Annotated in this window: 47 protein-coding genes and 1 pseudogene (2 of these 48 running past the window's edge); 28 read left to right on the top strand and 20 right to left on the bottom strand. The window is 68.9% G+C overall.

The features are described from left to right. The 17 genes and pseudogenes from FG99_RS12145 to FG99_RS12070 all read left to right on the top strand — a co-directional run. A protein-coding gene (locus tag FG99_RS12145; protein WP_081884611.1) for an ATP-binding protein crosses the window boundary here: on the top strand, window positions 1-1,323 show its 3' portion. 879 nt of this gene lie to the left of the window's left edge; only the last 1,323 of its 2,202 coding nucleotides appear in the window; its start codon lies beyond the left edge, outside the window; its stop codon occupies window positions 1,321-1,323. A 97-nt stretch (window positions 1,324-1,420) separates the two neighbouring features. Further along, the gene (locus FG99_RS12140) at window positions 1,421-2,506 is read left to right on the top strand and encodes an IS110 family RNA-guided transposase (RefSeq protein ID WP_081884568.1); all 1,086 of its coding nucleotides are present in this window, start codon (window positions 1,421-1,423) and stop codon (window positions 2,504-2,506) included. A gap of 1,411 nt (window positions 2,507-3,917) precedes the next feature. Further along, window positions 3,918-5,321, top strand: a complete 1,404-nt coding sequence (locus tag FG99_RS12135; protein ID WP_043269865.1) for an amino acid permease — start codon at window positions 3,918-3,920, stop codon at window positions 5,319-5,321. 366 nt (window positions 5,322-5,687) lie between these two features. Next, a complete protein-coding gene (locus tag FG99_RS12130; protein ID WP_043269863.1) occupies window positions 5,688-6,476 on the top strand; it encodes an enoyl-CoA hydratase/isomerase family protein in 789 nt (262 codons plus the stop codon). Window positions 6,477-6,493: 17 nt separating this feature from the next. Beyond that, window positions 6,494-7,654 (top strand): acyl-CoA dehydrogenase family protein, encoded by a 1,161-nt coding sequence (locus tag FG99_RS12125; protein ID WP_043269862.1) that lies wholly within the window; start codon window positions 6,494-6,496, stop codon window positions 7,652-7,654. Between the two features lie 73 nt (window positions 7,655-7,727). Next, window positions 7,728-9,818, top strand: coding sequence for an acetate--CoA ligase family protein (locus FG99_RS12120; protein ID WP_043269859.1), 2,091 nt, complete (start codon window positions 7,728-7,730; stop codon window positions 9,816-9,818). A gap of 144 nt (window positions 9,819-9,962) precedes the next feature. Next, window positions 9,963-11,625: pseudogene (locus tag FG99_RS12115) on the top strand (5-guanidino-2-oxopentanoate decarboxylase). Between the two features lie 57 nt (window positions 11,626-11,682). After that, complete coding sequence (locus FG99_RS12110) at window positions 11,683-12,873, top strand: pyridoxal phosphate-dependent aminotransferase (protein WP_043269854.1); 1,191 nt, start codon at window positions 11,683-11,685, stop codon at window positions 12,871-12,873. After that, window positions 12,866-13,027 carry a hypothetical protein gene (locus tag FG99_RS32080; protein WP_156060070.1) on the top strand — a complete coding sequence of 54 codons (162 nt, stop codon included), beginning with the start codon at window positions 12,866-12,868 and terminating at the stop codon, window positions 13,025-13,027. Before FG99_RS12110 ends, FG99_RS32080 begins: the two co-directional genes overlap by 8 nt. Window positions 13,028-13,237: 210 nt before the next feature. Continuing rightward, window positions 13,238-13,942: an NAD(P)H-dependent oxidoreductase gene (locus tag FG99_RS12105; RefSeq protein WP_043269852.1), complete on the top strand. Its 705-nt coding sequence runs from the start codon at window positions 13,238-13,240 to the stop codon at window positions 13,940-13,942. Window positions 13,943-14,297: 355 nt separating this feature from the next. Continuing rightward, window positions 14,298-15,233: a LysR family transcriptional regulator gene (locus tag FG99_RS12100; protein ID WP_043269850.1), complete on the top strand. Its 936-nt coding sequence runs from the start codon at window positions 14,298-14,300 to the stop codon at window positions 15,231-15,233. A 121-nt stretch (window positions 15,234-15,354) separates the two neighbouring features. Next, the gene (locus FG99_RS12095; RefSeq protein WP_009614826.1) at window positions 15,355-15,555 is read left to right on the top strand and encodes a hypothetical protein; all 201 of its coding nucleotides are present in this window, start codon (window positions 15,355-15,357) and stop codon (window positions 15,553-15,555) included. Window positions 15,556-16,077: 522 nt separating this feature from the next. After that, window positions 16,078-16,935 (top strand): MurR/RpiR family transcriptional regulator, encoded by an 858-nt coding sequence (locus tag FG99_RS12090; RefSeq protein WP_043269847.1) that lies wholly within the window; start codon window positions 16,078-16,080, stop codon window positions 16,933-16,935. 2 nt (window positions 16,936-16,937) lie between these two features. After that, window positions 16,938-17,579 (top strand): cysteine hydrolase family protein, encoded by a 642-nt coding sequence (locus FG99_RS12085; protein ID WP_043269845.1) that lies wholly within the window; start codon window positions 16,938-16,940, stop codon window positions 17,577-17,579. A 14-nt stretch (window positions 17,580-17,593) separates the two neighbouring features. Then, window positions 17,594-18,925, top strand: coding sequence for a glutamine synthetase family protein (locus FG99_RS12080; protein WP_043269843.1), 1,332 nt, complete (start codon window positions 17,594-17,596; stop codon window positions 18,923-18,925). Between the two features lie 58 nt (window positions 18,926-18,983). Further along, a complete protein-coding gene (locus FG99_RS12075) occupies window positions 18,984-19,652 on the top strand; it encodes an N-formylglutamate amidohydrolase (RefSeq protein WP_141766051.1) in 669 nt (222 codons plus the stop codon). Window positions 19,653-19,729: 77 nt separating this feature from the next. Continuing rightward, window positions 19,730-21,073 (top strand): APC family permease, encoded by a 1,344-nt coding sequence (locus tag FG99_RS12070; RefSeq protein WP_043269839.1) that lies wholly within the window; start codon window positions 19,730-19,732, stop codon window positions 21,071-21,073. Between the two features lie 288 nt (window positions 21,074-21,361). Here FG99_RS12070 and FG99_RS12065 read toward each other — a convergent pair whose 3' ends face one another. Then, window positions 21,362-22,696 carry a sigma-54-dependent transcriptional regulator gene (locus FG99_RS12065; protein WP_043269838.1) on the bottom strand — a complete coding sequence of 445 codons (1,335 nt, stop codon included), beginning with the start codon at window positions 22,694-22,696 and terminating at the stop codon, window positions 21,362-21,364. Beyond that, a complete protein-coding gene (locus tag FG99_RS12060; protein WP_043269836.1) occupies window positions 22,693-24,450 on the bottom strand; it encodes an ATP-binding protein in 1,758 nt (585 codons plus the stop codon). Before FG99_RS12060 ends, FG99_RS12065 begins: the two co-directional genes overlap by 4 nt. 103 nt (window positions 24,451-24,553) lie before the next feature. Between FG99_RS12060 and FG99_RS12055 the strand changes: the two genes are divergently transcribed. Next, entirely contained in the window at window positions 24,554-25,432 is an 879-nt protein-coding gene (locus FG99_RS12055) for an alpha/beta fold hydrolase (protein WP_043269834.1), read from the top strand. On the opposite strand, the gene FG99_RS12050 is transcribed toward FG99_RS12055, so the two are convergent. After that, complete coding sequence (locus tag FG99_RS12050; protein WP_043269833.1) at window positions 25,433-25,894, bottom strand: DUF3301 domain-containing protein; 462 nt, start codon at window positions 25,892-25,894, stop codon at window positions 25,433-25,435. 124 nt (window positions 25,895-26,018) lie between these two features. Between FG99_RS12050 and pdxY the strand changes: the two genes are divergently transcribed. After that, window positions 26,019-26,888 (top strand): pyridoxal kinase PdxY, encoded by an 870-nt coding sequence (gene pdxY / locus FG99_RS12045; protein WP_009614845.1) that lies wholly within the window; start codon window positions 26,019-26,021, stop codon window positions 26,886-26,888. Window positions 26,889-26,934: 46 nt separating this feature from the next. On the opposite strand, the gene FG99_RS12040 is transcribed toward pdxY, so the two are convergent. The 6 genes from FG99_RS12040 to FG99_RS12015 form a co-directional block, all read right to left on the bottom strand. Beyond that, the gene (locus tag FG99_RS12040) at window positions 26,935-27,225 is read right to left on the bottom strand and encodes a nucleotidyltransferase family protein (protein WP_043269831.1); all 291 of its coding nucleotides are present in this window, start codon (window positions 27,223-27,225) and stop codon (window positions 26,935-26,937) included. A gap of 4 nt (window positions 27,226-27,229) precedes the next feature. Beyond that, a complete protein-coding gene (gene ybaL, locus FG99_RS12035; protein ID WP_043269829.1) occupies window positions 27,230-28,924 on the bottom strand; it encodes a YbaL family putative K(+) efflux transporter in 1,695 nt (564 codons plus the stop codon). 182 nt (window positions 28,925-29,106) lie between these two features. After that, on the bottom strand, window positions 29,107-29,610 hold the full coding sequence (locus FG99_RS12030; protein WP_043269827.1) for an acyl-CoA thioesterase: 504 nt from the start codon (window positions 29,608-29,610) through the stop codon (window positions 29,107-29,109). Between the two features lie 142 nt (window positions 29,611-29,752). Continuing rightward, a complete protein-coding gene (locus tag FG99_RS12025; protein ID WP_043269825.1) occupies window positions 29,753-30,511 on the bottom strand; it encodes an SDR family NAD(P)-dependent oxidoreductase in 759 nt (252 codons plus the stop codon). A 194-nt stretch (window positions 30,512-30,705) separates the two neighbouring features. Further along, window positions 30,706-32,088, bottom strand: a complete 1,383-nt coding sequence (locus FG99_RS12020; RefSeq protein ID WP_043269823.1) for a glutamine synthetase family protein — start codon at window positions 32,086-32,088, stop codon at window positions 30,706-30,708. 229 nt (window positions 32,089-32,317) lie between these two features. Beyond that, complete coding sequence (locus FG99_RS12015; protein WP_043270327.1) at window positions 32,318-33,712, bottom strand: aspartate aminotransferase family protein; 1,395 nt, start codon at window positions 33,710-33,712, stop codon at window positions 32,318-32,320. 251 nt (window positions 33,713-33,963) lie between these two features. On the opposite strand from FG99_RS12015, the gene FG99_RS12010 reads away from it, so the two are divergent. Next, on the top strand, window positions 33,964-34,626 hold the full coding sequence (locus tag FG99_RS12010; protein ID WP_043269821.1) for a GntR family transcriptional regulator: 663 nt from the start codon (window positions 33,964-33,966) through the stop codon (window positions 34,624-34,626). A 7-nt stretch (window positions 34,627-34,633) separates the two neighbouring features. On the opposite strand, the gene FG99_RS12005 is transcribed toward FG99_RS12010, so the two are convergent. From FG99_RS12005 to FG99_RS11995, 3 genes are all read right to left on the bottom strand, one after another. Continuing rightward, complete coding sequence (locus FG99_RS12005; protein WP_009614860.1) at window positions 34,634-34,846, bottom strand: YgdI/YgdR family lipoprotein; 213 nt, start codon at window positions 34,844-34,846, stop codon at window positions 34,634-34,636. A gap of 104 nt (window positions 34,847-34,950) precedes the next feature. Further along, on the bottom strand, window positions 34,951-35,352 hold the full coding sequence (locus FG99_RS12000; RefSeq protein ID WP_009614862.1) for an SMI1/KNR4 family protein: 402 nt from the start codon (window positions 35,350-35,352) through the stop codon (window positions 34,951-34,953). 772 nt (window positions 35,353-36,124) lie between these two features. Beyond that, window positions 36,125-36,994 carry a Tim44 domain-containing protein gene (locus FG99_RS11995; RefSeq protein ID WP_043269819.1) on the bottom strand — a complete coding sequence of 290 codons (870 nt, stop codon included), beginning with the start codon at window positions 36,992-36,994 and terminating at the stop codon, window positions 36,125-36,127. A gap of 248 nt (window positions 36,995-37,242) precedes the next feature. On the opposite strand from FG99_RS11995, the gene FG99_RS11990 reads away from it, so the two are divergent. Further along, window positions 37,243-39,000, top strand: a complete 1,758-nt coding sequence (locus tag FG99_RS11990; RefSeq protein ID WP_043269817.1) for a cation:proton antiporter — start codon at window positions 37,243-37,245, stop codon at window positions 38,998-39,000. Window positions 39,001-39,221: 221 nt separating this feature from the next. Here FG99_RS11990 and uvrD read toward each other — a convergent pair whose 3' ends face one another. Further along, the gene (uvrD, locus tag FG99_RS11985) at window positions 39,222-41,402 is read right to left on the bottom strand and encodes a DNA helicase II (protein WP_043269815.1); all 2,181 of its coding nucleotides are present in this window, start codon (window positions 41,400-41,402) and stop codon (window positions 39,222-39,224) included. A gap of 179 nt (window positions 41,403-41,581) precedes the next feature. On the opposite strand from uvrD, the gene FG99_RS11980 reads away from it, so the two are divergent. Then, window positions 41,582-44,434: an EAL domain-containing protein gene (locus FG99_RS11980; protein ID WP_043269812.1), complete on the top strand. Its 2,853-nt coding sequence runs from the start codon at window positions 41,582-41,584 to the stop codon at window positions 44,432-44,434. Between the two features lie 5 nt (window positions 44,435-44,439). Here FG99_RS11980 and FG99_RS11975 read toward each other — a convergent pair whose 3' ends face one another. From FG99_RS11975 to FG99_RS11945, 7 genes are all read right to left on the bottom strand, one after another. Beyond that, entirely contained in the window at window positions 44,440-44,952 is a 513-nt protein-coding gene (locus FG99_RS11975) for a nitrous oxide reductase accessory protein NosL (RefSeq protein WP_043269810.1), read from the bottom strand. A gap of 23 nt (window positions 44,953-44,975) precedes the next feature. After that, on the bottom strand, window positions 44,976-45,800 hold the full coding sequence (locus FG99_RS11970; RefSeq protein WP_009614874.1) for an ABC transporter permease: 825 nt from the start codon (window positions 45,798-45,800) through the stop codon (window positions 44,976-44,978). Then, entirely contained in the window at window positions 45,797-46,711 is a 915-nt protein-coding gene (locus FG99_RS11965; protein ID WP_043269808.1) for an ABC transporter ATP-binding protein, read from the bottom strand. Before FG99_RS11965 ends, FG99_RS11970 begins: the two co-directional genes overlap by 4 nt. After that, the gene (locus FG99_RS11960; RefSeq protein WP_043269806.1) at window positions 46,708-47,979 is read right to left on the bottom strand and encodes a nitrous oxide reductase family maturation protein NosD; all 1,272 of its coding nucleotides are present in this window, start codon (window positions 47,977-47,979) and stop codon (window positions 46,708-46,710) included. Before FG99_RS11960 ends, FG99_RS11965 begins: the two co-directional genes overlap by 4 nt. A gap of 75 nt (window positions 47,980-48,054) precedes the next feature. After that, the gene (gene nosZ, locus FG99_RS11955; protein WP_043269804.1) at window positions 48,055-49,968 is read right to left on the bottom strand and encodes a TAT-dependent nitrous-oxide reductase; all 1,914 of its coding nucleotides are present in this window, start codon (window positions 49,966-49,968) and stop codon (window positions 48,055-48,057) included. A gap of 37 nt (window positions 49,969-50,005) precedes the next feature. Continuing rightward, a complete protein-coding gene (nosR, locus tag FG99_RS11950) occupies window positions 50,006-52,105 on the bottom strand; it encodes a transcriptional regulator NosR (RefSeq protein ID WP_043270325.1) in 2,100 nt (699 codons plus the stop codon). Window positions 52,106-52,222: 117 nt separating this feature from the next. Further along, window positions 52,223-52,534 carry a c-type cytochrome gene (locus FG99_RS11945; RefSeq protein WP_009614885.1) on the bottom strand — a complete coding sequence of 104 codons (312 nt, stop codon included), beginning with the start codon at window positions 52,532-52,534 and terminating at the stop codon, window positions 52,223-52,225. 198 nt (window positions 52,535-52,732) lie between these two features. Between FG99_RS11945 and FG99_RS11940 the strand changes: the two genes are divergently transcribed. From FG99_RS11940 to FG99_RS11915, 6 genes are all read left to right on the top strand, one after another. Beyond that, window positions 52,733-53,527, top strand: coding sequence for a CbbQ/NirQ/NorQ/GpvN family protein (locus FG99_RS11940; protein ID WP_009614887.1), 795 nt, complete (start codon window positions 52,733-52,735; stop codon window positions 53,525-53,527). After that, window positions 53,511-54,104: a cytochrome c oxidase subunit 3 gene (locus FG99_RS11935; protein WP_043269802.1), complete on the top strand. Its 594-nt coding sequence runs from the start codon at window positions 53,511-53,513 to the stop codon at window positions 54,102-54,104. Before FG99_RS11940 ends, FG99_RS11935 begins: the two co-directional genes overlap by 17 nt. Further along, window positions 54,101-54,349 carry a cytochrome C oxidase subunit IV family protein gene (locus FG99_RS11930; protein WP_009614890.1) on the top strand — a complete coding sequence of 83 codons (249 nt, stop codon included), beginning with the start codon at window positions 54,101-54,103 and terminating at the stop codon, window positions 54,347-54,349. Before FG99_RS11935 ends, FG99_RS11930 begins: the two co-directional genes overlap by 4 nt. A gap of 114 nt (window positions 54,350-54,463) precedes the next feature. Then, on the top strand, window positions 54,464-54,904 hold the full coding sequence (locus FG99_RS11925) for a c-type cytochrome (RefSeq protein WP_043270323.1): 441 nt from the start codon (window positions 54,464-54,466) through the stop codon (window positions 54,902-54,904). Between the two features lie 2 nt (window positions 54,905-54,906). Then, on the top strand, window positions 54,907-56,328 hold the full coding sequence (locus FG99_RS11920; RefSeq protein WP_009614895.1) for a cbb3-type cytochrome c oxidase subunit I: 1,422 nt from the start codon (window positions 54,907-54,909) through the stop codon (window positions 56,326-56,328). A 57-nt stretch (window positions 56,329-56,385) separates the two neighbouring features. Next, on the top strand, window positions 56,386-57,671 hold the 5' portion of the coding sequence (locus tag FG99_RS11915) for a nitric oxide reductase activation protein NorD (RefSeq protein ID WP_043269799.1). It continues 562 nt past the right edge of the window; only the first 1,286 of its 1,848 coding nucleotides appear in the window; it begins with the start codon at window positions 56,386-56,388; its stop codon lies off the right edge, out of view.

Here is a 57,671-nt window from a genome sequence, read left to right as displayed (position 1 = left end):
CACGCCCTGCACAAGGCCGGCGAGGGCCTGTTGGCAGTGCTCAACGAAGTGCTGCACTTCGCCAAGCTGGAGGACGGCGCCAGCCTGCCGGAGCCGGTGGACTTCGACCTCGGCGAACTGCTCGACGAAGTGCTGACGCTGCTGGAGCCCCGCGCGGCGGCCAATGCCACGCGCCTGTCGCTGCACCTGGACGACGATGTGCGCCGCCGTTGCCGCGGCGCCGGGCAGTTCCTCCGCCAGGTGCTGAGCAACCTGGTGGCCAACGCGGTGAAGTTCACCGAGGGCGGCGAAGTGCGCGTGGAGGTGGAACTGCTGGCGCAGCAGGGCGAAGGCCAGCGCCTGCGCTTCGCCGTGGTCGACGACGGCATCGGCATTCCCGAGGCGGTGCAGGCGCGCATCTTCGAACGCTTCACCCAGGCCAGCGAGGAAGTCACCCGCCGCTACGGCGGCAGCGGCCTGGGCCTGGCCATCAGCAAGCGCCTGGTGGAAGCCATGGGCGGGCGCATCGGCGTGCGCAGCCGGGAAGGGCAGGGCAGCACCTTCTGGTTCGAGGTCGAGCTGCAAGCCGCGCTGGCTCCCGTGGTGGAACCGCAGGCGGCCCCGCGCAGCGAACGTGCCCTGAGCGTGCTGCTGGTGGAGGACGTGCCGCTCAATCGCGAAGTGGCCCAGGGGCTGCTGGAGCGCGACGGTCACGCCGTGCGCCTGGCCGAGGATGCCGAACCGGCGCTGGTCGCCTGTCGCGAGCAGGCCTTCGACCTGATCCTGCTGGACATGCACCTGCCGGGCCTGGGCGGTATCGAGTTGTGCCGGGCGATCCGTGGCCAGGAGGGCGGGCGCAACCGGGAAACGCCGATCCTCGCCTTCACCGCCAGCGTGCAGCCGGCGCTGGTGCGCACCTACTTCGAAGCCGGCATGCAAGGCGTGCTGGCCAAGCCGTTGCGGGTCGACGACCTGCGCCGTGCGCTGGCCAACCTGCACGCGCCTTTGGCCGGGCGCGAGGTGGATGGGGTGATCGACGAGCAGGTGCTGGCGACCCACCGTGAACTGCTGGGCGAGCACCGGGTGAAGGAACTGCTCGGCGTGCTGCGCGACCTGCTGGCGCAACAGCTGCCGCTGCTGCACGAAGCCATCCGCGCCGGCGACGCCAGCGAGGCCGCCGGGCTGGCCCACCGCCTGGCGGGCAGTTGCCACTCGATGGGCCTGCGCGGGCTCGGCGAATGCCTGCACGGCTTGGAAGAAGCGGCGCTGGCCGGCGAGCCCCTGCAAGCCTGGGCCGAAAGGCTCGACACGCAACTCCACGCCGCCAGGACGCACCTCCTGTAATTGGATGGACTCACCCTCACCGAGGCGTCGAGGCGCCACGATGGCGGTCTAAGAAGCCACCGACAGTGAGGGTGAGTCCATGAAAAAGCATACGACGATGAATAAGCCGGTGTCTGCAACCGATGTATCGGTGTGCACGACAGTCGCCGTGGATCTGGCGAAAAAGGTCTTCCAGGTGGCGGGGGAAGACGCCCAGGGTCAACTGGCATACGAACAGCGAATCAAGTCGCGTGAAGCGTTTCAGGTGTTTCTGCAGAAGCTGCCGGAGGGCGTGACGGTGCTGATGGAAACCGGTCCTGGAGCACAAGCCTGGGCCCGGCTGCTGCAGGCGCAGGGCAACCTGGTGCGTATCCTGCCGGCTCAGCGGGTGGCCGAGCACCGGAGCGGAGCGAAGAATGATCGCAATGATGCCCACGCCATTCTGCGGGCGGGCCGGGATAGCAGTATTGCGTCGGTGCCGGTGAAGAGCGTCGCGGCACTGGCGATGCAGGCCTGGCACCGTGTCCGGCGGGGCTATGTGCGGCGGCGCACCGCCATGGGTAATCAGATCCGCGGGCTGCTGCTGGAGCAGGGTATCGCCCTGGCGCAGGGGGATGTGGGCTTGAAGCAAGGTGTCACCCGGGTGCTGGAAGACGCTAGACAGCCGTTGCCGGCGCTGCTGCGCGAGCTGATCGACGAGATGCTGAACGAATGGAAACGGCTGGGCGAGCGTATCGCCGCGCTGACCGGGCGTCTGGAAGCCTGTGCCGCCGCCGACCCGACAGCCAAACGGCTGATGACGGTACGTGGTATCGGTCCGATCACGGCTACGGCCTTGCTGGCCAAACAGGTCGAGCCGGAACGTTTCGCCAATGCGCGTCAGTTCGCTGCCTACTTCGGCATCGTGCCCGACCAGCACAGCAGCGGGCAGAAGGTGCGGCTGGGCAAGATGACCAAACGTGGCGACGCCTATGTGCGCAGCCTGATGGTCGTAGGCTCGCATGCGGTGTTGAAGCAACTGCGGCCCGATTCCGAACACCCGGATGATCGGCGCCTGCAGCGCTGGCTACAACGTCTGGGGCGCAAGGGCGCGGCAGTGCGACTGGCCAACCGCAACCTGCGTATCGCCTGGGTGCTGCTGTGCAGCGAACAAACCTACCAGCGCAAGCCGAATGCTTGCCGGGAGATGGAAATGAGCCACTGATCAACGAGTTCCCGCCAACGGGGCGCCAAGTCGCTCCAACCCTTGCTGAAGAACATTGACCCCTGGTCAGACCGTCGCGGATCGATGCCTACGCTCCTACCGGCCTTCGAGGCCTCTTTGTAATCGGCATTCCGCGGGCTTACCCAATGTTGGCCAGAAGCCCGACGTGGCTTCCTCGAACAGGCCTAATACATAGATGCAGTCGGGTTTTCATGTTCAAAAGCGGGTTGACGGTGGGGGTGAGTCCATACATAGGAGCGAGCTTGCTCGCGAACGGACTCCGCGGCGGCTGCGGTGCCATGCGGTTCGCGAGCAAGCTCGCTCCTACGAAAGGCATGCATAGCCGCATGGCTTACCGGGAGGCACACGTTCCCCCGCAGGCACGGACAGTCCCCTCTCCCTTCAGGGAGAGGGTTAGGGAGAGGGTTGCGGGCTCCCAGATGAACTCCGTGCGTTCGGCTGACTCCGTCCCCTCTCCCCAGCCCTCGGCTGCGCGCCCCGCCCTGAAGGGCGAGGGGGCCGTTCGGCAGGCTTGGATGTTTCGGAGTTAGCCGGTGCGTCCGGAAAGCCCTCGCTACAAATTCCTTCGCTCGCGAACGGATTTCCCGGCGGCTGCGGTGCCATGCGGTTCGCGAGCAAGCTCGCTCCTACGAAAAGCACAGAATGCGCAGACCCAGCAGGGAGGCACGCGCATACAGCAGGCACGGACGGTCCCCTCTCCCTTCAGGGAGAGGGTTAGGGAGAGGGTTGCGGGCTCCCAGATGAACTCCGTGCGTTCGGCTGACTCCGTCCCCTCTCCCCAGCCCTCGGCTGCGCGCCCCGCCCTGAAGGGCGAGGGGGCCGATCGGCAGGCTTGGATGTTTCGGCGTCAGCCGATGCGTCCGAAAAGCCCCCGCTACAAATTCCTTTGCTCGCGAACGAATCTCCCGGCGGCTGCGGTGCCATGCGGTTCGCGAGCAAGCTCGCTCCTACGAAAAGCACAGAATGCGCAGACCCAGCAGGGAGGCACGCGCATACAGCAGGCACGGACGGTCCCCTCTCCCTTCAGGGAGAGGGTTAGGGAGAGGGTTGCGGGCTCCCAGATGAACTCCGTGCGTTCGGCTGACTCCGTCCCCCTCTCCCCAGCCCTCGGCTGTGCGCCCCGCCCTGAAGGGAGAGGGGGCCGTTCGGCAGGCTTGGATGTTTCGGAGTTAGCCGGACGTTATCCCGAGGGCGTGGGGACTAGCCCGCTACAAATTCCTTACAGCTTTTTACATCTTCGATCCCGCCGTTCAACGCGACCTTACATCCCCTTCGAATAATCCGGCGGTACCCGTGCCCCGAGCCACGGCCTCTGACTGATTGGAGATAACAACAATGATCCAACGTAGAGTTCCGCTTCGCCGCGCCCGCCGTTTGCCGGAGGTGCGCCATGTCTGATTCGAAGATCCAGCTCACCCGCGCGCTCAAGAGCCGCCACATCTTCATGCTGTCCCTCGGCGGGGTGATCGGCACCGGGCTGTTCATGGGCGCCGGCGTCACCATCAACCAGGGCGGCCCGGCCGGCGCCGTGCTGGCCTACCTGGTGGCCGGGCTGCTGATGTACCTGGTGATGGTCTGCCTGGGCGAGCTGTCGGTGCAGATGCCCGTCTCCGGCTCCTTCCAGGCCCACGCCACGCGCTTCATCGGCCCGGCCACCGGGTTCATGATCGGCTGGGTGTACTGGATGAGCTGGGCCTCCACCGTCGGCCTGGAATTCACCGCCGCCGGCATGCTGATGACGCGCTGGTTCCCCGAGGTGCCGATCTGGCTCTGGTCGGGCTTCTTCGTGGTCGTGCTGTTCTCCCTCAACGCCCTGGCCACCCGCGCCTTCGGCGAGGCCGAATACTGGTTCGCCGGGATCAAGGTGGCGGCCATCCTCGCCTTCATCATCGTTGGCGTGCTGGTGATCTTCGGCGGCATCCACCTCAACGACGGCGCGCCCGCCCCCATGCTCAACAACCTGGTCGGCGACCAACTGTTCCCCAACGGCCTGTCGGCGGTGTTCGCGGTGATGATGACGGTGGTCTACGCCTTCCAGGGCTGCGAGATCATGGGCGTGGCCGCCGGCGAGACCGACCAGCCGGAGCAGAGCATCCCCCGCGCCGTGCGCAACGTGGTGTTCCGCGTGCTGATCTTCTACGTGCTGGCGATCGTCGTGCTGGCCGCCATCGTCCCCTGGCAGCAGGCCGGGCTGGTGGAAAGCCCGTTCGTGCAGGTGTTCGACATGGTCGGCATCCCCTACGCGGCGGACCTGATGAACTTCGTCATCCTCACCGCCATCCTCTCGGTGGGCAACTCCGGCCTGTACGCTTCCACCCGCATCCTCTGGGCCATGTCCAAGACCGGCATGGCGCCCAAGGGCCTGTCCAAGCTCAGTTCCCGCGGTGTACCGCTGTACGCGCTGCTGATCAGCCTGGCCTTCGCCCTGCTCTCGTTGCTGACCAGCGTGGTCGCCGCCGACACCCTGTTCATGGTGCTGATGGCGGTGAGCGGGATGTCCGGCACCGTCACCTGGATCGTCATCGCCCTGGCGCAGTACCGCTTCCGCCGCGAACACATGGCCAAGGGCGGCAGCGTGGCCGACCTGAAATACGCCGCGCCGCTGTTCCCGCTGATCCCCCTGGCCTGCATCGCCATCTGTTGCTCGCTGTTCGTGTTCCTGGCCCTGGACCCGACCCAGCGCCCGTCGCTGTACTGGGGCTTCGGCTTCATCGCCGCCTGCTACCTGGCCTACTACGTACTCAAGCGCAAGCGCCCGCAGGGAGTCAGCGAGGCCGTGCCGAGCATCGGCTGAACCCACGAAGCCCCGGCCCGCGGGGCTTTTCGCTTTTCGGCCTTTCGTAGGATGGCGTTGAGCGAAGCGATACCCATCACCGCAACCGCATGGGTTTCGCAAGCTCAACCCATCCTACGAAAAGCCGTGCTTCCTGGAGCCGTAGGAGACTTCGTCCGCGAAGGCCCGCAGGGCCGTTTGTGCGAAGTTGTAACAAGGTCCTGGGGAAAACCCTGGAAGAACCCCACAGCCCCCGCACCACGCGGCCTTCCCGCCGCCCGGCGGGGCGTTACAAGCCCCCCGAACGGGTGCATTGCCGTCTTGTTGAACACTTGTTTAGTATGGTGGACAACACCGCCCTCATGCGACAACAACAACGAGGCCAGCATGACTCACGCATCCCCGCTCAGCCGGGTCCAGGACGGCATCGCCTGGATCACCCTGAACCGCCCCGAACAGCGCAACGCGCTGGACGTTCCCACGCTGAAGAACCTGCACGCGCTGCTCGACGTCTACGCCGTCGATCCGGCCGTGCGCGTCATCGTGCTGACCGGCGAGGGCCGCAGCTTCTGCGCCGGCGCCGACCTCGCCGAATGGGCCGAGGCCGAAGCCCGCGGCGAGCTGGAAACCTACGGCTGGACCGAAACCGCCCACGCCCTGATGACCCGCCTGCACGGCCTGGACAAGCCGACCATTGCCGCGGTCAACGGCACCGCCGTCGGCGCCGGCATGGACCTCACCCTGTGCTGCGACTTCCGCATCGCCGGCGCCTCGGCGCGCTTCAAGGCCGGCTACACCGGCATGGCCTACTGCCCGGATGCCGGCGCCAGCTGGCACCTGCCGCGGCTGATCGGCGCCGAGGCAGCCAAGCGCCTGCTGTTCCTCGACGAGCTGTGGAACGCCGAGCGCGCGCTGAACGCCGGCCTGGTCGGCGAAGTGGTCGCCGATGACCAGTTGCGAGCCCAGGTCGGCGAATTCGCCACGCGCCTGGCCGCCGGCCCGACCTTCGCCTTCGCCCAGACCAAGCGCCTGATCCGCGACGGCGCCAACCGCACGCTGGCCCAGCAACTGGAGGCCGAGCAGGCCGCCGGGCTGCTCTGCGGCCGCAGCGAGGACGCCGCCGAAGCCCTGCGCGCCGTGGCCGAGAAACGCTCCCCCCACTTCCAAGGCCGTTGAGCGGCGAGGTATTCCCCATGGATTTCAAACTGACCCAGGAACAGGAAATGCTCGTCGAGGCGGTCAAGGCTTTCGTCGAGAAAGAGCTGCTGCCCCACGAGGAAGAAGTCGACCGCGCCGACGCGGTGTCGCCGGAACTCGCCGCGCAGATTCGCGGCAAGGCGCTGGCCGCCGGCTTCTACGCCTTCAACATGCCCGAGGAAGTCGGCGGCGGCGGCCTCGACTACCTGTCCCAGGCGCTGGTCGAGCGCGAGCTGTCCAAGGTCTCCTGGGCGCTGCACGTGTTCGTCGCGCGGCCCTCGAAAATCCTCATGGCCTGCAAGGGCCAGCAGGTGCAGGACTACCTGCTGCCCTGCGTGAACGGCGAGAAGATCGACTGCTTCGCCCTCACCGAGCCGGGCGCCGGCTCCGACGCCAACTCGATCAAGACCCGCGCCGTGCGCGATGGCGACGACTTCGTCATCAACGGCGCCAAGCACTTCATCAGCCACGCCGGGCACGCCGACTTCGCCATCGTCTTCGCCGTCACCGACAGCTACGAGCGCAACGGCAAGAAGCGCAACGCCGTGACCGCCTTCCTGGTCGACAAGGGCACCGCCGGCATGACCGTGCGCCGCGGCCCGAAATGCGTCAGCAACAAGGGCTACCACACCTACGAAATCTTCTTCGACGACTGCCGCGTGCCGGCCTCCAAGGTCCTCGGCGAAGTCGACAAGGGCTGGGAAGTGGCCAACGCCTGGCTCACCGCCGGCCGCGTGATGGTCGCCGCCAACTGCGTCGGCCAGGCCCAGCGCGCCATGGACCTGGCCCTGCAATGGTCGGCCGACCGCAAGCAGTTCGGCCAGGCCATCGGCAGCTACCAGGGCATTTCCTTCAAGCTGGCCGACATGGCCACGCAGATCCGCGCCGCCGAGCTGATGACCCTGCACACCGCGTGGAAGATGGACCAGGGCAGCATGACCGACGGCGAGGCCGGCATGGCCAAGCTGTTCGCCAGCGAAGTGCTCGGCAAGGTCGCCGACGAGACCGTGCAGATCTTCGGCGGCATGGGTCTGATGGACGAGGGCCCGGTGGAGCGCATCTGGCGCAACGCGCGCATCGAGCGCATCTGGGAAGGCACCTCGGAAATCCAGCGCCACATCATCTCCCGCGAACTGCTGCGGCCGCTGCTGCGCTGATCCTCGCTCCCCTCTCCCGCTTGCGGGAGAGGGGCTGGGGGAGAGGGCAACGAGCCTTGCACCGAGACCTGATATGAACACAGAGAACCTCAAGCGCCTGCTGGCGCCCCGTCACCTCGCCTTCATCGGCGGCCGCAGCATGGCCCGCGCGCTCAAGCGCTGCGCCGAGGGCGGCTTCGCCGGGCCGCTGTGGCTGGTCAACCCGCAATACGACGAGCTGGAAGGCGTGCCTTGCGTGCGCAGCATCGCCGAGCTGCCCGAAGGCCCGGACGCGGTGTTCGTCGCCACCAACCGCGACCTGACCTTGAACGCGGTCGCCGAGCTGGCCGCCAAGGGCGCCGGCGGCGCCATCTGCTACGCCTCCGGCTTCGCCGAAACCGGCGCCGAAGGCCAGGCCCTGCAACAGCGCCTGCTCGATGTGGCCGGCGACATGGCCCTGCTCGGCCCCAACTGCTACGGCCTGCTCGACTACCTGCACGGCGCCGCGCTGTGGCCGGTGGCCCACGGCGGGCTCATCGTCGAGAAGGGCGTGGCGGTGCTGACGCAGAGCGGCAACTTCGCCTACAACCTGTCGATGAGCGACCGCTCGCTGCCCATCGCCTACATGGCCTCGGTGGGCAACCAGGCGCAACTGGGCATGGCCGAGCTGATGGACGTGCTGCTCGACGAGCCGTGCGTCACCGCCATCGGCCTGCACCTGGAAGGCCTGAAGAACGTCCCCGGCTTCGCCCGCGCCGCCTACAAGGCGCTGCAGAAAGGCATCCCGGTGATCGCGCTGAAGACCGGCGTCTCGCAGATAGGCGCGGAACTGGCGCTCAGCCACACCAGCTCGCTGGCCGGCTCCGACGCGCTGTACGACGCGCTCTTCGACCGCCTCGGGGTGATCCGCGTCAGCGGCCCGGTGAGCTTCATCGAAACCCTCAAGGCCGCCGCCTGCGGCAACCTGCCGGCCGGCCCCAGCCTGGCCGCGCTGGCCTGCTCCGGCGGCGACGCCGGGCTGATCGCCGACTACGCCGAACGCAACGGCCTGCCGCTGCCCAAGCTGGTCGACGCGCAGCGCACCGAGCTGGCCCAGGTGCTGCCGGACTACGCCAACATCGCCAACCCGCTGGACTTCACCACCGCCATCTGGGGCGACGGCCCGGCGCTGGAGCGGATGCTCGACAGCGCCCTGCGCACGCCGGCCGACGCTGCGTTGCTGGTGCTCGACTACCCCGGCGAGGAAACCGGCGAACGCCCGCAGTGCGACCTGTTGCTGGAACTGTATTGCGCAGCGCTGAAGCGCCACGACAAGGTCGGCTTCATCGCCTCGGCGCTGCCCGAACTGCTGCCGGCCCACGCCCGCGAACTGCTGCACGGCCACGGCGTGGCGGCGTTGCAGGGCGTGGAAGACGGCCTGGCCGCCTGGGGCCGCATCGCCCATTACCGCCAGCGCCGCGACACGCTGCTGGCCCGTGGCGAGGCGGCGCTGGTGCCGCTGTGCCCGCAGGCCATCGACGGCCAGGGCCGGCTGCTCGACGAGTGGCAGTCCAAGCAGGCGCTGAAACCCTTCGGCCTGCCGCTGCCGGCCGCGGTGCTCAGCACCCCCGGCCAGGCCCGCGAGGCCGCCGCCGACCTGGGCTACCCGCTGGTGCTCAAGGCAGTCAGCGCCGAGCTGCCGCACAAGACCGAGGCCGGCGGCGTGGCGCTCAACCTGCGCAACGAGGCGGCCCTGGAAGCGGCGCTGTTCGACATGCGCGAGAACCTGGCGAAGCACGCCCCCGGCGTGGCTTTCGACAAGGTGCTGCTGGAACGCATGGCCAGCCCGCCGCTGGCCGAGCTGATCGTCGGCATCAAGCGCGAGGTCGGCTTCGGCCTGGCCCTGGTGCTGGGCGCCGGCGGCATCCTCGTCGAGCTGCTCAAGGACAGCCGCAGCCTGCTGCTGCCGACCACCGACGCGGCCATCCGCGACGCCCTCCTGGGCCTGCGCAGCGCGCCGCTGCTCAGCGGCTTCCGCGGCCGCCCGGCGGTGGACATGGACAAGCTGGTGGACGCCATCCGCGCGGTGGCCGACTACGCCTGCGAGCACGCCGATACGTTGCTGGAACTGGACGTCAACCCGCTGCTGGTGAACGCCGAAGGCGCCGTGGCGGTGGATGCGCTCATACGGCTGGCCGACGCCTGAGGACCTGAAGGGGAACACGAACGCTCCCCTCTCCCTTCAGGGAGAGGGGCTGGGGGAGAGGGTGGCGGGCCGACGCACCGATGCGGCTGGCGAAAAGCCCCTCTCCCCAGCCCTCTCCCGCAAGCGGGAGAGGGGGCAAGAGCGCTGCGGCGCGAACGGCGATCACACGCGTCGCCGGACAGACGAGGATTTGCCCATGCAACAACAGAAGACCCTCACCGGCGGCCAGGCCCTGGTCCGCCTGCTGGCCAACTACGGCGTCGACACCGTGTTCGGCATCCCCGGCGTGCACACCCTGGAGCTGTACCGCGGCCTGCCCGGCAGCGGCATCCGCCATGTGCTCACCCGCCACGAGCAGGGCGCCGGCTTCATGGCCGACGGCTACGCCCGCGTCAGCGGCAAGCCCGGCGTGGCCTTCATCATCACCGGCCCGGGCGTCACCAACGCCGCCACTGCCATCGGCCAGGCCTACGCCGACTCGGTGCCGCTGCTGGTGATCTCCAGCGTCAACCACACCGCCAGCCTCGGCAAGGGCTGGGGCTGCCTGCACGAGACCCAGGACCAGCGCGCCATGACCGCGCCGATCACCGCCTTCTCGGCGGTCGCCTTGACCCCGGAAGACCTGCCCGAGTTGATCGCCCGCGCCTACGCTGTGTTCGACAGCGAGCGCCCGCGCCCGGTGCACATCTCGGTGCCGCTGGACGTGCTCGCCGCGCCCATCGCCCGCGACTGGACGAATGAAGTGGTGCGCCGCGCCGGCCGTGGCCAGCCCGCCGCCGACGCGCTGCGCCAGGCTGTGGATAAACTCGCCGCGGCCAAGCGCCCGATGATCATCGCCGGAGGCGGCGCGCTGCACGCCGTCGACGCCCTGGCCGCGCTCAGCGAGCGTCTGGCCGCGCCGCTGTTCACCAGCGTCGCCGGCAAGGGCCTGCTGGCCCCGGAAGCGCCGCTGTCCGCCGGCGCCACCCTGTGCACCCAGGCCGGCTGGGACATGATCGCCGAGGCCGACGTGGTGCTGGCCATCGGCACCGAGATGGCCGACACCGACTACTGGCGCGAGCGCCTGCCGCTGGGCGGCGAGCTGATCCGCGTCGACGTCGATTCACGCAAGTTCAACGACTTCTACCCCAGCGCCGTGGCCCTGCTGGGCGATTCGAAAGCCACCGCCGAAGCGCTGCTCGCCGCGCTGCCGGCCGCCAAGCGTGACGCCGGCAGCGCCAGCGACCGCGTCGCCCAGCTGCGTCAGCAACTGGATGCCAGCCACGCGCCGCTGCAGCTTATCCACAAGGCGATCCTCGAACGCATCGCCAAGGCGCTGCCGGCCAACGCCTTCATCGCCAGCGACATGACCCAACTGGCCTACACCGCCAACTACCTGTACCCGAGCAAGGCGCCGCGCGGCTGGCTGCACCCCACCGGCTACGGCACCCTCGGCTACGGCGTGCCGGCCGGCATCGGCGCCAAGTTCGGCGCGCCGGAGCGCCCCGGCCTGGTGCTGGTGGGTGACGGCGGCTTCCTCTACACCGCCCAGGAACTGGCCACCGCCACCGAGGAGCTGGACAGCCCGCTGGTGGTGCTGCTGTGGAACAACGACGCGCTCGGGCAGATCCGCGACGACATGCTCGGCCTGGATATCGAGCCGGTCGGCGTGCTGCCGCGCAACCCGGACTTCGCCCTGCTCGGCCGCGCCTACGGCTGCGAGATGCGCCAGCCGCAGAGCCTGGACGAGCTGGAGCGCGACCTGCGCGAAGGCTTCGCCCACCCCGGCGTGACCCTGATCGAGCTGAAACACGCCTGCGCGAAGTAGGCCCCGTTGCACCCGCCGGGGCCGATGCGGCCCCGGCGCATTGAAGGACTCCCCGTCATGCGCTTCTCGAACCTCACCCAACGCATCGCCGGCGACGGCGCCGCCGCCTGGGACATCCACTACCGCGCCCTGGCGCGCCTGGAGCAGGGCGACGACATCCTGCTGCTGTCGGTGGGCGACCCCGACTTCGACACCCCGTCGCCCATCGTGCAGTCGGCCATCGACAGCCTGCTGGCCGGCAACACCCACTACTCCGACGTGCGCGGCAAGCGCAACCTGCGCGAAGCCATCGCCCGCCGCCACGCGCAACGCAGCGGCCAGGCGGTGGATGCGAACAATGTCGTGGTGCTGGCCGGCGCGCAGTGCGCGCTCTACGCCGTGGCGCAGTGCGTGCTCAACCCGGGCGACGAGGTGATAGTCGCCGAGCCGATGTATGTCACCTACGAGGCGGTGTTCGGCGCCTGCGGGGCCAAGGTGGTGCCGGTCTCGGTGCGTTCCGAGCACGGCTTCCGCGTGCAGGCCGAGGACGTGGCCAGGCTGGTCACCCCGCGCACCCGCGCCATCGCCATCAACAGCCCGCACAACCCCTCCGGCGCCAGCCTGCCGCGGGCCACCTGGGAAGCCCTGTCGCGGCTGTGCATCGCACACGACCTGTGGATGATTTCCGACGAGGTCTACAGCGAGCTGATCTTCGACGGCGAGCACGTCAGCCCGGCCAGCCTGCCAGGCATGGCCGAGCGCACCGCGACCCTCAACAGCCTGTCCAAGTCTCACGCCATGACCGGCTGGCGGGTGGGCTGGGTGGTCGGCCCGCAGGACCTCTGCGGCCACCTGGAAAACCTCGCCCTGTGCATGCTCTACGGCTCGCCGGACTTCATCCAGGACGCCGCCTGCACCGCGCTGGAAGCCCAGCTGCCGGAACTGGAAGCCATGCGCGAGGCCTACCGCCAGCGCCGCGACCTGGTCCTCGACTGCCTGGCCGATTGCGTCGGCCTGCGCGCGCTGCGCCCGGACGGCGGCATGTTCGTGATGGTCGACATCCGCCCCACCGGCCTCTCCGCCCAGGACTTCGCCGACCTGCTGCTGGAGCGCCACGGCGTCTCGGTGCTGGCCGGCGAAGCCTTCGGCCCCAGCGCCGCCGGGCACATCCGCCTGGGCCTGGTGCTCGGCGCCGAGCCGCTGCGCGAGGCCTGCCGGCGCATCGCCCTGTGCGCCGCCGAACTGCTCAAGGAGAAACGCTATGCATGACCGCCTGCGGCTGTACATCGACGGCGCCTGGGTGGCGCCGCAAGGGCAGGGCCTGGCCGAGGTGCAGAACCCGGCCACCGAGCAGACCATCGGCCGCGAGTGGGGCGAGGAAGGTTTGGCGGAGTTCGTCGAACACAAGGCCATTCAACTCTGAACGCCTGAAGAGCACCCTCTCCCCAGCCCTCTCCCGCAAGCGGGAGAGGGGGCAAAAGCGCTTCGGTGCTACCGGCGGGAGAGGGCGCTGCAGGATGAACACGAACGCCCCCTCTCCCTTCAGGGCGGGGCGCGCAGCCGAGGGCTGGGGAGAGGGTGCTGAGCCAGTACGCCAATCCGCCAAGTAGCGCTTTTCTAGCCAGGAATCCACATGAACGTACTGATCATCCACGCCCACAACGAACCCCAGTCCTTCAGCACCGCGCTGTACAAGCTGGCCGAAGAAACCCTCAAGGGCCAGGGCCACGAAGTACAGGTCTCCGACCTCTACGCGATGAACTGGAACCCGGTAGCCAGCGCCGCCGACTTCGGCGCGCGCGCCAACCCGGACTACCTGGTCTACGCCCTGGAGCAGCGCGAAGGCGCCAAGCACCAGACCATCGCCGCCGACATCCAGGCCGAGCTGGACAAGCTGCTCTGGGCGGACCTGGTGATCTTCAACTTCCCGATCTACTGGTTCTCCGCCCCGGCCATCCTCAAGGGCTGGTTCGACCGCGTGCTGGTCTCGGGCATCTGCTACGGCGGCAAGCGCTTCTACGACCAGGGCGGCCTGGCCGGCAAGAAGGCGCTGGTCACCGTCACCCTCGGCGGGCGCGAGCACATGTTCGGCGAAGGCGCCATCCACGGCCCGCTGGAAGACATGCTGCGGCCGATCCTGCGCGGCACCCTGGCCTACACCGGCATGACGGTGCTGCCGCCCTTCGTCGCCTGGCACGTGCCCTACATCGGCAACGACGCGCGCCAGGACTTCCTGCGCCAGTACCAGGACCGCCTGCAGCACCTGGAGGGCGACCAACCGCTGGAATTCCCGCGCCTGGCGCAGTTCGACGAACGCCTCTACCCGCTGCCGCGCTGACTGGCACGCCTCGATGCCGTGGCGCACCGTCGTAGGATGGTGTTGAGCGAAGCGATACCCATCATCGCGACCGCATGGGTTTCGCAAGCTCAACCCATCCTACGAAAGCACCTCGGCGCCGCCTGCAAACGAAAAAAGGCGCACATCAATCAAGACATGCGCCTTTGGAGGAAAAGGGCAGCCGCTGCAGCGGGGTATGCGCGGGGGAGTGTTGGCAAGCGGCTGGTGTGCCGGGTGCCAGACGATGGGCCTGATGGACCCATCGCTGCTGCAGCGACCTGGTTGCCACTATACCCGGCAACTGTCGCGGGAAAATGACCCTATACTGCGATTCAGTTTTGCAGACGGGGCAACAGTGGACACTTTACATGCGATGCGGGTCTTCGCCCGCGTGGTCGATGCCGGCAGCTTCACCGCCGCCGCCAATGCCCTGGGCCTGTCGACCGCCCAGGTCTCCCGCGTGGTCTCGGACCTGGAGGCCTACCTGCAGGCGCGCCTGCTGCACCGCACCACGCGGCGCCTGGCCCTGACCGAGACCGGCGAGCGCTACCTGCAGCGCTGCCGGGAAATCCTCCTCGACGTCGAGGAAGCCGAGGCCGAGGCCAACGGCGCGCACCTGCGCCCGCGCGGCCGGCTGCGCGTGCACTCGTTGACCGGGCTCGGCCAGCAGCATCTCATCCCGCTGATCTCGCGCTACTGCCAGCAGCACCCGGAGGTCTACATCGAGCTGACCCTGGCCCAGCGCCAGCCGGACATCCTCGAAGAAGGCCAGGACGTGGTCATCACCCGCGACCGCGAACTGCCCGACTCCGAATACGTCGCCCAGACCCTCGGCAGCATCTACAGCGTGCTCTGCGCCAGCCCCGGCTACCTGGCCGAGCGCGGCACCCCGCGCGCCATCGAGGACCTGCGCGAGCACCGCTGCCTGCGCCTGCAGGACCCGACCTTCCCGGAAGGCTGGGCCTTCGAGGAAGACAACGAGGCGAGCGTGATCCGCCCGCGCGACACCTTCATGGTCAACGTCGCCGAGGCCCTGGCCGGGGCCGCCCGCGCCGGCATGGGCATCTGCCTGCTGCCCAGCTACGTGGCCGCGCCGGCGCTGCGCCAGGGCGAGCTGGTGCGCGTGTTGCCCGAGCGCAGCCTGCACGTGCGGCAGATCTTCGCGCTCTACCCGTCGCGGCGCTTCCTCGACGCGAAGATCCGCACCTGGGTGGAGTTCCTCAAGGAAGAACTGCCCAAGGCCTTCGACGCCGACGAGCAGGTGATGAACGACCCCGCGCACTGGGCCTGAAAACGGATTGTTGCTTTTCAGGCAATGGTCTGTTGGTGAGCCAGCTATTTTTCCGCCTGTCGCCGAGTCGTAACCTTTGCATCGCCCCCACTGAGCGGGGCCAATCAAAGGTTCGAAAATCATGTCCCGTAAACTTGTTGTTGCTGCCCTGCTGTCCGTTTGCTCGCTGTCCTTCGTGCAACTGAGCTTCGCCGAAGAGTCCCGACTGATGACCGACAAGATGGTGAAAGCCAACGAGGCCGCCATCGCCGCTGCCCAGCAGGCCTCCGACGCCGAGCGTACCGCCGGCAAGGCCGCTGCCCAGTCCAACGCCGATTCCTGATCGGCGTTACTTTCCCCCGGGAAGCCCGGAGCGTGAGCCGGTATTCCCAATGCCTTGCGCCGCATACGAAGTGCGGCGTTTTTTTATCCCGGCGGGGGCGGTGATCTTTTCATTTCATGAAAAAGTCTTTCGCCATCTCCGCGCTTTATCGAAACTAGATAGGTCAATAGACTTGTCTTTATCTGCCGGGCTCTCCCGGCAGGCCCGACACGATCAGCCTGATGTGTCACCGAGGGGCGGTGACTGCGAACTTCCGCCCCTCACGCCAGCCGGTTCCTCCAACGCCGACTGGCCTTGCTTCCCGACGCCGATATCCGATTGCTCCAATCGACGTCTTCTTTCCGGCCGCTGCACTCAGCGGCCGTTTTTTTGCCCGGAAAAAACCTTCCTGCCCAACGGCCCGCCCTAGAGCGGCCGGGTTGCCGGCGCGGCGGAAATGTAGTGAATCGAACATAAACAAAGTATTTGCAATACTTTGAAATATTCACTACAAGACCAGGCACAACCTCCAAGGGAGCTGCCATGTCCAGCCTCAAAGACCGCCTTGCCGCGCCGGACGTCGCCCTGACGCCGGCCGAGCGCAAGGTGCTGCGTGCCTTGCTCGACGACTACCCGCGCCTGGGCCTGGGCCCCATGGCGCGCCTGGCGAGGCAGGCGGGGGTCAGCGACCCGACCATCCTGCGCCTGGTGAAGAAGCTCGGCTTCGCCGGCTACGGCGAGTTCCAGGACGCCCTGCTGATCGAGGTGGACGACCGCCTGCGCTCGCCGCGCACCCTGCTCGCCGAACGCCGCGAGCGCATGGAGCACGACGACCCCTGGTCGAGCTACCTGGCCGACGCCTCGGACAAGCTGCAGCACACCCTGAACCTGACCCGCGCCGACGACATCCGCCTGCTCGGCGACTGGCTGCTCGACCCGCGCCTGCGCCTGTTCTGCCACGGCGGGCGCTTCAGCCGCTTCCTCGCCGGCTACCTGGTCACCCACCTGCGCCTGCTGCGCGGCGGCTGCCTGTGGCTGGACGACGGCATGGCGCTGCCCGACCTGCTGCACGACATGGACCGCCAGTCGCTGCTGGTGCTGTTCGACTACCGCCGCTACCAGGCCCAGGCCCAGCTCGTCGCGCAGACCGCCAAGGCCCGCGGCGCGCGGGTGGTGCTGTTCACCGACATCTACGCCTCGCCGCTGCGCGAGCTGGCCGACCTGATCGTCAGCGCGCCGGTGGAATCTCCCTCGCCGTTCGACTCGTTGGTGCCGGCCATGGCCCAGGTCGAGGCGCTCATCGCCAGCCTGGTAGCGCGCAGCGACAGCCAACTCGACGAACGCCTGGACGGCATCGACCAACTGCGCGCCGCGTTCAACGCCCATCTGCTCGAGGAATGACCATGTTCAGCCTGCCCCACCCGTCGCCCCGCGACCTGCCGTACCGCCGCGGCGAAACCGCCATCCTCTTCGTCGACATGCAGAACGCCTGGGTCATCCCCGGCCGCGACGCCCACATCGACGCGGACAAGGCCCGCTACTTCTATGAGCGCGTGCAGAACCAGGTCATCCCCAACCAGCAGCGCCTGCTGGCGGCCATGCGCGGCGCCGGGCAGAACGTGCTGCACACCATCATCGAAAGCCTCACCGCCGACGGCCGCGACCGCTCCCTGGACCACAAGCTGTCGGACATGCACCTGCCCAAGGGCCACCCCGACGCCCAGGTGATCGATGCGCTGGCGCCGGCCGAGAACGAAGTCGTCCTGCCCAAGACCTCGTCCGGGGTCTTCAACTCCACCGCCATCGACTACGTGCTGCGCAACCTCGACGTGCGCCACCTGATCGTCTGCGGCGTGGTCACCGACCAGTGCGTGGACATGGCCGTGCGCGACGCCGCCGACCGCGGCTACCTGGTGACCCTGGTCGAGGACGCCTGCGCCACCCACAGCGCCGAGCGCCACCAGGCCTGCCTGGAAGCCATCAAGGGCTATTGCTGGATCGCCGACACCGACGCGGTGCTGGCGCGTATCGCCGACCTCGCCTGACCGCGGAGCACGCCATGAGCCAAGCCACCGGGCCGCTGCACCTGAGCAGCTTCGTCACCACCGACCTCGCCGGCATCACCCGCGGCCGCTCGCTGCCGGCCGCCGCGGTCGCCGAGCAACTGGCCAGCGGCTGCGGCTGGGTGCCGGCGAACAGCGCGCTGACGCCGCAGGACATCATCGCCGACGACAACCCCTGGGGCAGCCACGGCGACCTGCGCTTGCTGCCCGACCCCCAGGCGCGCCTGTACCTGGAGCAGGGCCCGGACCCGCTGGCGCCGCCGCTGGACTACTACCACGGCGACCTGGTGGAGACCGACGGCAGGCCCTGGCCGGTGTGCCCGCGCACCCTGCTGCGCGAGGAGATCGCCCGCTACCGCGAGCTGGGCCTGCAGGTCACCGCCGCCTTCGAACACGAATTCACCCTGCTCGGCCTGCCCGAGGGCCCGGGCGGCGCCTTCTCGCTGCAGGCCCAGCGCGCCGCCGGCAACTTCCCCGGCTGGCTGATGGCCGCGCTGGAGCAGGCCGGCGCCGAACCGGAGATGTTCCTGCCCGAATATGGCCGTCGCCAGTACGAGGTGACCTGCCGCCCGACCCAGGGCGTGGCCGCCGCCGACCGCGCGGTGAACGTGCGCGAGCTGACCCGCGAGATCGCCCGGCAGATGGGCCTGGGCACCTGCTTCTCGCCGCTGCGCGCGCCGGGCGAGGTCACCAACGGCGTGCACCTGCACCTGAGCCTGCAGAGCCTCGACGGCGCCCCGCTGTTCTACGATGCCGAGCAGTCGGACAATCTCTCGCAGACCGCGCGCCACTGGGCCGCCGGCGTGCTGCGCCACCTGCCGGCGCTGTGCGCGTTGAGCGCGCCGACGGCGGTTTCCTACCTGCGCCTGAAGCCGCACCACTGGAGCGCCGCCTACGCCTGCCTGGGCCTGCGCAACCGCGAGGCGGCGCTGCGCATCTGCCCGGTGGTGAGCCTCGGCGGCAAGCCGCTGGCGCGCCAGTTCAACCTGGAATTCCGCCCGATGGACGCCACCGCCTCGCCGCACCTGGCCATGGCCGCGGTGCTCATCGCCGGCCGCCTGGGCCTGGAGGAGCGTCTGGCATTGAGCGCGGTCACCGACGTCGACCCGGATTCGCTGAGCGCCGCCGAGCGCGAAGCTCTCGGCATCCAGGCGCTGCCCGGCTCGCTGGAAGAAGCCCTGCAGCTGCTGATGGACGACCACGCGCTCTGCGCCCAGCTGCCGCCGGCGCTGCTGCAGACCTACTTCGCCATGAAGCGCCAGGAGCTGGCGCTGACCCGCGACCTCACCGACGACCAGGTGTGCCAACGCTATGCCAGCCTCTACTGAAAGCGGGCTCTACCGCGAGCCGCCGTTCCGCCTGCTCAACCCCCAAGGGCGCAGCCCGGTGCTGCTGGTCTGCGAGCACGCCAGCCGCTACATCCCGGCGGAACTGGCGCAGCTCGGCCTGGACGACGCCGCGGCGCAGGAGCACATCGCCTGGGACATCGGCGCCCTGGCCCTGGCCGAGGCGCTGGCCGAGCGCCTCGACGCACCGTTGCTGGCGGCCGGCTACTCGCGCCTGCTGATCGACCTGAACCGCCCGCTGGCGGCGCCGGACAGCATCCCCGAGCACAGCGAGGTCTACCCCATCCCCGGCAACCTGGGGCTGGGCGAGGCGAACCGCCGGGAACGCCAGGCGCGCCTGTTCGAACCCTTCCACCGCGCCCTGGCCGAGCTGATCGACCAGCGCCAGGCGGCCGGGCAGCCGACGCGCATCGTCGGCGTGCACAGCTTCACCCCGAGCTACCGCGGCGTGCCGCGGCCGTGGATCGCCGGTGTGCTCTATGGCCGCGCCGAAGGCTACGCACGGCGGATAGTCGACGGCCTGCGCCAGGGCGGCGGCGAGATCGGCGCCAACCAGCCCTACGACATCGACCCGGCCGAGGACATGACCGTGCCGGTGCACGGCGACGAGCGCGGCCTCGACGCCGTGCTCCTGGAAATCCGCAACGACGGGCTGCGCGAAGCCGCCGCCGTCCAGGCCTGGGCCGAGCGCCTGGCGCCCTGGCTGTAAGCCCCGGAACAAGAAACGCCGTCGCGCTCGCGGCGCAGACAACAACGACAAAGCTGCCGAATCGAGAGGACTCCCCCATGGCCATCGAACAGTTTGGCTACCAGCAACAGCTCCGCCGCAGTCTTTCCCTGACCGACCTGGTCGTCTACGGGATGATCTTCATGATCCCCATCGCGCCCTTCGGCGTGTATGGCTGGGTCCACGCCGACTCCCAGGGCATGGTGCCCATGGCCTACCTGGTGGGCATGCTGGCGATGCTCTTCACTGCCCTGAGCTATGGCGCCATGGCCCGCGCCTTCCCCATCGCCGGCTCGGTGTATTCCTACGCCCAGCGCGGCATCCACCCGCACGTCGGCTTCCTCGCCGGCTGGGTGCTGCTGCTGGACTACCTGCTGATCCCGCCGCTGCTCTACGTGTTCAGCGCGCTGGCGCTCAACCACCTGTTCCCGGACGTGCCGAAGCTGGTGTGGATGCTCGCCTTCCTGGTCTCGGCGACCCTGGTGAACCTGCGCGGCATCACCTTCGCCGCGCGCTTCAACCTGCTGTTCCTGATCGCCGAGATGATCGTCCTGGCGATCTTCCTGGTGGTCGGCTACCACGCCCTGGAAGGCGGCATGGGCAGCGGCCGGCTGACCCTGGCGCCGCTCTACCAGCCGGAGCACTTCGACCTCGGCCTGGTGATGAAGGCGGTGTCCATCGCCGTGCTGTCGTTCCTCGGCTTCGACGCCATCTCCACCCTCGCCGAAGAGGTCAAGGGCGACCCGGCCAAGCAGATCGGCCGCGCCTCGCTGATCGCGCTGTTCGTCATGGGCGGCATCTTCGTCCTGCAGACCTGGCTGGCCACCGACCTGGCCGCGGGCATGACCTTCCAGTCGGCCGACACCGCCTTCTACGAGATAGCCGAGGCCGCCGGCGGCAAGTGGCTGTCGACCCTGACCGCGGTGGCCACCGCGCTGGCCTGGGGCGTGACGGTGTCGATCACCTCCCAGGCGGCGGTGTCGCGCCTGCTCTACTCCATGGCCCGCGACGGCAAGCTGCCGCGGGTGCTGGCCAAGGTGCACACGCGCTACCAGACACCCCACGTCAGCCTGTACCTGGTGGCGGTGCTGTCGTTGGGCATCGGCATCGCCTTCCTCGACGCGCCGGACGTGCTCACCTCGCTGGTCAACTTCGGCGCGCTCACCGGCTTCTGCCTGCTGCACCTGGCGGTGATCAATCACTACTTCATCCGCCAGAAGAGCGGCAAGGTGGTGCGCCACCTGCTGTGCCCGCTGGTGGGCCTGGCGATCATCGGCTACGTGCTGGTCAGCATGAGCGCCGACGCCCAGTACCTGGGCCTGGCCTGGATCGCCGTGGGCCTGGTGTACCTGGCGGTGCTGCACAAGCGCGGCAAGGCTGGCGAGCTGGCAACAGGGTTGTGATCGCTGCGAGCATGGCTTCTCGTAGGAGCGAGCTTGCTCGCGAACAAACGCGGTGCCATGCGGTTCGCGAGCAAGCTCGCTCCTACGAAGAGCACCCCGGTGCGGGGCTCTTCGTAGGATGGGTTGAGCCTTGGCGAAACCCATGCGGCCATGGCGATGGGTATCGCTTCGCTCAACCCATCCTACGGTAGCGAATAAGAGCGCCAGGGAGCGTAGGGCGTATAACCGTTCGCGGTTATACGCCGCCTCACCAGGCCGCAACGCCCCTCCGGGCTTGCGCATAGGCGCTCAACCCTCCCCGCGAAACTCCCCCCGGCTCAACCCATGCCGCTGCATCTTCTCGTTGAGGGTGCGCCGCGGCAGGCCGAGCAGTTCCATCACCGCCTTGATGTCGCCCTTGCACTGGCTCAGGGCCTGGCGGATGCATTCGGCCTCGTAGGCTTCCATGCGTTCGAACAGGCCGCTGCCGGCCGGCGCTTCCAGTTGCGCGGCGCGGTCCAGGCCGAGCACGTGGCGCTCGGCGGCGTTGGCCAGTTCGCGCACGTTGCCCGGCCAGTCGTGGGCCAGCAGCCGGGCCAGTTCGGCGGTGGACAGCGGCGGCGCCTCGCGGCCGAGCTTCTCGCTGGCCAACTGGGCGAAGTGTTCGAACAGCAGCGGGATGTCCTCGCGCCTTTCGCGCAGCGGCGGCAGGCGCAGTTCGGCGACGTTCAGGCGGTACACCAGGTCTTCGCGGAAGCGCCCGGCGCGGGCCTCTTCCAGCAGGTCCGGCTTGGTCGCGGCGATCACCCGCAGATCGACGCGGATGCTCTGGTTCGAGCCCAGGCGCTCCAGTTGCTGCTCCTGCAGCACACGCAGCAGCTTGACCTGCTGGGCCAGCGGCATGCTCTCGATCTCGTCGAGGAACAGGCTGCCGCCGTTGGCGTGCTCCAGCTTGCCGATGCGCTTGCCCTGGGCGCCGGTGAAGGCGCCGCTCTCGTGGCCGAACAGCTCGCTTTCGAACAGCTGCTCGGGGATGGCTGCGCAGTTCAGCGCGACGAAGGGCTTGTCCGCGCGCGGGCCGAAGTCGTGCAGGCAGCGGGCGACCAGCTCCTTGCCGGCGCCGGTCTCGCCGCGGATCAGCACGTTCACCGGGGTGCCGGCCAGGGCCAGCACCTGGCGGCGCAGGGCCTCCATCGGCTTCGACACGCCGAGCAGGCGCGACTCCACCTGGTCCTTGAGCGTGGCCTGCTCGCGCAACTGGCGGTTCTCCAGCACCAGGCGGCGCTTTTCCAGGGCGCGGCGCAGGCTGTCCAGCAGGCGCTCGGGGGTGAAGGGCTTCTCGATGAAGTCGTAGGCGCCGTCGCGCATGGCCTGCACCGCCATGGGCACGTCGCCGTGGCCGGTGACCATGATCACCGGCAGGTCGCGGTCCAGCTGCTGCAGGCGTTCGAGCAGGGCCAGGCCGTCCGTGCCGGGCATGCGCACGTCGCTGATCACCACGCCGGCGAAACCGCGCTCCAGGTTCTTCAGGCACTCCTCGGCGCTCTTGCACAGGCGCACCGTGAAGCCGGACAGCTGCAGCCACTGCTGCACGGCTTCGCGGATGGCGGCTTCGTCATCGACGAAAATCACGTGTTCGGTCATGTCTCTTCGCTCGCGGCGGGCAGCACCAGGCGGAACAGCGCGCCGCCTTCGGGACGGTTGGCGGCCTCCAGGCGGCCGCCGAGTTCGTGGACGATGCCGTAGGATACCGCCAGTCCCAGGCCGAGTCCCTCGCCCACCGGCTTGGTGGTGAAGAAGGGGTCGAAGACGTTGCCCAGGTGCTCGGCGGCGATGCCCGCGCCGTTGTCGGCGACTTCCAGAATCCAGTACGGGTCCTCGCGACGCAGCGCCACCCCGATGTGCGGGCGCTCGACGCCTGTCACCGCGTCCAGGGCGTTGCGCAGCAGGTTGACCAGCACCTGCTCCAGGCGGATGGCGTCGCCCAGCACCCAGGCCGGCACGCTGAGCACCTGGCTGACCTCCACCTGCTCGGCGCGGATGCGCGGCGTCAGCAATTGCAGGGCCTGGTCCAGCACGTGGCCCAGTTCGATGCGTTCGCGCAGGCCGCCGGGGGTCTTGCGGGCGAAGGTCTTCAGGTGGCCGGTCAGCGCGGCCATGCGCTCCAGCAACTCGTCCAGGCGCGCCAGGGCGGCGCGGGCCTCGTCGCTGCGCCCGGCGTCCAGCAGCAGGCGCACGCTGGCCAGGTGCATGCGCTGGGCGGTCAGCGGCTGGTTGATCTCGTGGGCCAGGGCCGCCGACATCTGCCCCAGGGCCGCCAGCTTGGCGGCCTGCACCAGGCCGTCCTGGGCGGTTTTCAGGGCGGCGGTGCGCTGTTCCACCAGTTGTTCCAGTTCCTCGCGGCTGCGCTGGCGCAGGCGGGCGATGCGCCAGCGCTGTTGCAGCAGCAGGGCCAGGAACACCAGCGCCAGCCAAGCCCCGGCGGCGGCCAGGCGCGCGGTGGCGACGTCGCTCTGCACGCCGCGGGCGTCGCGCAGCAGGTGCAGGGTCCAGTCGTCGTCGGGCAGGCTCAGGGATTGCCAGAGGTAGTCGGTTTCGTCGTCCTTGGCGCCGACGCGCACCAGGCGGCTGTCCTCGCCCAGCGGCTGCAGGGTGCGGTGCTGTAACGGGCTCAGCGGCTGGCGGTCGTACTGGCGGGTCTGCGCCAGTTCCAGGCGGGCGAAGGTGTCCAGCGGCTGCAATTCGCGGTAGCGCCAGCCGGGGTGGTTGGCGAGGAAGACGATGCCCTTGGTGTCGCTGACCAGCACCAGGTCGGGGGTCTGGCTCCACTGCTGTTCCAGGTCGGGGAATTCCAGCTTGACCACGATGGCGCCGAGGAAGCGCCCGGCCTCGTCGCGCACCGCGTTGGCCAGGAAGTAGCCGGGGATGCCGGTGGTCACGCCCACCGCGTAGAAGCGCCCGGTGCCCTGGGCGATGGTCTGGCGGAAGTAGGGGCGGAAGGCGTAGTTGTGGCCGACGTAGCTGGTGGGCAGGCGCCAGTTGCTGGCAGCCACCGCCAGGCCGTCGCGGTCGAGCAGTTCCAGGGTGGAGGAGCGCGCCGCGGCGTTGATCCGCTCCAGCTTGAGGTTCAGCGCCTGCTGCAGCTCGCCCGTGATCGGGCCGGCCAGGGCCTGACGCAGTTCCGGGTCCAGGGCCAGCACCGCCGGCAGGCTGCGGTAGCGTTCCAGCAGGGTGCGCAGGGAACTGACGTACAGCCCCAACTGCTCGTGGGCCGCCTCGGCCTCGGCGAGCAGCGAGCGGTGCCGCGCCTTCTCCCCGGCCCAGTACACCGACAGCAGCAGGCCGGCCAGCACCAGCAGGCTGGCGAGGATCAGGCGCAGGGGACGGCTCGGGCTCATGGCGCTCGGTGCGGGTGGGCGGAGCGCGACCATAGCACGTCCGGGCACTGGTCCGGCGCGGCCGCGGGTCGCTACACTGCGCGACCCTCGAGGAGAACGTCCGATGCAGCTGATCGCCTGGTCCCATTCCTGTTCCGCCGGCTTCACCCTGCGCGGCTGGCGCAGCGAACCCAGCGGCAAGCCGTTGCTGCACTTCCTGCATGGCAATGGTTTCTGCGGGCGGGCCTACGAGCCGATGCTCAAGCACCTGGCGCGGGACTTCGACCTCTGGCTGTGCGACGTCCAGGGCCACGGCGACAGCGACCACGGCGGGCGCTTCCACGGCTGGAACCGCAACGCCGAGATGGCCGTGGAGGCCTTCGAGGCCGGCCGCGCGGTCTACGGCGAGGTGCCGCGCTACGCCTGCGGGCACAGCTTCGGCGGGGTGCTCAGCAGCCTGATCCTGGCGCGCCATCCGCAGCTGTTCGAACGCGCGGCGCTACTCGACCCGGTGCTGTTCACCCCGGCGATGATCGGCGTGATGGCGCTGTCCGAGGTGCTCGGCCTGCACGAGCGCCGGGCCATGGTGCAGAAGGCCAGGGCGCGGCGCAGCCAGTGGCCGGACCGCGCCGCCGCCTACGCCGGCCTGCACGGCCGCGGCATCTTCAAGGGCTGGACCGACGAGGCGCTATGGGCCTACGTGGAGAACGCCATCAAGGCGGTGGACGACGGCGTCGAGCTGAAATGCCGGCCGAGCCGCGAGGCGGAAATCTTCAGCTCCTTCCCCAAGCGCCTGTGGCCGTCGCTGGCGAAAGTGAGCACGCCGACCCTGGTGCTGTTCGGCGAGCGGACCTACCCCTTCGTGCCCAGGTCGGTGGCCCGCTGGTGCGCGCAGAACACCCACGTCGGCGGGCAGAACGTCGCCGGCGGGCATTGCTTCATGCAGGAATACCCCCAGGACAGCGCCGAGCGGGTGGCGCGCTTCCTGCTCGGGCACGAGTAGCTAGTCGCCGACCTTCTTGTCGGCGTGGTTGCGCCGCCACTCGTCCAGCCGCACCACCTCGGCCTTGTGCCGTGGCGCCTGTGGCTCGGCCGTGGGCGCTGGCAGGGCCTGGGCGATTTCCACCACCGCGTGCACTTCGTGGGGCTCGGGGTGGAAGCGGAAGGGCTCCAGCTCGATCGGGCCGGGGCGCTGGCCGAGCATGGTGATGCTGCCGTTGTAGCGGTCCTGGCCGCTGGCGGTGAACTCGAAGCCGTATTCCCGGGCCAGGCAGAGCATGCCGTTGGCGCCGCGGCGCAGGCGCAGGCGGCGCAGGGCGACGTTCTCGTCGAGCAGCTCCACCCCCTGCCGCGCGCAGTGCTGGCGCGCCAGCTGCAGGGCGCGCTCGCGGATGCCGTGGGCGCGCCACCACCAGGCGGCGGCCGTGGCCAGCAGGAGGAATACGAAAAGGTTGCCCAAGGTCACTTCAAGGCTCCGCTCGGGAAGAGGCGCTCCAGCTTACCGAGTCTGTAGGAACGCGGCGAGAGCCGCCGGTTCCCAGGTGGTGATTTGCGCCCCATACTGACACATCCAGTTGCAGGAATTCGTCATGTCGTCGCGCACTCCCCACGTCCTCGCCATCCAGTCCCACGTCGTCTTCGGCCATGCCGGCAACAGCGCCGCCGTGTTCCCGATGCGCCGCGTCGGGGTGAACGTCTGGCCGCTGAACACCGTGCAGTTCTCCAACCATACCCAGTATGGACACTGGACCGGCCAGGTGCTGCCGCCGGAGCAGATTCCGGCGCTGGTGGAGGGCATCGCCGCCATCGGCGAACTGGGCAACTGCGACGCCGTGCTCTCCGGCTACCTGGGCAGCGCCGCCCAGGGCCGCGCGATCCTCGAGGCGCTGGCGCGCATCCGCGAGGCCAACCCGCGGGCGATCTACCTGTGCGACCCGGTGATGGGCCACCCGGACAAGGGCTGCATCGTGGCCCCGGAAGTCGGCGAGTTCCTGCTCCAGGAAGCCGCCGCGGTGGCCGACTACCTGTGCCCCAACCAGCTGGAGCTGGACAGCTTCTGCCAGCGCAGCCCGCAGTCCCTGGAGGATTGCGTGGAGATGGCGCGCAGCCTGCTGGCGCGCGGCCCGAAGGCGGTGCTGGTGAAGCACCTGAACTACCCGGGTAAGCCGTCGGATGCCTTCGAGATGCTGCTGGTCAGCGCCGAGGGCAGCTGGCACCTGCGCCGCCCGCTGCTGGCCTTCCCGCGCCAGCCGGTGGGCGTCGGCGACCTGACCTCGGGCCTGTTCCTGGCCCGCCTGCTGCTGGGCGAGGCGCCCTGCACGGCCTTCGAATTCACCGCCGCGGCGGTGCACGAAGTGCTGCTGGAGACTCAGCACTGCGGCAGCTACGAACTGGAACTGGTGCGCGCCCAGGACCGCATCGCGCACCCGCGGGTGCGTTTCGAGGCGAAAGCGATCTGAGTTGAATGCAGGTTGCCTGGCGTGTTGTCCGTCAGGCGCCTGCCGGTCATATCGGCCTGGCTTCGCTCAGTAACCGGGCGCGGAATTTCGCTGGGATGTCGCCGGGCGTCAGCAAATCTACCTTCATGCCCAGTAGTTCCTGCAATTCGTCCTGCAGGCCGCCGAGATCGAACAGGTGGGTACCGGGTACCACGTCCACCAGCAGGTCGAGGTCGCTGCCATCCTGGTCGGTGCCATACAGGACCGAACCGAATATGCGTGGATTGAGCGCGCCGTAACGTAGCGCGAGGTCGCGCACGACCTCGCGATTCCGCTCCAGAGCGACCGAGGGCCTCATGGCCTCAAGCCGACTGCGGCAACCCATCCGGCTGCGGCGCCGGGGTGCCGTGCTGCTCGACGCGCTGGTACATGCCCTGGGCGATCTCGCGTTCGCCCATGATCACCAGGCTGGCGCCGTTCTGTTCCAGGTATTCCACCTCGGCGTCGAAGTGCGCGCGGGCGATGATGTCCAGCTCGGGGTTGGCCGCGCGGGCGCGGCTGGCGATCTGCCCGGCCTCGAAGCCGTTGGGGATGGCGATCAGCAGCCAGCGCGCGGTGGTGATGTTGGCCAGGGCCAGCACTTCCGGGTTGGCGGCGTTGCCGACCACTACGCTCAGGCCGCGCTCGCGCAGTTCGGCGGCCTTCTCGCGCTTGTCCTCGATCACCACCAGCGGCGTACCGTCCTTCTGCAGGCGCGCGCTGACCAGTTCGCCGACGCGGCCGTGGCCGATGAGGATGGCGTGCTCGTGCTCGCGCACCGGCGGCGGCAGGTCCTCGTCCTGCGCCTGGGCCTCGCTGGGCTGGGCGCTTTCCTTGCGCGCCTGCAGGCGCTCGATGGCGATGAACAGCAGCGGGTTGACCAGGATCGACAGGATGGCGCCGGCCAGCACCAGGTCGCGGCCCTGCTCGGGCAGCAGTTCGAGGGTCACGCCCAGGCCGACCAGGATGAAGGAGAACTCGCCGATCTGCGCCAGGCTGGCGGCGATGGTCAGCGCGGTGCTGTTGGGGTGGCCGAACAGGCGCACGATGACGTAGGCGGCCACCGATTTGCCGAAGACGATGACCAGGAAGGTGGCCAGCACCGGCAGCGGCTCCTGGATCAGGATCGCCGGGTTGAACAGCATGCCCACCGAGACGAAGAACAGCACGGCGAAGGCGTCGCGCAGGGGCAGCGAGTTTTCCGCCGCCTCGTGGCTGAGCTCGGATTCGTTGAGGATCATCCCGGCGAAGAAGGCGCCGAGGGCGAAGGACACGCCGAACACCACCGCCGAGCCGGTGGCGATGCCCAGGGCGATGGCCAGCACGGCGAGGGTGAACAGCTCGCGCGAACCGGTCGCCGCGACCTTCTCCAGGGCCCAGGGCACCACGCGGCGGCCGCCGAGGATCATCACCGCGACGAAGGCCACCACCTTGCCCAGGGTCAGCAGGATCGGCAGCAGGATGCCGCCGCTGGCGCCGTCCTCGGCCTTGCCGCCAAGCGTGCCGGCCAGCGCAGGCAGCAGCACCAGGGTGAGGACCATGGCCAGGTCTTCGACGATCAGCCAGCCGATGGCGATGCGCCCGCGCTTGGTGTCGATCAGCTGGCGTTGCTCCAGGGCGCGCAGCAGCACCACGGTGCTGGCCACCGACAGCGCCAGGCCGAACACCAGGCCGCCGCCCAGCGGCCAGCCCATCATCCAGGCCAGGCCCATGCCGAGCAGGGTGGCCACGCCGATCTGCACCACCGCGCCGGGGATGGCGATGGCCTTCACCGAGAGCAGGTCTTTCAACGAGAAGTGCAGGCCGACGCCGAACATCAGCAGGATCACCCCCAGTTCGGCGATTTCCGTCGACAGCGCCTGGTCGGCGACGTAGCCGGGGGTGAAGGGCCCGGCCAGCACGCCGGCCAGCAGGTAGCCGACCAGCGGCGAGATGCGCAGGCGGTTGGCCAGGGCACCGAGGATGAAGGCCAGCACGAAGCCGACGGCGAGGGTGGTCAGTAGCGGTGTGTGGTGCATGGTCTGGGCTCCGGGCACGCAGGGAACTGCCGCCCCGGGAGGGCGGTGGTTCGAAGGTGGATCACGGGGGCAAACCCGCGGATTGGGCAAGTCTAGGCGCTGGCGAGGCTTTCGGCCTTGCCGACGCTCAAGGTTAACTTGTTGACGCGCCGGACTTTTTCAGCGGCACTTGAGAAATCTTGTCAAGAAATGTCGGCATCCTTGTCCCATTCTTCACGAATTGCCTGGTAACGCTGCTCAAGTTCCTGGCGCAGCTGGCGGCGCTGCTGGGCCTGGGCGAAGCGCCGGCGCTCCTCCCGGGTGACCGGCTGCAGCGGCGGCACGGCAGTGGGTTTGCGCGCGTCGTCCAGCGCCACCATGGTGAAGAAGCAGCTGTTGGTGTGGCGCACGGATTTCTCGCGGATGTTCTCGGTGACCACCTTCACGCCGATCTCCATGGAGGTGCGGCCGGTGTAGTTGACCGAGGCGAGGAAGGTCACCAGTTCGCCGACATGGATCGGCTCGCGGAAGATCACCTGGTCGACCGAGAGGGTCACCACGTAGTGGCCGGCATAGCGGCTGGCGCAGGCGTAGGCGACCTCGTCGAGGTACTTGAGCAGGGTGCCGCCGTGGACGTTGCCGGAGAAGTTGGCCATGTCCGGGGTCATCAGGACGGTCATGCTGAGTTGGTGGTTGCCGGGTTCCATATCGCTCTCGCAAGGCGGGTGGGGGATGCCAAGACTGGACGCACTGCGCCCAGCCCCGCGACACACTCTTTTCTATACCCCCCATTGGCCCCGGGGAACAGGGGCGCGCGCCAATCGCCGGGCGATTGGCGCGCGGCGCGGCTCAGCGGCCGGCGGAGAGGCCGAAGTCGATGGCCAGGTCGGCGCCGGTGATGGCTTCGGATTGCGGGCCGCAGAGGTACCAGACCAGGTCGGCGACCTCTTCCGGGCGGATGAAGCGCGCTTCCTTGCCCTGTGGATAATCCCGCAGCAGGCCGAGCTTGTAGGCGGCGGGGTTGCCCTGGCCGTAGCGCTCGGCCTGGTAGTCGAGCATGGGCGTGGCGATGTCGGCCGGGGAGATGGCGTTGACGCGCACGCCGTCCGCGGCCAGTTCCAGGGCCAGGGTGCGGGTGAGCATGGTCAGCGCCGCCTTGCTCGCGCAGTAGGCCGCCGAGCCGCGGTAGGCCTGGCGCCCGGAGTCGCTGGAGATGTTCACGATGCAGCCGCGGTTGTCCTTGAGGTAGGGCGTGGCGGCCTGGCACATGTAGAACGCGGCCTTGAGGTTGACCCCCAGGACCAGGTCGAAGTCGTCCTCGTTGAAGTTCTCCACCGGGCCCTCGCGCCAGACCCCGGCGGCGTTGACCAGCGCGTCCAGGCGGCCGGTGCGGGCGAGGATGTCCGCCACCAGGCTCTGGCAGTTGTCCGCCCGGCGCAGGTCGGCCACGGCGCTGGCGTCCAGCGGCACCTGGGCGTTGAGCGCGTGCAGCCCGCTCTTGTCGACGTCGGTGGCGGCGATGCGCCAGTGACTCTGGGCGAAGCGCTTGGCGATGGCCTTGCCGAGGCCGCCGGCGGCCCCGGTGATCAGAACAACGGGTGTGCTCATTGACTGAGTGATCTCCCTGCCTGATAGGGAAACGGCGCGCCGTCAGGCAGTGGCGGCACGCCGCAAGGAAGAGGGCCGCACGGGCGGCCCTCTGTCTCTACTGACCAAGAAAAGACCAGAATCTTCGCTTTGCCAGGGTAATTTTTTCGTAAATCCCGCTGGAGCTTTCGTAGGCGACTGATGGTCGCGCTGGCTCAGGCGTGGTGCAGGTACCAGCGCCAGTCCTGCTCGCCGACTTCGCCCATGAACTGGCGGTACTCCTCCCACTTGATGGCCAGGAACACCTTGAGGAACTCCTCGCCCAGCGCCTCGCGGGCCCAGCTGGAGGCCTCCAGGGCGCGCAGCGCGGTGAGCCAGTCGGTGGGCAGGAACTCGCGGGCCTGCTCGTAGCCGTTGCCCTCGATGGCCGCGCCGGGGTCGAGCTGTTCGCGGATGCCCTTGTGGATGCCGGCGAGAATCGCCGCGGCGGCCAGGTAGGGGTTGGCGTCGGCGCCGCAGATGCGGTGCTCGATGTGCCGGCTCTTGGCCGGGCCGCCCGGCACGCGGAAGGACACGGTGCGGTTGTTTACTCCCCAGCTCTTGGCCAGCGGCGCGTAGCTGTTGGCCTGGAAGCGGCGGAAGGAGTTGGCGTTGGGGCAGAAGATGGCCAGGGAGTCGAGCAGCGTGGCCATCATGCCGCCGATGGAGTGCCGCAGCAGCGGCGTGCCTTGCGGGCCTTCAAGGTCGGAAAGCTCGCTGGCGTAGAGATTGTTGCCCTGTTCGTCGGCCAGGCTGACGTGCAGGTGCATGCCGCTGCCGGCACGATCGCCGAACGGCTTGGCCATGAAGCAGGCCTGCAGCCCGTGCTTGTTGGCCACGCCCTTGACCAGGCGCTTGTAGCGCACACCTTCGTCGATGGCCTGGAGCACGTCGAAGCGGTGCTCCAGGGTCAGTTCCAGCTGGCCGGGGGCGTATTCGGAGATGGCCGTGCGCACCGGCAGGCCCTGGGCCTCGCAGGCGGCGTAGAGGTCGTCGAGGAAGGGCTGCATCTGTTCCAGCTCGTAAACGCCATAGACCTGCGGCGCCTGCGGGCGCACGCCGTTCATCTGCAGCGCCGGCTGCGGGCGGCCCTGGGCGTCGCGCTGCTTGTCCAGCAGGTAGAACTCCAGTTCCACCGCCATCACCGGGTGCAGGCCCTCGGCCTTGAGCCGCTCGACCACGCGCACCAGGGCCTGGCGCGGGTCGGCCGGGGTGGCCGGCAGGCCCTGGGTCGGGTGCATGCTGACCTGCAGCTGGCCGGTGGGCGAGCTGCGCCAGGGCTGCAGGGTCAGGCTGCCGGGCAGCGGGTAGGTCCAGCAGTCGGCGTCGGCCACTTCCCAGACCAGCCCGGTGCCTTCGACGTCCTCGCCCTGCACGGTGAGCGCGAGGATCGAGCTGGGCAGCGGCCGGCCGTTGTCGTAGATGGCTAGCAGCTCGTCGCGGTGCAGCAGCTTGCCGCGCGGGATGCCGTTGGCGTCGATGATGAACAGCTCGATGCTGCGCACCTCGGGGTGCGCGGCGAGGAAGGCTTCGGCTTCCTTTCGATCGGCGAATTGCATGGTGGTCCTCGGTTGGCGCGGCGGCCGGATGTTCGCTTTGTAGGAGCAACTGTCTTGTAGGCTGCACCGTAGGATGGGTATCGCTTCGCTCAACCCATCCTACGACGGCGCTGCTCCTGTTCCTTGTAGGAGCGGATTCATCCGCGATCCGCCGGCAGGCGGTGGAAGGCATCGCGGACGGAGTCCGCTCCTGCGACGGTGTTTCGAGCGGGCCCAGGGACGCGTTGCATCAAGCCTCGCGCGCGCCAGGAATCGCCAGCAGCTCGCTGATGCCCGCGTCGAGGGTGTCGATCAGGCGGTCGACGTCGGCTTCGCTGGTGTCCGGGCAGCACAGGGTCATGTTGTGGAACGGCGTGATCAGGATGCCGCGGTTGATCAGGTACAGGTGCAGGGCCATCTGCAGTTCGTCGTGGAAGGCCGCTTCGGCCTCGGCGCCGGTGCGCGGCGAGACCGGGCAGAACTGGAACTCGCTGCGCGCGCCCAGCTCGGTCACCGACCACTTCAGGCCGTGCTTGGCGATCAGCCGGCGGAAGCCGTCGGCCAGGCGCCTGGCCAGCGGCAGCATGTGGTCGTAGGCGGCCTGGGTCATCACCTGTTCCAGGTTGGCGCGCATGCAGTGCATGGCCAGGGCGTTGGCCGAGAGGGTGGTGCCCATGCCGCTGTGGCCGTGGCCATGGCTGTCTTCCTGGGCCTTCTGCCGCGAGGCGAGCATCTTCTCGGCCATGTCCGCGCTGCAGCCGAAGATGCCGCAGGGCACGCCGCCGGCGATCGGCTTGCCGACCACGAAGAAGTCCGGGTCGAGGTTCCACAGTTTCGTGCAGCCGCCGATGCCGGTGGAGATGGTGTGGGTTTCGTCGATGATCAGCAGCGCGCCGTACTTGCGCGTCAGCTCGCGGCACTTCTGCAGGAAGCCCGGGTCGGGCAGGACCATGCCGATGTTGGTCATCGCCGGCTCGCACAGCAGGGCGCAGACGTCGCCCCTGGCCAGCGCGGCTTCCAGCGCTTCGACGTCGTTGAAGGGGATGGAGCGGCTGTACTGGGTCAGGTCGTAGGCCTGGCCGACCAGGCCGGAGCGCGGCACGGTCTCGCCGTCGCGGTAGCGCACCATGACGTCGTCGACGGTGCCGTGGTAGCAGCCGTCGAACACCAGCAGGGTGTTGCGCCCGGTGATGGCGCGGGCCCAGCGCAGCACGTAGCGGTTGGAGTCGGTGGCGGTGGCGGTGACCTGCCAGAACGGCAGGCCGAAGCGCGCGGCCAGCAGTTCGCCGCAGACCACGGCGTCTTCGCCCGGGAGCATGGTGGTCAGGCCGTTGTTGGCCTGTTCGGCGATGGCCTTGGCCACCGGATCTGGCGAGTGGCCGAACATGGTGCCGGTGTCGCCCAGGCAGAAGTCGACGTACTCGTGGCCGTCCACGTCGTAGAAGCGGGCGCCCTTGGCGCGCTCGACGAACAGTGGGCAGGGGGTGGCCCAGTCGGCCATCCAGTGCATGGGCACGCCGGCGTACAGCGAGTTGCGCGCGCGCTCGGCCAGGGCCACGGATTTCGGGTTCTGCTCCAGGAAGCGTTGGCGTTCGCGGGCAGTGAATACGTCCACGGCCTGTTGGGCGATTCCGCTGGCGGTCATCTTGCACACCTCGTTCGTTTTTTCGCACATCTTCCATTTGTGATCACAAAAAAGTCAATACATGCTGCGGGACGCCTGTTAATCTTTCTTCTCAACAGAATTTGTGATCACAAAACAGAATGGCTCATGGGAGCGCACTGGCAAGGCCAGTTGGCGCGCCTGATCGGAACAAGGGAAAAAGAAGATGACGCACAATTGCAGCCTGACCTTCGCCCAACTGCCGGCGCCGCCGGCCCGCGCGGAGTGACGCCATGGCCGAGAACCTCCAGCAGCAGCTGTACCAGAACCTGCGCCAGGCCCTGCTCAGCGGGCGCTTCCAGCCCGGCGAGCGGTTGAAGATTCGCGATCTGGCCGACGAATGGGGCACCAGCCCGATGCCGGTGCGCGCCGCGCTGCAACGGTTGGTCGCCGAGGGCGCCCTGGAGGGCGAGCCGCAGCGCTCGCTGCGGGTGCCGCTGATGACCCGCGAGCGCTTCCTGCAGATCCTGCAGATTCGCCAGTCACTGGAGGGGCTTGCGGTGGAGGATGGGGTGCCGCGCCTGCAAGGGGCGGACATCGAGGTCCTGCAGGCCTGTACCGAAGCCATGGAGGAGGCCGTGCGGCGGCGCGACGTGCAGGCCTACCTGGAGCACAACAGCCGCTTCCACCTGACGCTCTACCGCGCCTGCGGCAACCCTACGCTATTGCGCATGATCGAGGCGCTGTGGCTGCAGGTCGGGCCCTTTTTCAACCGGCTGTTCACCGGCGCCGACCTGTCGCTGCGCCTGAACGACTTCCACGGCCAGGCCCTGGACGCGATCCGGCGGGGCGATGCCCGCGGCGCGCGGGCGGCCATCGAGCAGGACCTGGGCTACTTCGGCCAATACCTGCTGAATCTGCTGGCGCTGGAGTCGGGGGCGAGCGTGACGCGCTGAGGGCGCGTCACTCGGTCTTGATGTAGCGGACGTTTTCCTTGCGGATGAGGATCGTCTGCCCGTCGAGCTGCTCGAACTCGTAGTAGTCGTGGTACTTGTCGAAATCGGCATGGTCCTTTACCAGGACCTCGCTGCCGTCGTTCAGCATCACCACGGCCTTGTCGGCACAGCCGGCCAGGCCGAACAGCAGCGCGCTGAGGAGTAGGAATTTCAGCTTCATAGAGTCTCCAAGGGACATCGTGGACCGGCCTTGGCAGAAGGTTTGGGTACACGCTCGGTAGCCACTGTGACAACCGCTCCGCTTGGAAATTCAGTGCTCCGGGCTCAGGTGTCCAACCATACGTCGCGTGCCCAGGTCCACACCGAGTCCCAGGTTTCCTCGGTCAGTTCGCCGTCCGCCCAGAGCACCACCTCGCCGTCCTGGGCCACCGCATAGTAGTCGTCGCCATCGGCGCAGAGCGGTATCAGCTCGCGCGGCAGGCCCATCGCCCAGGCCACCGCGGCCACCTCCGGCAGGTAGGTATGGGAGTGCGGATCGGTCACCGTGACCGGCTCCAGGCGGCCGTAGACCACGTCGCTGACCTTCAGGAGGAACTCGCGGAATTCCGACGGAAGGCCGATCAGCAGCTCTTCCTCGATCTCCACCAGCAGTTCCTCGTCCGGCAGCTCCAGGGGGACAGGGACGGGCTCGTTGAGTTCACGCAATTGGTCGATGACGTCTTCCACGGCAGGGGCCTCTCGATTGACTGGGGCGCTTTATACAGTAGTAGCCGGGCCTGGGCGCAAGTTCACGTTGGGGGTGTTTGGCGGACGAGTGGAAGGGATTGGGGTGGGGGCTGTCCTGAGCGGGGTGTCGATCAGGCGCCATTGGGGTGGTTCCGGGCTACCCTCGCGAATTCCCCGCCACGGAGGCCCGGACCAGGTGTCTCCCGTCGAGGGTACGTCCCTGCAGTCCATCGGGGCTCTCGCGACATTCATGTCGCATGACCTCCTGAGTGCGGAGGTTTCTCTGGAAGTCCGAATCGCGGACAGAGTCCGCTCCTACGGTTCCAGGAAGCGCGGGCGTAGGAGCAACCGTCTTGCGCCGGGGCGCTTTTCGTAGGATGGGTTGAGCTTGCGAAACCCATGCGGTTGCGCTGATGGGTATCGCTTCGCTCAACACCATCCTACGGGTCTCGTGTTTGCCGGAGGGGGTAGCGGACCTTGTCCGCGATGGCCGGAACCTCCGGCGCGATTCGCGGATGAGATCCTACGCTGCCCACCCGCGCCATTCCCCTGTAGGAGCGCGCCCTGCGCGCGAAATCGCGGGCAGGGCCCGCTTACAGGTTGCCGGGAGGCACGGTATTCCTCCCGCCGTAGGAGCGGACTCTGTCCGCGATTGGACTCACCGGCCACGCCGGACGCCCCGGTGGCACTCCCGGATACGAAAACGCCGTTTCCCGGAGAAGGGAAACGGCGTTCTGTCTTGCTCAAGCGAACAGCCCTACGGCAGAGGCCATCAGCCGTTCTGGCGGATGCCTGCCAGCAGCCAGGGCTGGTCCTGGCCCTGGGCGCGTTCCATGCGCCAGCTTTCGCTGAAGGTTTCGCCCTGGTCGAAGCGCGAGGTCTTGGAGAGGCCGCTGAAGGTCAGGGTGGCGATGGTCTTGTCGGCCTGGTCGTCGACGCCTTCCAGTTGCACCTGCAGGTTGTCGATGTAGGTGGACTGGTAGCCGTCGCCCAGTTCGGCGCGTTCCTGCTTCAGCCACTGCAGCATCTGCGGGGTGACGAACTCGGCGATCTTGTCCATCTCGTTGGCGTCCCAGTGCTGTTGCAGGGACAGGAAGTGCTCGCGGGCGGCGCCGACGAAGCGCTGCTCGTCGAACCAGCTCGGCGCGTTGATCGCCGGGGCGGCCGCGGCCGGACGGGCGCTGGCGCCGAACGGCGACGGCTGGGCGGCCGGCATCTCGCGCTGTTGCGGCGCATGGCCGGCCATCGCCGGCTGGCCCTGGGCCTGCTGGCGGCGACGCGAGGCGATGAAGCGGAAGGCGATGAAGGCGATCAGGGCGATGATCAGGATGTCGAGGAACTGCATGCCCTGGAAGCCGTCGCCCATGAACATGGAGGCCAGCAGGCCGCCGGCGGCGATGCCGGCCAGCGGACCCAGCCAGCGGGATGCACCGCCGGCCGCGGCGGCGCCTGCGGCCGCACCGGCTGCGGGCGCGGCGGCGTTGGGGGTGTTCGGGGCGGTGTTCGGTTGCACCTGGCGGGTCTGGTGGCTCGGCGCCGAGCCCATGCTCTTGCCGCCGCCGAAACGTTTGGCGGCATTGACGTCGAGGCTGAGCGTCACGGCGACACAGAAGGCCATGGCAAGGCTGAGAAAGCGCTTCATCGGGGTGATTCTCTTGGTTGGAATACGACGCGCGTCATGTTGCCGAGCCCGGCCGCCAGGGACCAGCCGGATTTTGTTTCCGGCTATTGCCCCTGCGACATCCGGGCGCAGCGGGCAGCCCCGGCGCGAACGTCTGTTACCGGGTTTTTCAGCGGCCTCGAAGACGCTGGCCGTTTGATAGGCTGGCGCCCTAGCGGGGCCGCTGGCCGCGCGATCCCCCACTGCCACATCGCGCGAGGACCGCCGCCATGCACGCTATCGACTTCATCCAGGACCTGGCGGTGATCATGCTGATCGCCGGTTTCGTCACCATCCTCTGCCACCGCTTCAAGCAGCCGGTGGTGCTCGGCTACATCATCGCCGGGGTGATCATCGGCCCGCACACGCCGCCCTTCGCCCTGGTCCACGACGAGCAGACCATCAAGACCCTCGCCGAGCTGGGGGTGATCTTCCTGATGTTCTGCCTGGGCTTGGAGTTTTCCCTGCGCAAGCTGTTCCAGGTCGGCGCCACGGCTTTCCTCGCGGCTTTCCTGGAGATCACCCTGATGATCTGGGCCGGCTTCGAGATCGGCCGGCTGTTCGACTGGAACACCATGGACTCGCTGTTCCTCGGCGCCATCCTGGCGATGTCCTCGACCACCATCATCATCAAGGTGCTGGGCGACCTGAAGCTGAAGAACGAGCGCTTCGCCCAGCTGATCTTCGGCGTGCTGATCATCGAGGACATCCTCGGCATCGGCATCATCGCGCTGTTCTCGGGCATCGCCGTGAGCGGTGCGGTGGAGGCCGACCAGGTGGTCTCCACGGTGGGCAAGCTGAGCCTGTTCATGGTCGTCGCGCTGGTCGTCGGCATCCTGCTGGTGCCGCGCCTGCTGGCCTACGTGGCGAAGTTCGAGAGCAACGAGATGCTGCTGGTGACGGTGCTCGGCCTGTGCTTCGGCTTCTGCCTGCTGGTGATCAAGCTGGAATACAGCGTGGTGCTGGGCGCCTTCCTGATCGGCGCGATCATGGCCGAGTCGCGCCAGCTGGTGCAGATCGAACGGCTGATGGAGCCGGTGCGCGACATGTTCAGCGCCATCTTCTTCGTCGCCATCGGCCTGACCATCGACCCGCGGGTGCTGGTGGACTACGCCGCGCCGATCCTGGTCATCACCCTGGTGGTGGTGCTCGGCAAGCTGGTGTCCTGCGGCACCGGCGCCTTCATCGCCGGCAACGACGGGCGCACCTCGATGCGCGTGGGCATGGGCCTGTCGCAGATCGGCGAGTTCTCCTTCATCATCGCCGCCCTGGGCATGAGCCTGGGGGTGACCAGCGACTTCCTCTACCCGGTGGTGGTCGGCGTGTCGGCCATCACCACCCTGCTGACGCCCTACCTGATCCGCTCCGCCGACCCCCTGGCGCTGTACCTGGGGCGCACCCTGCCTTCGCCCATGGTGCGGGTGTTCGGCCTGTACGGCGAATGGCTGCGCAGCATCCGCCCGCGCGGCGACAAGGCGGTGCTGGCCGGGATGATCCGGCGCATCCTGCTGCAGGTGGGGGTGAACCTGGTGCTGGTGATCGCCATCTTCTTCGGCCTGGCGTTCTTCGCCGGGCGGATCGCCGAGTGGCTGGCCAACTGGGTCGAGCATGAGGCGCTGCACAAGGCGCTGATCTGGGGCGCCGCGCTGCTGCTGTCGTTGCCCTTCCTGATCGCCGCCTACCGCAAGCTCAAGGCGCTGGCCATGCTGCTGGCGGAAATGGGCGTCAAGGCCGAGAGCGCCGGGCGCCACACCGCGCGGGTACGCCGGGTGATCGCCGAGATGATCCCGCTGCTGTCCCTGGGCGGCATGATGCTGCTGCTGGCGGCGCTCAGTTCGAGCATCCTGCCGCCGGGCGAGCTGCTGGTGGTGGTGGGCCTGGTGGCCGCGCTGGCGCTGGCGGTGGGCTGGCGCTGGTTCATCCGCCTGCATTCGCGGATGCAGATCGCCCTGCTGGAAACCCTGGAGCAGGGCAAGGGCGGGCATTGAGCGTGCCGGGGCGATGCGGCGTATAACCGCGAACGGTTATACACCCTACGAAACCCAGGCGGTCGTGGTGATGGGTATCGCTTCGCTCAACCCATCCTACGGGGCTACGAGGCTACGGGGCTTTTCGTAGGAGCGAGCTTGCTCGCGAACGGCCCTGGCGAAAGAGCGTTCGCGAGCAAGCTCGCTCCTACAGGTGATGCCTGACGTTGGGGGCGGTGGCTCTACACCGCCTCCAGCTTGGCGTAGCCGAGCATCAGCCACTTGCTGCCTTCGCTGTCGAAGTTCACCTGCACCCGGGCCTGGGCGCCGGAGCCTTCGAAGTTGAGGATCACGCCGTCGCCGAACAGCGGGTGGCGTACCGACTGGCCGAGGGCGAAGGGGGTTTCCGGCACGCCGGCGCCGCTGAACAGGCTGCCGCTGCGCTGGTTGCCGGACAGCGGCCGGCTCACCGAGTTGGACAGGCGCACTTCCTGGATCAGGCCCGGCGGGATTTCGCGGACGAAGCGCGAGACCTTGTTGTAGGTCTCGCTGCCGTACAGGCGGCGCGTCTCGGCGTAGGTCAGCACCAGGCGCTGCATGGCGCGGGTGATGCCGACGTAGGCCAGGCGGCGTTCCTCTTCCAGGCGGCCGGGCTCTTCCAGGCTCATCTTGTGCGGGAACAGGCCTTCTTCCATGCCGGCCAGGAACACCAGGGGGAACTCCAGGCCCTTGGCGCTGTGCAGGGTCATCAGCTGCACGCTGTCCTCGAAGGCGTCGGCCTGGGTGTCGCCGGCCTCCAGCGCGGTGTGGTCGAGGAAGGCCACCAGCGGCGGGATGTCCTCGTCCTCGGGGTTCTCGAAGGCGCGGGCGGCGCTGACCAGTTCCTCCAGGTTCTCCACCCGGGCCTGGCCTTTCTCGCCCTTTTCTTCCTTGTGGTAGCTGATCAGCCCGGACTGCTCGATGACCGTCTGGGTCATCTGGTGCAGCGGCATGCCCTCGACCTGCTGGGCCAGCAGGTCGACTGTTTCGAGGAAGCCGTTGAGCGCGCTGGCGGCGCGGCCGGTCACGGCTTTCGCGGCGATCACGTCGTTGATCGCGCGCCACATGGAGGTGCCGTTGAGCCGCGCGGCGTTGCGGATGGCTTCGACGGTCTTCTCGCCGATGCCGCGCGGCGGGATGTTGACCACCCGTTCCAGCGCGGCGTCGTCGTCGCGCAGGCGGATCAGCCGCAGGTAGGCCAGGGCGTTCTTGATCTCGGCGCGCTCGAAGAAGCGCTGGCCGCCGTAGATGCGGTAGGGGATCTTCTCCCGCAGCAGGGCCTCTTCCAGCACCCGCGACTGCGCGTTGGAGCGGTAGAGAATGGCGATCTCGCTGCGCTTGAGGCCGTCCTTGCGCAGGGCGTCCTCGATGGTCTCGACGATGTAGCGGGCCTCGTCGTGCTCGTTGAAGCCGGCGTAGAGGGTGATGGGCTCGCCATCCACTCCGTCGGTCCAGAGTTCCTTGCCCAGGCGCCCGTGGTTGTTGGCGATCAGGGCGTTGGCGGCCTTGAGGATGGTGGCGGTGGAGCGGTAGTTCTGCTCCAGGCGGATGTCCTCGGTGCCGGCGAAGTCGTCGGCGAACTGCTGAATGTTCTCGATCTTGGCGCCGCGCCAGCCGTAGATCGACTGGTCGTCGTCGCCCACCACCATCAGGCTCTCGCCGCCCTTGGCCAGCAGGCGCAGCCAGGCGTACTGCACGGCGTTGGTGTCCTGGAACTCGTCCACCAGGATGTGCCGGAAGCGCCGCTGGTAGTGCGCCAGCAGGCCGGGGTCGTTGCGCCACAGGTCCAGCGAGCGCAGCAGCAGCTCGGCGAAGTCGACCACCCCGGCGCGGGCGCAGGCCTCTTCGTAGGCCTGGTAGACGCTGACCATGGTGGCCAGGTAGAGGTCGCCGCTGGCCTGGATGTTCTGCGGGCGGTTGCCCTCGTCCTTCTGCGCGTTGATGAACCACTGCGCCTGGCGCGGCGGCCAGCGCTGCTCGTCCAGGCCCAGTTCGCGCACCACGCGCTTGACCAGGCGCAGCTGGTCGTCGCTGTCGAGGATCTGGAAGCCCTCGGGCAGCCCGGCCTCGCGCCAGTGGGCGCGCAGCAGGCGGTGGGCCAGGCCGTGGAAGGTGCCGACCCACATGCCCGCCGGGTTGATCCCCAGCAACTGCTCGATGCGCGCGCGCATCTCCGCCGCCGCCTTGTTGGTGAAGGTCACCGCCAGGATGCTGTGGGGCGAGGCGTGCTCCACCTGGATCAGCCAGGCGATGCGGTGCACCAGCACGCGGGTCTTGCCCGAGCCGGCGCCGGCGAGCACGCGCTGGTGGCCCAGCGGCGCGGCCACGGCCTGGCGCTGCGGGTCGTTGAGGGAGTTGAGCAGGAGGGAGAGGTCGTCGTTCATGGGGCGGCATTCTACCGACGGCGGGGAAAGCCCGGCAAACCAAAGCGCCGTCCGGCACCTGCCCGACGAAAGTTCAGCGATTTGCTGGCATATTGCCGCTTTCCCGAGCTTGGGCGACCCTGCCGCCTCGGTTATGCTCGGGCCACGCCAAGGCCGACCACTACAAGAAAAAGCCGCCTATGACCGCATACCTGGATACCTCGGCCGCGCCTTTCAGCCAGGCCGAGATCCGCCAGCAATACGCCCACGAACTGGCCATCGAGCGCACCCGCCTGCTCTACCAGGGCTCGCGGGTGCCGACCCTGCTCATGCTGCTCAACGGCCTGGCCTGCGCCGGCCTGCTCTGGCACAGCCAGGATGGCCTGCTGCTGTCCGGCTGGCTGGTGTGGCTGGTACTGCTGGCGGTGATGCGGCTGATCCAGGTCGCCGCCTTCCACAATGCCGAGCCGCAGCGCCAGGCCGAAGCGCACTGGCAGCGGGCGTTCCTCTTCGGCGCCGGCGCCTCGGGGCTGACCCTGGCCTTCGCCGCCATCGCCCTGGTGCCGCCCGACGCCTTCCTGCAGCAGGCCCTGGTGTTCGGCCTGATCGCCGCGGCCATTCTTTCCGCCAGCGTCGCCTACGCGGTGAGCCTGCCGGCCTTCCTGACTTTCGCCTTGCCCTGCCTGCTGCCGTCCATCGGCTACCTGCTGCTCCGGGGCAGCGATCTGCAGCAGGGCTGGGGGCTGCTCGGCTCGATCCTGCTGTCGGCCCTGCTGGTGGTGGCCTGGCAGGTCAACCGGCTGGTCCAGGGCAGCCTGCTGCGGCGCTTCCAGACCCTCGCCCTGGTGGCCCACCTGGAGCAGGCCAAGGGCCGCGCGGAAGCCCTCAACCAGGACCTGGGCCGCGAGGTTGAGCAGCGCCGCAGCGCCGAACGCGCCCTGCGCGAGGCGCGCGACCAGCTGCAGGTGCGGGTCGAGGCCGGCAGCGTCGAGCTGAGCAACAGCCAGGCGCGCCTGGCCATGGCCCTGGAGGCCAGCGAGCTGGGGCTGTGGGACTGGAACCTGCGCACCGACGAGGTGCACCACTCGCGCCTGCGGGAAATCTTCGGCCTCGACCAGGACGCGGTGCGCAGCATGCGCGCCGACCTGCGCCCGCTGCTGCACCCGGACGACGTGCCGCTGCTGCGCCGGGCCCTGGCCGACCACCTGCGCGGGCGCACCGACGGCTACCGCGTCGAATACCGCGTGCGCCACGCCGACGGCCACTGGGTGTGGGTGGAGGACCGCGGCCGGGTGATGGCCCGCGACGCCCGCGGCAAGGTCACGCGGATGGTCGGCACCCGCTGCGACGTCAGCGCGCGCAAGCGCCGCGAGGAGGAACAGCGCCTGGCCGCCACCGTGTTCGAGGCGGCCAGCGAGGGCATCGTCATCCTCGATGCCGACTACCGCCTGCTGGCGGTCAACCAGGCCTTCAGCCGCGTCACCGGGCACCGCCCGGAAGAGGTGATCGGCCAGGTCGCCACCAGCCTTTCCGGCAACCCCGAGACGCGCCGCCAGTACCTGCTGATCCGCGAGGAGCTGGAGCGCGCCGGCAGCTGGCAGGGCGAGCTGCTGGAGACGCGCAAGAACGGCGAGCCCTATCCGCAATGGCTGCAGCTGAACATGGTGCGCGACAACCGCGGCCAGCTGTCCCACGTGGTGGGCTTCTTCGCCGACCTCACCGCGCGCCGCGACGCCGAGGAGCGCCTGCGCTACCTGTCGCACTACGACGAGCTCACCGGCCTGGCCAACCGCGGCCTGTTCAAGCAGCGCCTGCACGATGCCGGCCAGCGCGCGCGGCACAGCGGGCGCAGCCTGGCCCTGCTGCTGATCGACCTGGACCGCTTCAAGCTGCTCAACGACAGCCTCGGCCACGAGGTCGGCGACCAGTTGCTGCGGCAGATCGCCCGGCGTCTGACCCAGGCGGTGCCGGAGGCGGACACCATCGCCCGGCTGTCGGCCGACGAGTTCGCCGTGCTGGTGGATTCCTATTCCAGCCTCTCGGCCCTGGCGCGCCTGTCCAGCCGCCTGCTCACGCGCCTGCGCATGCCGATGAGCGTCGCCGGCGAGGAGCTGATGCTCAGCGCCTCCCTGGGCATCAGCCTGCTGCCGGAGAACGCGCGGGAGATTTCCGCGCTGATGAGCCAGGCGAACATGGCCATGCAGCATGCCAAGCACCTGGGCGGCAACACCTTCCAGTTCTTCACCGACAACCTCCAGGCCTGCACCCTGGAGCGCCTGCAGCTGGAAGTGCAGCTGCGCAAGGCCGTCGAGGATGGCCAGCTGGAGGTGCACTACCAGCCCAAGCTGAACCTGGCCAACGGCCGCCTGGACAGCGCCGAGGCCCTGGTGCGCTGGCGCCATCCGCTGCAGGGCATGATCCCGCCCGGCGACTTCATTCCCCTGGCCGAGGAAGCCGGGCTGATCGGCGCCATCGGCGAGTTCGTGCTGCGCCGCGCCTGCCACCAGGGACGCACCTGGCAGGCCCGCGGCCTGGCCGAGCTGCGGGTGTCGGTGAACCTCTCGGTGCACCAGCTGCGCCAGGGCAACCTGGTCAGCCTGGTGCGCACCGTGCTCGACGAAACCGGCCTGGAGCCGCGGCTGCTGGAGCTGGAGATCACCGAGAGCCAGCTGCTGGAGAACGTCGAGAGCGTCAGCACCACCTTCCGCCAGCTGCGCGAGATGGGCGTGAAGCTGGCCATCGACGACTTCGGCACCGGCTATTCCTCGCTCAGCTACCTCAAGCGCTTCCCGGTGGACTACGTGAAGATCGACCAGACCTTCATCCGCGACCTGTCCGCCCAGGGCGAGGACGCCGCCATCACCCGCGCCATCATCGCCATGGTCCACAGCCTGGAGCTGAAGGTGGTGGCCGAGGGCGTGGAGCGCCAGGAGCAGCTGGACTTCCTGCGCCAGCACCGCTGCGACGAGATCCAGGGCTACCTGATCAGCCCGCCGCTGGCGCCGGCGGCCTTCACCGCCTTCCTCGAGGCCCACGGCCAGCGGCCGCGCTAGGCCGCTCAGCGGTGCGCGTGGTCGCCGCTCACGCCCTGCAGCACGGCCTGGTCGATCTCGCTGAAGCGCAGCACGCGGCCGCCTTCGGCCTTGGCCAGGCGCTCGGCGTCGGCCTGGTTGCCGAAGGAGGCGAGGGTGGCGCCCATCGCCCCGGGGCGCTGGATGCCCACCACGTAGTAGGCGCTGGTGGCGTCGATCAGGTGGCGGTCGTCCGGGTGGTTCCAGTCGCTGCGGGCCATGTCGTGCACGTACAGGTGCTGGCCGTCGTGGCGGTTCTCCGGTTGCAGCCACCAGCCGAGCAGCTCGGCGGTGGAGCAGAACTTGCGCACCTTGCCGGCGCTCACGGCTTCGCCCTTGGGCCCGGGGAAGCCGTCGATGAGCATGCCGCAGACGTGGCATTCGTCGCCATTGTGGAAGGGCACCGGGGCGAGGTCGGCGGCGTCCTGGCGGCCGTCGCCGCAACCGGCGAGCAGCAGGCTGAACAGGGCGGCGACGAGATAGAGGCGGGGCAGCGGCATCGGGGGCTCCTTGGAGTGGGGGTTCAGGCCGGGCGGCGCCGGAACAGGCGGTAGGCCAGGGCCAGCGCCGCCGGCGTCCAGGCCGCCAGGGCCAGCCAGAGCACGGCGCCGGGCACCGGCAGGTCGCGGCCCAGGACCAGCACGCCGTCGATCTCCGGGCCGAGGCCGGAGAGGTTGATCAGGCGGTAGATGTCGGTGGGGTTGAGCAGCAGCAGCCAGGGCAGCAGTTCGGGGCTGATGCGGCCCTTGCCGAGCACCAGCAGGGCCAGCAGGGCCAGGTCGAAGAGCAGCACGAAGAAGAACCACAGGCCCAGCGCCAGGCCGGCGGCGGTGGACTTCTCGCTCACGCGGCTGCTCAGCGCGTAGGCCATGGCCAGGAACGCCCAGCCGAGCAGGGTGGAGGACAGGATGAAGCGGGCGAAGGCCCACAGCAGCTGCGACAGCTGGATGTCCGCCACCAGCACGGCGATGGACAGCGCGGCGGCGGCGAAGCCGAGCAGGGTGGCCAGGGCGAGGATCAGCCCGTGGCCGAGGAACTTGCCCAGCAGCAGCTGGCCGCGGCTCAGCGGGTAGGCCAGCAGGAGCAGCAGGGTGCCGCCTTCCTCCTCGCCGACGATGGCGTCGTAGGCCAGCAGCAGGGCGATCAGCGGCATGAGGATGGTGGCCAGGCTTGCGAGGCTGGCCATGGTCGCCGGGATCGAGGTGAAGCCCACCTGCCCGGCGGTGGCCGCGCCGAACCAGGCGATGCCCACGGCGAGCAGGGCGAACAGCAGGCTGATCGCCAGCAGCCAGCGGTTGCGCAGGCCGTCGGCCAGTTCCTTGCGGGCGATGTGCCAGACCGGCGTCATGCTGTTTCTCCGCAGGCGCGCGCGGCGCCCTGCATGTGGTGCAGGTAGAGGTCCTCCAGCGAGGGCGGCAGCACTTCCAGGCCCTCGGGCTGTTCTTCCAGCAGCGCCTGCAGCAGGCGGCGCTGCCGTTCTGCGGCGGCCAGCAGCTCGATGCGCCCGCCGTCCAGGGCGCGCACGGCGTAGCCGCTGTCGCGCCAGTGGGCCAGCCAGCGTTCGTTGCGCGGGCCGGCGATGCGGATGCGCGTCGGCAGCCCGGCCTCGCGGCGCAGTTCGGCCAGGCTGCCGCAGGTCAGCAGGCGGCCGTTGGCGAGGATGGCGGCGCGGTCGATGTGGGATTCGACGCCGGGCAGCACGTGGGAGCAGAGGATGACCCCGGTGCCCTGGTTGCGCAGGCGGTCGAGCAGGCGGTAGAGCTCGACGGTGGCCAGCGGGTCGAGGCCCACGCTGGGCTCGTCGAGCAGCAGCAGGCGCGGCCGGCCGAGGATCGCCTGGGCCAGGCCGAGGCGCTGGCGCATGCCCTTGGAGTAGGTCTTCAGGCGCCGGCCGGCGGCCTGGGCCAGGCCCACCTGTTCCAGCAGCGCGTCCACCTCGGCGGGCGCCGCGCCCTTCAGGCGGGCGAAGTGGCGCAGGGTTTCGCGGCCGGTCAGCTGCGGGTAGAAGGTGACGTTTTCCGGGAGGAAGCCGAGCTGGCGGCGCACCGCGGGGTCGTCGGCGGCGCGCCCGAACACCCGCACCTGGCCTTCGTCGGGGCGCAGCAGGCCGAGCATCAGCTTGATGCTGGTGGTCTTGCCGGCGCCGTTGTGGCCGAGCAGGCCGAGCACTTCGCCGGCGGCCAGGTCCAGGTCGAGCCCGTGCAGGGCGGTGAAGGCGCCGTAGCGCAGGCTCGCGCCTTCTATTTGCAGCAGCTTCATGGGCTCGCCTCCGCTTGCGGTTCGCGCATCAGCGGGTGGCTGTCGCGCACCCCCGGCGAGCGCGTCACCGGGAAGGCGCGCTGCACCCAGCGCAGCAGTTCGATGGATGGGCTGGCGAGCAGCAGGCGCACCTGCGGGTACAGCCACAGCAGGCGGTCGACGTTGTCGTTGGGCTCGTAGAAGACGTCGCCCAGGCCATCGTCGTCGCGGTCCCAGCCCAGGTAGTCGCTCCAGTAGTTGCCGCGGCCGTCGACCGACCATTCCTGGGTGCGGTTGGCCACGTAGAGCACCTGCCGGCGGTTGCCGACGAAGGCGTTGCCGGCGATGCGGTTGTCCTCCGAGCCCGCGGTCAGGTGGATGCCCAGGGCGCTGCCGGCCAGGCGGTTGCCCTCGATGCGGTTGTACAGCGAGTTGTAGATGAACAGGGCCTTGCCCTCGGCGCCGGCGATCATGCCTTCGCCGGTCACGCCGCTGCCGCTGCGCACGCCCTCGACGCGGTTGCCGGCGAGGGTCGAGTAGGTGATGTAGTTCATCAGGATGCCGTAGTTCTCGTCGTCCACCGAGCGGTTGCCGATCACGCTGAGCTTGCGGCTCTGCATCAGCGCGTAGCCGGTGCGGGTATGGCGGGTCAGGTTGCCGATCACCCGGCTGTCGTTGGTGAACATGTAGTGCACGCCGTAGCGCAGGTCTTCCAGGCGGTTGTGCTCGATGGCGCTGCCGTTGGCGGTGTCGATGTAGATGCCGTCGCGGGTGTGGCGCACCCGGTTGCCGCGCACCAGGGCGTTGCGCACCGCGTAGAGGTGGATGCCGTTGCCGCGGTCCTGGGAGCGCAGCCGCGCATCGCCCTCGATGCGGTTGTCCAGCACCTGGGCGTCTTCGCTGGCGTCGAGCCAGATGCCGAAGCCCGGGCCCTGCAGCCGGTTGTTGCGCAGGACCACGCCGCGGGCGCGCTTCTCGACGAAGATCGCCGAGTCCATGTCGGTCAGGTTGCGGCCCCAGTTGCGCACCCGGCAGCCTTCGACGCTGACGTCGGCGCTGCGTACGGTGAGGGTGCTGCCCTCGCCCTGGCCGTCGAAAGTGGCGCCGTCTTCACAGCGCAGGCGCATTGGCCGGTCGATGAGGAAGCGGCCGGCGTAGGTGCCGGCCGCCAGCGTCCACAGCCCGTCGCCGGCGGCGCGCAGGGGCAGCTCGTCGATCGGCTGCAGCGCGGCCAGCGCGGGGCTGGCCAGCGTCAGCAGCAGGGCGAGGCAGGCGCGGGAAGTGGGCACGCGGAAGCATCCTCCGGGGGTATTCGCAGGTGGCGGCTGCCGGGCCCCCGAGCCCGGCAGCGCCAGCGGCCCGTATCAGGCCTTTTCCACCAGCATGCGGCCGACCATTTCCATGTGCAGGGCATGGCAGAACCAGCTGCAGTAGTACCAGTGCACCCCGGGCCTGTCGGCGACGAAGGTGATGGACGAGGTCTGCTGCGGGCTGATCTCCATGCTCACGCCGTGGTTGACCATGACGAAGCCGTGGGTCACGTCCTCGATCTCGTCGAGGTTGGTGATGGTCACCGTGACCTCGTCGCCCTGCTTCACGGTGAACTCGGTGATCCCGTAGGTGGGCGCCATGGAGGTCATGTACACGCGCACCTGCTTGCCGTCGCGGATGACCTTGTTGTCCTTGAGCAGGTCGATGCCGTCCTTCTTCGCCCGGGCCACGGTCGGGGCGAAGAAGGGGTCGTCGCGCGACCAGATCTTGCGCGGCTTGATCTGGTCGCGGCGGGCGAGGATGCAGTCGTGCGGCTCGGCGAAGGTGGGGCCGTCGTGGACCAGTTGCATCTCGTCGCCGGAGATGTCGATCAGCTGGTCGTTCTCCGGGTGCAGCGGGCCGGTGAGCAGGAAGCGGTCCTTGGAGAACTTGCTCAGCACCACCACCCACTTGCCGTCGGCCTCGCGGGTCTCGCAGAGCGAGGCGTGGTTGTGCCCCGGCTGGTAGTGCACGTCGAGCTTCTGGCGGATGTAGTCGACCTTCTCGCCCTTGTAGGCGCGCACCGCGTCCTCCAGGTTCCACTTCACCAGCTGGCTGTCGATGAACAGCGTGGTGTAGGCGTTGCCGCGGCCGTCGAAGGTGGTGTGCAGCGGGCCCAGGCCCAGCTCCGGCTCGGCGACTACGACCTCGCGCGGGTCCTTGAGCTTGCCGGCGAAGAGGTCCGGCAGTTTGTCGATGGCGATCATGCTGCAGGTCGGCGACAGCTTGCCGTTGGCGATGAAGTACTTGCCGTCCGGCGAGGTGTTCAGGCCGTGGGGGTTCTTCGGCACCGGGATGTAGCGCGTCACCGCGCTGTCCTTGCCGTCTTTCCTGCGGCCGTCGACCACCGGGACCTTGGAGTCGCCCAGGGTGACGAAGCGCTTGGCCTTGATCTCGGCCTCGATGCGCGGGATGTCGAACACCACCACCCAGTCGCGCTCGTTGCGCATCATGCCGGCCAGGTCCACCGCCTTCTCCGAGTTGTAGCAGGTGGAGGCGGCGAAGCGGCCGGTGTAGTCCATGTCGGTGTTGTCGAGGTTGCCGTCGACTATCACCTGCCAGGCCACCTCCATGGTCTCGGCGTCGATGGCGTTGTACATGGTGAAGGCGTTGTCCGCGCCGGGGTCGAAGCTGGAGCCGTCGTTGGGGTGGGGAATGATGAACTCGGCGTTGCAGAACACGTACTTGGTGTGCGGCACCTTCTGCAGGCGCAGGCCGTGGATGGCCTGGACGTTGGGGATGGTGACGATCCTGTCGCACTTCATGATGTCCAGGCGGATGCGCGCGACGCGGCTGTTGGCCTTGTCGTTGATGAACAGGTACTTGCCGTCGTACTTGCCGTCGGTCATGGAGATGTGCGGGTGGTGGCAGTCGCCGTTGTGGAAGCGCGCGCTGTCGCCGAGGATGTGCTTGCTCTCGTTGGTCAGGCCCCAGCCGGTGGCCGAGTCGACGTTGAACACCGGGATGCGCATCAGCTCGCGCATCGACGGGACGCCGATCACCCGGACCTCGCCGGAGTGGCCGCCGCTCCAGAAGCCGTAGTACTCGTCCAGCTCGCCGGGGCCGACGTGGGCCTTGGCCTGCGCCGCCTTGACCGTATCGGCCCAGGCCTCGCGCGGGATCACCGCGCCGCCCAGGGCGCTGGCGCCGACCAGCGCCGCGGCGCCGGTGACCGCCGAGGCGCCGAGGAAGTCGCGGCGGCTGAAGCCGCTGGCGTCTTCGGGCTGCGGGTGTTTCTTCTCGTTCATGTCCGTTCCTCCCAAGTTGCTATTCAGAATTGGCGCTTCAGAGTTGGCGCACGGCAATCCGCTCGCCGTCGTCCGCCGGTTCCGGCTTGCTACGTTTCTTGCGCTTGTTCACCAGCGGTGGGCACTTGTTCTGGTCGTGGTAGGTGAGCTGGCAGTCGAGGCAGTAGTGGCACTCGTTGGCGTTGATCCGGCCGTCCGGGTGAATGGCCTGGATCTCGCACTCGCGGGCGCACAGTTGGCAGGGCTGGCCGCATTCCTTGCGCCGCTTGAGCCAGTCGAACAGGCGCGCCTTGCCGGGGATGGCCAGGGCCGCGCCGAGCGGGCAGAGGTAGCGGCAATAGACCTTGCGGGTGAACAGGTTGACCAGCAGCAGGCCGCCGGCGTAGGCGACGAAGCCCCACTGGCGGGCGAAGCCCAGGGTGATGGCGGTCTTGAACGGCTCCACCTCGGCGGCGCGCTCGGCGGTGGCGAGCGATTCGAGGGACAGGCCGAACAGCGCCAGCAGGATGATGTACTTGATCGCCCAGAGCCGCTCGTGGACCGCGAAGGGCAACTCGAACTGCGGCACCCGCAGCTTGCGCGCGGCCTCGTTGAGCAGCTCCTGCAGGGCGCCGAACGGGCACAGCCAGCCGCAGAACACGCCGCGTCCCCAGAGCAGCACGCTGGCGGCGGTGAAGGTCCAGAGGATGAACAGGATGGGGTCGCTGAGGAACAGTTCCCAGCGGAAGCCTTCGAACAGCGCGTGGACGAAGGTCAGCACGTTGACCACCGACAGCTGGCCCAGGCAGTACCAGCCGATGAACACCAGGGTGAAGGCCAGGTAGCCGCGGCGCACCCAGTGCAGCAGGTGCGGCCGGCGGGTCAGGGCGTCCTGCAGGAAGAGGATGGTGGCGAGCAGCGCCAGGGCGCCGAGCAGCACGCCGATCTGGAAGCTCTTCTGGTACCAGATGCGCAGCCACAGGGGGCGCTTGGCCTCTTCCAGGGCCGCCAGTTCCTCGGCGCTGGGCTGCGGCCGCAGCAGGTAGGCCTCGGGCGTCTGGTAGGGCAGGGCGAAGCTGGTGAACAGGCTGGCCACCGGGCCGGTCTGGCGGCGCACCAGCAGCTCCAGGTTCCACGGCGTACCGGGGTCGAAGCGGTGCTGGGCGCGGACGATGAAGATGGCCATCTCGGCGAAGGCCGGCATGCCCTCGGCATAGACGTCGGACAGGCGCTGGTAGTCGAGGTCGCGGAAGCTGAGGATGTCGCCGAACTGGCGCAGCTGCACCCGGTCGAAGATGCCGCCGCGCACGTAGCCGGAGCCCTTGAACGAATACTGGCCGTTGCCCAGCACGGCGATGGCGTATTCGCCGGGCTTCAGCGAGCCCATCAGCTCCTGGTACTGGCGTTCGCCCAGCAGGTTGCGGCCGACGGTTGGCGGGTTGAGCAGGGCGGTGTAGAGGTCGATGAAGTCGTCCGCGCGGTGCGCCGCATCGGCCGCGCCGACGCTGGCGGCCTCGGTGCCCTTGAAGGCGTCGTCGATCTGCCCGCGGTTCAGTTGCAGGCGGCGGATCGCGCCGTTGCCGGTCAGCTCGGCCCAGGTCGCCGGCTGGAAGGCGTCCAGGCGCACTTGCGCGGGCTTGGGCCGGACGCTGCCGCCGTCCTCGATCAGCCCCAGGGACACCGCCACGGTATGGGCGGCGCGCATGACGATCTCGTTGACCACCATGACAGTGACAGTGGCGCCGGCGACGGCATCGATGGTAGTCGTCCGGGCGTCGCTGGAGCGGCCGACCACCACGCGCTGGTCGGCCCGCACGCCGGCATAGCCGGCGGTGAAGGCGTGCAATTTCTCGACGGGAATGCCGATCAGCAGGATCGGTTCGTGGTGTTCCAGTACATAGGTGTCGCGGATCACCGCATGGGGATCGAGGATCACCTGCAGGTTGATCGGCTTGCCGGAATAGGCCGGCATCTGCGTGACGCGGATGCTCTGGAAGGCGTAGCCGAGCAGCTCGTCGCCCTTGAACAGGCGGCGCACGCCGAACTCGCCCTCGGCATCGCCGATGCGTTCTACGCCGGGGAACACCTGGGTGATGCGCGTGCGCTCCAGGTCGCTGAGATCGGCGCCTTGGGCGGCCAGGCCGACCAGTAGCAACAGCCAGCCCAGCAGCAGATGGAGGCACCGGACGGCGCCTTTGCGGCCGGCGTCGGGCTCCGTACTACAGTGGGCATCCTGGTCGGCGGCCATCGGGTTTCCTCCCCTGCGCAACAACTACTACTTGAGCGTGACTATCCACTCGGCAAGGGTCTTGGCCTCGTCCTCGCTGACGGCGTTGGGCGGCATCGGCATCGCGCCCCAGACGCCCTGGCTGCCCTTGCGGATGCTGTGCATCACGTGGGCCACGCCGTCGGACTGGTCGCCGTACTTCTTCGCCACGTCATGGAAGGCCGGGCCCACCAGTTTCTTGTCCAGCGTGTGGCAGGCCACGCAGGCCTTGGCCTTGAACAGGTCCTCGGCGCTGCTGGCGAAGGCTGGCGCCTGTGCCAGCAACCCGGCGGCCAGCAGTACGGCCATTGCTTTGTTCATGGTTCTCTTTCCTCGCAGGCTTGGCGCCGCAGCGCCGGATCCAGGTGCCGGCGTCCCCCCGGCGGTGGCTGCGATTCTAGGAGGGGCCCGTGACGCAAACGCTTGATGGGGATCAAGAACTTCCGGCGCGGCGCTTGAGGCGGATCGTCGCGCTGGCTAGCGTGCCAAGCCGTGGAACCCGATGGAGAACCCCCGCTCATGAACGCACCCGCCCAGGAACTTCCGCTCTTCTACCAGCCCAGCGGCAACGAGGTGACGCTGTTCGGCGAAGCCGCGGCGCAAGGCATGCCGGTGCTGATCAAGGGCCCCACCGGCTGCGGCAAGACGCGCTTCGTCCAGCACATGGCGCAGCGCCTGGGCCGGCCGCTGTACACCGTGGCCTGCCACGACGACCTGTCGGCGGCGGACCTGGTCGGCCGCCACCTGATCGGCAGCGACGGCACCTGGTGGCAGGACGGCCCGCTGACCCGCGCGGTGCGCGAGGGCGGCATCTGCTACCTCGACGAGGTGGTCGAGGCGCGCCAGGACACGGTGGTGGTGCTGCACCCGCTGGCGGACGACCGCCGCGAGCTGTTCATCGAGCGCACCGGAGAATCGCTGGTGGCGCCGCCCGGCTTCATGCTGGTGGTGTCCTACAACCCCGGCTACCAGAACCTGCTCAAGGGCATGAAGCCGAGCACCCGCCAGCGCTTCGTGGCGCTGCGCTTCGACTACCCGGCGGCGGAGGTGGAGGCGGGCATCATCGCCCGCGAGGCCAACGTCGACCGCGAGCTGGCCCAGCGCCTGGCGCAGCTGGGCGTGGCCCTGCGCCGCCTGGGGCGGCAGGAGCTGGAGGAAGTCTGCTCGACGCGCCTGCTGGTGCTCACCGCGCGGCTGATCCACGCCGGGCTGGCGCCGCGCGAGGCGTGCCGAGCCGGGCTGGCCGAGCCGCTGTCCGACGACGAGGGCACCGTCGCCGCGCTGATGGACCTGGTCGATGTCCACTTCGCCTGAGGCCCTGGCCAGCGCCCGGCGCCTGCCGGGCGACCTGGCGATGTGGCTGTTCATCCTCGCCGAGCTGAGCGTCTTCGCCATCCTCATCCTGGTCTTCGCCGTGGCCCAGCGCCTGGATGCCGAGGGCTTCCGCGCCGGCCGCGCGGCGCTGGACCTGTCCCTGGGCCTGGCCCTGACGCTGAGCCTGCTGACCGCCGGCTTCCTCGCCGCCGCCGCGGTGGAGCTGGTGCGCCGCGGCTACCAGCGCCGCGCCAGCTTCCTGCTGCTGGCGGCGCTGGCGCTCGGGCTGCTGCACGTCTGGCTGAAGGCCGGCGAATACCTGCACCTGGCGCAGCGCGGGCTGGACCTGGAGCACAGCACCTTCTTCACGCTGTTCTGGCTGGTCACCGGCTTCCACTTCCTGCACGTCTGGCTGGGCCTGGTGATCCTCGGCTGGATGGCCCTGCGCTGCCTGCGCGGCGCCTATGCCCAGGGCGCCCTCGGCGGGCTGGAGTCCGGGGCGCTGTACTGGCACATGGTGGACCTGGTGTGGGTGATGTTGTTCCCGCTGGTCTACGTGCTGGCGCCGCTGCCATGAGGTCGCTGGCCCTGGCCTGGGCGTTGCTGGTGCCGCTGGCGCTGGCCGGCATCTGGCTCGGCAACCACGCCGCCAGCGCGCTGCTGCCGGTGGCGAGCATCCTGCTGCTGGCGCTGGGCAAGGCCTGGCTCATCGTGCTGCGCTTCATGGAGCTGGGCCACGGCCCGGCGTTGTGGCGCCGGCTGCTGCTCGGCTGGCCGCTGGCGCTCGCCGTGCTCCTCCTGGCCGTCCACGCAAGCTACTGATTTCCCTGAAAATAAATACCTGACAGGAAGCATTGGTCTTTCTTGATCGCCATCAAGCGGATCGGCCCGGGGGCCTTCCTAGAATGGCCGCAAATCGAGACCGAGGAGGACCCCATGTCAGACACCTTCACCAAGGGCATGGCGAGGAACATATACCTGGGGGGAGGCGTTTTCTTCTTCCTGGTGTTTCTCGCCCTGACCTATCACACCGAAACCACCTTCCCCAAACGCACCAACCAGGCCGAGCTGACCGAGTCGGTGGTGCGCGGCAAGCTGGTGTGGGAGCAGAACAACTGCGTCGGCTGCCATTCGCTGCTCGGCGAGGGCGCCTACTTCGCGCCGGAGCTGGGCAACGTGATCGGCCGCCGCGGCGGTGACGCCGCCTTCGACAGCTTCCTCGCCGCCTGGATGAAGATGCAGCCGCTGGGCATCCCCGGGCGCCGGCAGATGCCGCAGTTCCACCTCAGCGACCAGGAGGTGACGGACCTGGCGGCCTTCCTGCGCTGGACCTCGAAGATCGATACCAACAAATGGCCGCCGAACAAGGAGGGTTGAGCATGAACCCGGGCAATCCCCATCTGAAATTCGCTTCGCAAGCGGTGGCCAAGCCGTACTTCGTGTTCGCCCTGATGCTGTTCGTCGGGCAGATCGTCTTCGGCCTGGTCATGGGCATGCAGTACGTGGTCGGCGACTTCCTGTTCCCGGCCATCCCGTTCAACGTCGCGCGCATGGTGCACACCAACCTGCTGATCGTCTGGCTGCTGTTCGGCTTCATGGGCGCGGCCTACTACCTGGTGCCGGAGGAGGCCGACCGCGAACTGCACAGCCCGAAACTGGCGATCGTGCTGTTCTGGGTGTTCGCCATCGCCGGCGTGCTGACCATCCTCGGCTACCTGCTGGTGCCCTACGCGGGGCTGGCCAGGCTGACCCACAACGAGCTGCTGCCGACCATGGGCCGGGAGTTCCTCGAACAGCCGACCATCACCAAGCTGGGCATAGTCGTGGTCGCCCTGGGCTTCCTCTACAACATCGGCATGACCTTGCTGAAGGGCCGCAAGACGGTGGTCAGCGTGGTGATGATGACCGGCCTGGTGGGCCTGGCGGTGTTCTTCCTGTTCTCCTTCTACAACCCGGAGAACCTGGCCCGCGACAAGTACTACTGGTGGTGGGTGGTGCACCTGTGGGTGGAAGGCGTGTGGGAGCTGATCATGGGCTCGATGCTGGCCTTCGTGCTGATCAAGGTCACCGGCGTCGACCGCGAGGTGGTGGAGAAGTGGCTCTACGTGATCATCGCCATGGCCCTGATCACCGGCATCATCGGCACCGGCCACCACTACTTCTGGATCGGCGCGCCGGGCGTGTGGCTGTGGCTCGGCTCGATCTTCTCGGCCCTTGAACCGCTGCCGTTCTTCGCCATGGTGCTGTTCGCCTTCAACATGGTGCGCCGCCGTCGCCGCGAGCACCCGAACAAGGCCGCCTCGCTCTGGGCCCTGGGCACCACGGTGACCGCGTTCCTCGGCGCCGGCGTGTGGGGCTTCCTGCACACCCTGGCCCCGGTGAACTACTACACCCACGGCACCCAGCTGACCGCGGCCCACGGCCACCTGGCGTTCTACGGCGCCTACGTGATGATCGTGATCACCCTGATCAGCTACGCCATGCCGCGCTTGCGCGGGATCGGCGAGGCGGCCGATGCCCGGGCGCAGAGCCTGGAGATCTGGGCCTTCTGGCTGATGACCATCTCCATGCTGCTGATCACCCTGCTGCTGACCGCCGCCGGCGTGGTGCAGGTGTGGCTGCAGCGGATGCCGGCCGACGGCGCGGCCATGCCGTTCATGGCCACGGTGGAGCAACTGAAGGTGTTCTTCTGGTTGCGCCTGTACGCCGGCTTCGGCTTCCTCATCGGGCTGATCTGCTACCTGCTGAGCTTCCGCCAGCGCGGCCGCATCGCGGTGGGCGTGGCGCAACAGGCCGGTTGAGTTCCCTCCCCCGGGGCCCGTCTGCCTGGCAGCGGGCCCTTTTTTCGCGAGGCCGCGATGACCATTCACCTGGAACTGGAGGAAGGCTTCGGCCGCGCCTGGCACCGCTTCATCACCCGCCGCGCGAGCCCGACCTTCGAGGACGCGGCGGTGAGCCTGGACGAGGTCCGCTGCAGCCTGCTGCTGCTGTTCCGCGGCACCGGCGGCGAGGCCGGCGTCGGCGTGGAGGCGGCCAGCCCGCGCGAACTGCTGGTGCGCCGCAGCCTGTTGCAGCAAGTGGCCGGCACCTGCCAGCAACTGCCGGTGGCCTGGTTCGACGCCGACTCCCTGCGCCTGCCGCCCAGCCTGGCGGTCTACCCCGATGCGCAACTGAACCGCGAACTCTACCGCTGGCTGGCGCTGCTCGCGGCGCACAGCCAGCCGCTGCGGCACTGGGCCGGCGACAACCAGGCCTGGACCCTCGCCGTGTTGCAGCGCTACCCGCTGCTGCGCCCGCGCTATGAACGGCTGGTGGAGGCGCTGCTGCCGCTGCGCCCGGACCCGGCCCAGTTGCCGCCGGCCGAGGCGGTGCTGGAGCGCGCGCTGCGCCAGGCCCTGCGCGAGCCGGGCAGCGTACTCCGCCTGCCGCGCAGCGAGCGCGCGCCCTGGCCGCTGCCGTTGTGGCTGTATCCACCGCAGCAGTTGGCGGCGCCGCAGCGCACCGAACTGGTCGACGGCGACGAGCAGGGCAGGCCGACGGGCGACGCTCGCAACGGCATCGCCCGCAAGCGTGGCGAGCGCACCGAACAGGACCCGGGGCGCGGCGGCCTGCTGCTGTTCCGCCTGGAGAACCTGTTCAGCTGGTCCGAGCACGTCGAGCTGGACCGCGCCGGCGACGACAGCGAGGACCTGGACGCCGCGCGGGTGGCCGAGGACCTCGACCACCTGAGCCTGTCCCGGCAACGCCAGCGCAGGGGCGGCGGCCTGCGCCTGGACCTGGACCTGCCGGCGGCCGAATACGACGACCTGCCGCTGGGCGAGGGCATCCGCCTGCCGGAATGGGACTACCGGCGCCAGTGCCTGCTGCCCGACCACGTCTGCCTGCAGCCGATGCTGCCGCGCGATGCCGCGCCGGCGCCGCTGCCGGATGCGCTGGCGCCCATCGCCCGGCGCCTGCGCCGCCAGTTCGAGGGCCTGCGCCAGCAACCGCAGTGGCTGCGCCGCCAGCCCCAGGGCAGCGAGCCGGACCTGCAGGCCTGGCTGGACTTCAGCGTCGAACGGCGCCTGGGCGCCTGCGCCGAGACCGGCCTGTTCCTCGAACGCCGGCAAACCCGCCGCGACCTGGCCTGCCTGCTGCTGGCCGA

Source organism: Pseudomonas sp. AAC (genome assembly GCF_000725445.1).
Lineage (GTDB): Bacteria > Pseudomonadota > Gammaproteobacteria > Pseudomonadales > Pseudomonadaceae > Pseudomonas > Pseudomonas citronellolis.
Note: the sequence above shows the minus strand (reverse complement) of the source record. Positions and strands in the feature narration are given on the sequence as shown.

Bases quoted from the DNA above. Each gene is read 5' to 3' on its own strand.
- FG99_RS12140 (WP_081884568.1), top strand. From the start codon at position 1,421: ATGAATAAGCCGGTGTCTGCAACCGATGTATCGGTGTGCACGACAGTC.
- FG99_RS12135 (WP_043269865.1), top strand. From the start codon at position 3,918: ATGTCTGATTCGAAGATCCAGCTCACCCGCGCGCTCAAGAGCCGCCAC.
- FG99_RS12130 (WP_043269863.1), top strand. From the start codon at position 5,688: ATGACTCACGCATCCCCGCTCAGCCGGGTCCAGGACGGCATCGCCTGG.
- FG99_RS12125 (WP_043269862.1), top strand. From the start codon at position 6,494: ATGGATTTCAAACTGACCCAGGAACAGGAAATGCTCGTCGAGGCGGTC.
- FG99_RS12120 (WP_043269859.1), top strand. From the start codon at position 7,728: ATGAACACAGAGAACCTCAAGCGCCTGCTGGCGCCCCGTCACCTCGCC.
- FG99_RS12110 (WP_043269854.1), top strand. From the start codon at position 11,683: ATGCGCTTCTCGAACCTCACCCAACGCATCGCCGGCGACGGCGCCGCC.
- FG99_RS32080 (WP_156060070.1), top strand. From the start codon at position 12,866: ATGCATGACCGCCTGCGGCTGTACATCGACGGCGCCTGGGTGGCGCCG.
- FG99_RS12105 (WP_043269852.1), top strand. From the start codon at position 13,238: ATGAACGTACTGATCATCCACGCCCACAACGAACCCCAGTCCTTCAGC.
- FG99_RS12095 (WP_009614826.1), top strand. From the start codon at position 15,355: ATGTCCCGTAAACTTGTTGTTGCTGCCCTGCTGTCCGTTTGCTCGCTG.
- FG99_RS12090 (WP_043269847.1), top strand. From the start codon at position 16,078: ATGTCCAGCCTCAAAGACCGCCTTGCCGCGCCGGACGTCGCCCTGACG.
- FG99_RS12085 (WP_043269845.1), top strand. From the start codon at position 16,938: ATGTTCAGCCTGCCCCACCCGTCGCCCCGCGACCTGCCGTACCGCCGC.
- FG99_RS12080 (WP_043269843.1), top strand. From the start codon at position 17,594: ATGAGCCAAGCCACCGGGCCGCTGCACCTGAGCAGCTTCGTCACCACC.
- FG99_RS12070 (WP_043269839.1), top strand. From the start codon at position 19,730: ATGGCCATCGAACAGTTTGGCTACCAGCAACAGCTCCGCCGCAGTCTT.
- FG99_RS12065 (WP_043269838.1), bottom strand. From the start codon at position 22,696: ATGACCGAACACGTGATTTTCGTCGATGACGAAGCCGCCATCCGCGAA.
- FG99_RS12060 (WP_043269836.1), bottom strand. From the start codon at position 24,450: ATGAGCCCGAGCCGTCCCCTGCGCCTGATCCTCGCCAGCCTGCTGGTG.
- FG99_RS12055 (WP_043269834.1), top strand. From the start codon at position 24,554: ATGCAGCTGATCGCCTGGTCCCATTCCTGTTCCGCCGGCTTCACCCTG.
- pdxY (WP_009614845.1), top strand. From the start codon at position 26,019: ATGTCGTCGCGCACTCCCCACGTCCTCGCCATCCAGTCCCACGTCGTC.
- FG99_RS12040 (WP_043269831.1), bottom strand. From the start codon at position 27,225: ATGAGGCCCTCGGTCGCTCTGGAGCGGAATCGCGAGGTCGTGCGCGAC.
- ybaL (WP_043269829.1), bottom strand. From the start codon at position 28,924: ATGCACCACACACCGCTACTGACCACCCTCGCCGTCGGCTTCGTGCTG.
- FG99_RS12030 (WP_043269827.1), bottom strand. From the start codon at position 29,610: ATGGAACCCGGCAACCACCAACTCAGCATGACCGTCCTGATGACCCCG.
- FG99_RS12025 (WP_043269825.1), bottom strand. From the start codon at position 30,511: ATGAGCACACCCGTTGTTCTGATCACCGGGGCCGCCGGCGGCCTCGGC.
- FG99_RS12020 (WP_043269823.1), bottom strand. From the start codon at position 32,088: ATGCAATTCGCCGATCGAAAGGAAGCCGAAGCCTTCCTCGCCGCGCAC.
- FG99_RS12015 (WP_043270327.1), bottom strand. From the start codon at position 33,712: ATGACCGCCAGCGGAATCGCCCAACAGGCCGTGGACGTATTCACTGCC.
- FG99_RS12010 (WP_043269821.1), top strand. From the start codon at position 33,964: ATGGCCGAGAACCTCCAGCAGCAGCTGTACCAGAACCTGCGCCAGGCC.
- FG99_RS12005 (WP_009614860.1), bottom strand. From the start codon at position 34,846: ATGAAGCTGAAATTCCTACTCCTCAGCGCGCTGCTGTTCGGCCTGGCC.
- FG99_RS11995 (WP_043269819.1), bottom strand. From the start codon at position 36,994: ATGAAGCGCTTTCTCAGCCTTGCCATGGCCTTCTGTGTCGCCGTGACG.
- FG99_RS11990 (WP_043269817.1), top strand. From the start codon at position 37,243: ATGCACGCTATCGACTTCATCCAGGACCTGGCGGTGATCATGCTGATC.
- uvrD (WP_043269815.1), bottom strand. From the start codon at position 41,402: ATGAACGACGACCTCTCCCTCCTGCTCAACTCCCTCAACGACCCGCAG.
- FG99_RS11980 (WP_043269812.1), top strand. From the start codon at position 41,582: ATGACCGCATACCTGGATACCTCGGCCGCGCCTTTCAGCCAGGCCGAG.
- FG99_RS11975 (WP_043269810.1), bottom strand. From the start codon at position 44,952: ATGCCGCTGCCCCGCCTCTATCTCGTCGCCGCCCTGTTCAGCCTGCTG.
- FG99_RS11970 (WP_009614874.1), bottom strand. From the start codon at position 45,800: ATGACGCCGGTCTGGCACATCGCCCGCAAGGAACTGGCCGACGGCCTG.
- FG99_RS11965 (WP_043269808.1), bottom strand. From the start codon at position 46,711: ATGAAGCTGCTGCAAATAGAAGGCGCGAGCCTGCGCTACGGCGCCTTC.
- nosZ (WP_043269804.1), bottom strand. From the start codon at position 49,968: ATGAACGAGAAGAAACACCCGCAGCCCGAAGACGCCAGCGGCTTCAGC.
- FG99_RS11945 (WP_009614885.1), bottom strand. From the start codon at position 52,534: ATGAACAAAGCAATGGCCGTACTGCTGGCCGCCGGGTTGCTGGCACAG.
- FG99_RS11940 (WP_009614887.1), top strand. From the start codon at position 52,733: ATGAACGCACCCGCCCAGGAACTTCCGCTCTTCTACCAGCCCAGCGGC.
- FG99_RS11935 (WP_043269802.1), top strand. From the start codon at position 53,511: ATGTCCACTTCGCCTGAGGCCCTGGCCAGCGCCCGGCGCCTGCCGGGC.
- FG99_RS11930 (WP_009614890.1), top strand. From the start codon at position 54,101: ATGAGGTCGCTGGCCCTGGCCTGGGCGTTGCTGGTGCCGCTGGCGCTG.
- FG99_RS11925 (WP_043270323.1), top strand. From the start codon at position 54,464: ATGTCAGACACCTTCACCAAGGGCATGGCGAGGAACATATACCTGGGG.
- FG99_RS11920 (WP_009614895.1), top strand. From the start codon at position 54,907: ATGAACCCGGGCAATCCCCATCTGAAATTCGCTTCGCAAGCGGTGGCC.